Source organism: Acholeplasma sp. ORD1043 (assembly GCF_057808485.1).
This window is the reverse complement of record NZ_JAQLOJ010000015.1, coordinates 1-43338: the sequence shown is the minus strand read 5'-3', so window position 1 is coordinate 43338 and position 43338 is coordinate 1. Positions and strand designations below refer to the sequence as shown.

50 protein-coding genes, 1 pseudogene, 1 riboswitch and 1 other annotated feature are annotated in these 43338 nt (G+C 33.2%); of the genes and pseudogenes, 44 read left to right on the top strand and 7 right to left on the bottom strand.

Annotated elements, in window-relative coordinates:
- Nucleotides 1-43 precede the first annotated feature (43 nt).
- Nucleotides 44-640, bottom strand: a complete 597-nt coding sequence (rpsD, locus tag PG914_RS06200) for a 30S ribosomal protein S4 (RefSeq protein WP_488822848.1) — start codon at nt 638-640, stop codon at nt 44-46.
- A 167-nt stretch (nt 641-807) separates the two neighbouring features.
- Nucleotides 808-1272 carry a GAF domain-containing protein gene (locus tag PG914_RS06195; protein WP_488822846.1) on the bottom strand — a complete coding sequence of 155 codons (465 nt, stop codon included), beginning with the start codon at nt 1270-1272 and terminating at the stop codon, nt 808-810.
- A gap of 54 nt (nt 1273-1326) precedes the next feature.
- On the opposite strand from PG914_RS06195, the gene thiI reads away from it, so the two are divergent.
- From thiI to PG914_RS06175, 4 genes are read left to right on the top strand one after another with little or no spacing between them, the layout of a single operon-like run.
- A complete protein-coding gene (thiI, locus tag PG914_RS06190; RefSeq protein ID WP_488822844.1) occupies nt 1327-2571 on the top strand; it encodes a tRNA uracil 4-sulfurtransferase ThiI in 1245 nt (414 codons plus the stop codon).
- Nucleotides 2568-3269 (top strand): TrmH family RNA methyltransferase, encoded by a 702-nt coding sequence (locus PG914_RS06185; RefSeq protein WP_488822842.1) that lies wholly within the window; start codon nt 2568-2570, stop codon nt 3267-3269. Before thiI ends, PG914_RS06185 begins: the two co-directional genes overlap by 4 nt.
- Nucleotides 3269-4165, top strand: coding sequence for a hypothetical protein (locus PG914_RS06180; protein WP_488822840.1), 897 nt, complete (start codon nt 3269-3271; stop codon nt 4163-4165). Before PG914_RS06185 ends, PG914_RS06180 begins: the two co-directional genes overlap by 1 nt.
- An 8-nt stretch (nt 4166-4173) precedes the next feature.
- Complete coding sequence (locus PG914_RS06175; protein WP_488822838.1) at nt 4174-6015, top strand: beta-N-acetylhexosaminidase; 1842 nt, start codon at nt 4174-4176, stop codon at nt 6013-6015.
- A gap of 45 nt (nt 6016-6060) precedes the next feature.
- Here the strand turns inward: PG914_RS06175 and def are convergent, their stop codons facing one another.
- On the bottom strand, nt 6061-6648 hold the full coding sequence (gene def / locus PG914_RS06170; protein ID WP_488822837.1) for a peptide deformylase: 588 nt from the start codon (nt 6646-6648) through the stop codon (nt 6061-6063).
- 43 nt (nt 6649-6691) lie between these two features.
- Between def and PG914_RS06165 the strand changes: the two genes are divergently transcribed.
- The 11 genes from PG914_RS06165 to PG914_RS06115 all read left to right on the top strand — a co-directional run bounded on the left by PG914_RS06165 (nt 6692) and on the right by PG914_RS06115 (nt 13719).
- Nucleotides 6692-7387: a pseudouridine synthase gene (locus tag PG914_RS06165; protein ID WP_488822836.1), complete on the top strand. Its 696-nt coding sequence runs from the start codon at nt 6692-6694 to the stop codon at nt 7385-7387.
- Between the two features lie 4 nt (nt 7388-7391).
- Nucleotides 7392-7625 carry a YlbG family protein gene (locus PG914_RS06160; protein WP_488822835.1) on the top strand — a complete coding sequence of 78 codons (234 nt, stop codon included), beginning with the start codon at nt 7392-7394 and terminating at the stop codon, nt 7623-7625.
- A 75-nt stretch (nt 7626-7700) separates the two neighbouring features.
- Complete coding sequence (gene rpsP, locus PG914_RS06155; RefSeq protein ID WP_488822852.1) at nt 7701-7937, top strand: 30S ribosomal protein S16; 237 nt, start codon at nt 7701-7703, stop codon at nt 7935-7937.
- Nucleotides 7938-7960: 23 nt separating this feature from the next.
- Nucleotides 7961-8209, top strand: a complete 249-nt coding sequence (locus PG914_RS06150; RefSeq protein ID WP_488822834.1) for a KH domain-containing protein — start codon at nt 7961-7963, stop codon at nt 8207-8209.
- Between the two features lie 6 nt (nt 8210-8215).
- Entirely contained in the window at nt 8216-8689 is a 474-nt protein-coding gene (rimM, locus tag PG914_RS06145) for a ribosome maturation factor RimM (protein ID WP_488822833.1), read from the top strand.
- A complete protein-coding gene (gene trmD, locus PG914_RS06140; RefSeq protein ID WP_488822832.1) occupies nt 8686-9417 on the top strand; it encodes a tRNA (guanosine(37)-N1)-methyltransferase TrmD in 732 nt (243 codons plus the stop codon). The genes rimM and trmD overlap by 4 nt, the downstream gene beginning before the upstream one ends.
- 81 nt (nt 9418-9498) lie before the next feature.
- Complete coding sequence (gene rplS / locus PG914_RS06135; protein ID WP_488822831.1) at nt 9499-9861, top strand: 50S ribosomal protein L19; 363 nt, start codon at nt 9499-9501, stop codon at nt 9859-9861.
- A 117-nt stretch (nt 9862-9978) separates the two neighbouring features.
- Entirely contained in the window at nt 9979-10971 is a 993-nt protein-coding gene (locus tag PG914_RS06130) for a LacI family DNA-binding transcriptional regulator (protein WP_488822830.1), read from the top strand.
- A 222-nt stretch (nt 10972-11193) separates the two neighbouring features.
- The gene (gene tyrS, locus PG914_RS06125) at nt 11194-12429 is read left to right on the top strand and encodes a tyrosine--tRNA ligase (protein ID WP_488822829.1); all 1236 of its coding nucleotides are present in this window, start codon (nt 11194-11196) and stop codon (nt 12427-12429) included.
- Nucleotides 12430-12448: 19 nt separating this feature from the next.
- Nucleotides 12449-13291, top strand: a complete 843-nt coding sequence (locus tag PG914_RS06120) for a diacylglycerol/lipid kinase family protein (RefSeq protein ID WP_488822828.1) — start codon at nt 12449-12451, stop codon at nt 13289-13291.
- Nucleotides 13292-13401: 110 nt separating this feature from the next.
- Complete coding sequence (locus tag PG914_RS06115; protein ID WP_488822827.1) at nt 13402-13719, top strand: rhodanese-like domain-containing protein; 318 nt, start codon at nt 13402-13404, stop codon at nt 13717-13719.
- A 24-nt stretch (nt 13720-13743) separates the two neighbouring features.
- Here PG914_RS06115 and trpS read toward each other — a convergent pair whose 3' ends face one another.
- The gene (gene trpS, locus PG914_RS06110) at nt 13744-14751 is read right to left on the bottom strand and encodes a tryptophan--tRNA ligase (RefSeq protein ID WP_488822826.1); all 1008 of its coding nucleotides are present in this window, start codon (nt 14749-14751) and stop codon (nt 13744-13746) included.
- Nucleotides 14752-14804: 53 nt separating this feature from the next.
- Nucleotides 14805-14984: a binding site (T-box leader), on the bottom strand.
- A 34-nt stretch (nt 14985-15018) separates the two neighbouring features.
- Complete coding sequence (gene pepF, locus PG914_RS06105; protein WP_488822825.1) at nt 15019-16779, bottom strand: oligoendopeptidase F; 1761 nt, start codon at nt 16777-16779, stop codon at nt 15019-15021.
- A gap of 241 nt (nt 16780-17020) precedes the next feature.
- Here pepF and spx point away from each other — a divergent pair, with 241 nt between their 5' ends.
- The gene (gene spx, locus PG914_RS06100) at nt 17021-17488 is read left to right on the top strand and encodes a transcriptional regulator Spx (protein ID WP_488822824.1); all 468 of its coding nucleotides are present in this window, start codon (nt 17021-17023) and stop codon (nt 17486-17488) included.
- A 60-nt stretch (nt 17489-17548) separates the two neighbouring features.
- On the opposite strand, the gene PG914_RS06095 is transcribed toward spx, so the two are convergent.
- A complete protein-coding gene (locus PG914_RS06095; RefSeq protein ID WP_488822823.1) occupies nt 17549-18100 on the bottom strand; it encodes a CYTH domain-containing protein in 552 nt (183 codons plus the stop codon).
- A gap of 158 nt (nt 18101-18258) precedes the next feature.
- On the opposite strand from PG914_RS06095, the gene gap reads away from it, so the two are divergent.
- From gap to PG914_RS06030, 13 genes are all read left to right on the top strand, one after another.
- Complete coding sequence (gene gap, locus PG914_RS06090) at nt 18259-19272, top strand: type I glyceraldehyde-3-phosphate dehydrogenase (RefSeq protein WP_488822822.1); 1014 nt, start codon at nt 18259-18261, stop codon at nt 19270-19272.
- Between the two features lie 210 nt (nt 19273-19482).
- A complete protein-coding gene (locus PG914_RS06085; RefSeq protein ID WP_488822821.1) occupies nt 19483-19812 on the top strand; it encodes a hypothetical protein in 330 nt (109 codons plus the stop codon).
- Nucleotides 19812-20840, top strand: coding sequence for a V-type ATPase subunit (locus PG914_RS06080; protein ID WP_488822820.1), 1029 nt, complete (start codon nt 19812-19814; stop codon nt 20838-20840). Before PG914_RS06085 ends, PG914_RS06080 begins: the two co-directional genes overlap by 1 nt.
- 11 nt (nt 20841-20851) lie before the next feature.
- Entirely contained in the window at nt 20852-22777 is a 1926-nt protein-coding gene (locus PG914_RS06075; RefSeq protein ID WP_488822819.1) for a V-type ATP synthase subunit I, read from the top strand.
- A 2-nt stretch (nt 22778-22779) separates the two neighbouring features.
- Nucleotides 22780-23229 carry an ATP synthase subunit C gene (locus PG914_RS06070; RefSeq protein ID WP_488822818.1) on the top strand — a complete coding sequence of 150 codons (450 nt, stop codon included), beginning with the start codon at nt 22780-22782 and terminating at the stop codon, nt 23227-23229.
- Between the two features lie 16 nt (nt 23230-23245).
- Complete coding sequence (locus tag PG914_RS06065) at nt 23246-23554, top strand: V-type ATP synthase subunit F (protein ID WP_488822817.1); 309 nt, start codon at nt 23246-23248, stop codon at nt 23552-23554.
- A 9-nt stretch (nt 23555-23563) separates the two neighbouring features.
- Nucleotides 23564-24133: a hypothetical protein gene (locus PG914_RS06060; RefSeq protein ID WP_488822816.1), complete on the top strand. Its 570-nt coding sequence runs from the start codon at nt 23564-23566 to the stop codon at nt 24131-24133.
- 12 nt (nt 24134-24145) lie between these two features.
- Nucleotides 24146-25891: a V-type ATP synthase subunit A gene (locus PG914_RS06055; RefSeq protein ID WP_488822815.1), complete on the top strand. Its 1746-nt coding sequence runs from the start codon at nt 24146-24148 to the stop codon at nt 25889-25891.
- A gap of 14 nt (nt 25892-25905) precedes the next feature.
- Nucleotides 25906-27342, top strand: a complete 1437-nt coding sequence (locus PG914_RS06050; RefSeq protein WP_488822814.1) for a V-type ATP synthase subunit B — start codon at nt 25906-25908, stop codon at nt 27340-27342.
- Between the two features lie 7 nt (nt 27343-27349).
- Nucleotides 27350-27955, top strand: coding sequence for a V-type ATP synthase subunit D (locus PG914_RS06045; RefSeq protein WP_488822813.1), 606 nt, complete (start codon nt 27350-27352; stop codon nt 27953-27955).
- 10 nt (nt 27956-27965) lie between these two features.
- Complete coding sequence (locus PG914_RS06040; protein WP_488822812.1) at nt 27966-28649, top strand: S26 family signal peptidase; 684 nt, start codon at nt 27966-27968, stop codon at nt 28647-28649.
- Nucleotides 28603-29262, top strand: coding sequence for a uracil-DNA glycosylase (locus tag PG914_RS06035; RefSeq protein WP_488822851.1), 660 nt, complete (start codon nt 28603-28605; stop codon nt 29260-29262). The genes PG914_RS06040 and PG914_RS06035 overlap by 47 nt, the downstream gene beginning before the upstream one ends.
- Before the next feature lie 24 nt (nt 29263-29286).
- Nucleotides 29287-29381, top strand: a riboswitch (THF riboswitch).
- Between the two features lie 34 nt (nt 29382-29415).
- Nucleotides 29416-29991 carry an ECF transporter S component gene (locus PG914_RS06030; RefSeq protein ID WP_488822811.1) on the top strand — a complete coding sequence of 192 codons (576 nt, stop codon included), beginning with the start codon at nt 29416-29418 and terminating at the stop codon, nt 29989-29991.
- A 48-nt stretch (nt 29992-30039) separates the two neighbouring features.
- Here PG914_RS06030 and PG914_RS06025 read toward each other — a convergent pair whose 3' ends face one another.
- The gene (locus PG914_RS06025) at nt 30040-30696 is read right to left on the bottom strand and encodes an MIP/aquaporin family protein (RefSeq protein ID WP_488822810.1); all 657 of its coding nucleotides are present in this window, start codon (nt 30694-30696) and stop codon (nt 30040-30042) included.
- Between the two features lie 88 nt (nt 30697-30784).
- Here PG914_RS06025 and trmFO point away from each other — a divergent pair, with 88 nt between their 5' ends.
- The 15 genes and pseudogenes from trmFO (at nt 30785) to rseP (ending at nt 42958) form a co-directional block, all read left to right on the top strand.
- Complete coding sequence (trmFO, locus tag PG914_RS06020) at nt 30785-32071, top strand: methylenetetrahydrofolate--tRNA-(uracil(54)-C(5))-methyltransferase (FADH(2)-oxidizing) TrmFO (protein WP_488822809.1); 1287 nt, start codon at nt 30785-30787, stop codon at nt 32069-32071.
- Nucleotides 32071-32991, top strand: coding sequence for a tyrosine-type recombinase/integrase (locus tag PG914_RS06015; RefSeq protein ID WP_488822808.1), 921 nt, complete (start codon nt 32071-32073; stop codon nt 32989-32991). Before trmFO ends, PG914_RS06015 begins: the two co-directional genes overlap by 1 nt.
- Entirely contained in the window at nt 32975-33496 is a 522-nt protein-coding gene (locus PG914_RS06010) for an NUDIX domain-containing protein (RefSeq protein WP_488822807.1), read from the top strand. The genes PG914_RS06015 and PG914_RS06010 overlap by 17 nt, the downstream gene beginning before the upstream one ends.
- A gap of 13 nt (nt 33497-33509) precedes the next feature.
- Nucleotides 33510-33950: a dUTP diphosphatase gene (gene dut, locus PG914_RS06005; protein ID WP_488822806.1), complete on the top strand. Its 441-nt coding sequence runs from the start codon at nt 33510-33512 to the stop codon at nt 33948-33950.
- Nucleotides 33951-33975: 25 nt separating this feature from the next.
- Entirely contained in the window at nt 33976-34932 is a 957-nt protein-coding gene (locus PG914_RS06000) for a trypsin-like peptidase domain-containing protein (protein ID WP_488822805.1), read from the top strand.
- Between the two features lie 159 nt (nt 34933-35091).
- Nucleotides 35092-35784: pseudogene (gene rpsB / locus PG914_RS05995) on the top strand (30S ribosomal protein S2); the annotation flags it as partial.
- An 18-nt stretch (nt 35785-35802) separates the two neighbouring features.
- Entirely contained in the window at nt 35803-36072 is a 270-nt protein-coding gene (locus tag PG914_RS05990) for a Rho termination factor N-terminal domain-containing protein (RefSeq protein ID WP_488822850.1), read from the top strand.
- 93 nt (nt 36073-36165) lie between these two features.
- A complete protein-coding gene (gene tsf / locus PG914_RS05985) occupies nt 36166-37053 on the top strand; it encodes a translation elongation factor Ts (RefSeq protein WP_488822804.1) in 888 nt (295 codons plus the stop codon).
- A gap of 38 nt (nt 37054-37091) precedes the next feature.
- A complete protein-coding gene (gene pyrH, locus PG914_RS05980; RefSeq protein ID WP_488822803.1) occupies nt 37092-37805 on the top strand; it encodes a UMP kinase in 714 nt (237 codons plus the stop codon).
- A 2-nt stretch (nt 37806-37807) separates the two neighbouring features.
- On the top strand, nt 37808-38362 hold the full coding sequence (gene frr / locus PG914_RS05975; protein ID WP_488822802.1) for a ribosome recycling factor: 555 nt from the start codon (nt 37808-37810) through the stop codon (nt 38360-38362).
- Between the two features lie 31 nt (nt 38363-38393).
- Nucleotides 38394-38621: a hypothetical protein gene (locus PG914_RS05970; protein ID WP_488822801.1), complete on the top strand. Its 228-nt coding sequence runs from the start codon at nt 38394-38396 to the stop codon at nt 38619-38621.
- A gap of 135 nt (nt 38622-38756) precedes the next feature.
- Nucleotides 38757-39737, top strand: a complete 981-nt coding sequence (locus PG914_RS05965) for a branched-chain amino acid aminotransferase (RefSeq protein WP_488822800.1) — start codon at nt 38757-38759, stop codon at nt 39735-39737.
- 29 nt (nt 39738-39766) lie between these two features.
- Entirely contained in the window at nt 39767-40444 is a 678-nt protein-coding gene (uppS, locus tag PG914_RS05960) for a polyprenyl diphosphate synthase (RefSeq protein ID WP_488822799.1), read from the top strand.
- Complete coding sequence (locus PG914_RS05955) at nt 40441-41403, top strand: phosphatidate cytidylyltransferase (protein WP_488822798.1); 963 nt, start codon at nt 40441-40443, stop codon at nt 41401-41403. The genes uppS and PG914_RS05955 overlap by 4 nt, the downstream gene beginning before the upstream one ends.
- Before the next feature lie 10 nt (nt 41404-41413).
- Nucleotides 41414-42958, top strand: coding sequence for an RIP metalloprotease RseP (gene rseP / locus PG914_RS05950; RefSeq protein ID WP_488822797.1), 1545 nt, complete (start codon nt 41414-41416; stop codon nt 42956-42958).
- The last annotated feature ends 380 nt before the right edge of the window (nt 42959-43338 follow it).

The window sequence follows — 43338 nt, the reverse complement described above, 5'->3', positions numbered from 1 at the left end:
AAAGCACTTCGCAAGAAGTGCTTTAATTTTATTAGATAAGTTATTATCTTGAGTAGTATTCTACGATTAATTGTTCGTTGATATCATGTAAGAATTCGTTTCTTTCAGGATATCTTGAGAATGTTCCTACACCATTGTCATCTAAAGCGATGAAGTCAACTTTAACATATTGAGCTTCTTTAGCGTCTTTAACAACAACTAAGTTTTTGCTCTTTTCTCTTAAAGCGATTTTTTGTCCTGGTGTTAAACGATATGATGGAATATCCACCTTGTTACCGTCTACTAAGATATGACCATGGTTTACAAGTTGTCTAGCTTGAGCACGAGTTCTTGCAAAACCTAAGCGATATACGATGTTATCTAATCTAGCTTCAAGAAGCTTTAAGAAGTTTTCACCAGTTTTACCAGGTAACTTAGACGCTTCAATGAAAGTTTTATGGAATTGCTTTTCAGAAACACCATAAGTGAATCTAACCTTTTGCTTTTCTTGAAGTTGTACACCGTAGTCTGATAATTTGCTACGACGTTGTCCATGTTGACCAGGTGCGAATGGTCTCTTCTTTAACTCTTTTCCTGATTCAGAAATTGAGTAACCTAATCTTCTTGATACTTTCCATGTTGGACCAGTATAACGTGACATATTGAATTTACCTCCTCTTTGTAAATTTTGGGTAAACACACCATTATATTCCAAATATAATCCATTGTTCCTTTTCGATTCCAAGCAGATGGAATGTACTTAGTTCACCTTAAGTGCAAGGATATTTACTTGATCTATTTTGGCCTGCTTTTGACCGCTTATTTATTTTATATTAAACCCTTATTAAAGTCAATGTATTTAGTTAAAATCTTAACGTAATCTTCTAAAAAATGTACCAATTGTGTGTCAAATCTCTCAACTATCGGTGCATCTAAATCTAAAACACCATAAACATCCGATCCATTCATAATTGGAACGACAACTTCAGACTGAGAATTTGGGTCACAATAGATATGATTTTCTATTTTAGATACGTCAGGAACGACTTGAGTTTTCTTTTCAATAAACCCAGTACCGCATACACCTTTACCTGGAGCAATCACATTACATGCAACTTTTCCTTGGAAAGGTCCTAAGGTTAAATTGGTTCCATCAAACAAATAAAAGCCAACCCAATTAAGGTTATCTAGGTTTTCTTTTAAGAATGCAGCAGCATTCGATAGTAAAGATAAAGTGTTTGGTTCGGACTTAAATAGATTATCCGCACTTTCTAACATTAATTTATAATTCATTTTAATCACCACAAATAGTATATCACTAGTGATATAATAAAAGAGGTGATTAGCATGAAAGAAATTATATTAGTTAGGTTTGGCGACCTCGTCCTAAAGGGAAAAAATAAGCCAGCCTTCATCGACCAGGTTAAAAGATTATTAAAGAGTAAGTTAAAAGGTATTGATGTAAATTTTGAATACCAACATGACAGAATCTTTATTCATATTAACAAAGACGATAGGGAACAAGTTTTAAATCAACTTAAATATGTATCTGGTGTACATTCATATTCGTTTGTACACAGAACAGAAAATGATTTAGATCAAATTGCTGCAAAAGCAATTGAAGTTATTCCAAATGAGATACCTTTGCCTACTACTTTTAAAGTCGATACTAAAAGAGCGGATAAGAGATTCCCATTGTCATCTTTAGAAATCAGTCAACAATTAGCGGCTAAAATACTACCTAAAATTAGCGGTTTAAAAGTAGATGTTCATAATCCTGAATATACATTAAATGTAGAAATAAGACACGATGGTGCCTTTATTTATATTGGTAAAATTCCAGGATTAGGTGGTTTCCCGATTGGTATGGGAGGTAAGGCATTACTGATGTTATCTGGTGGTATTGATTCACCAGTTGCAGCATACCTAATGATGAAACAAGGTGTTGAAATCGAGTTATTCCACTTTGAATCAACACCATTAACACCACTTGAATCTGTTCAAAAAGTTATTGATATTGCTAAAAAGTTAGCACCATATATGACTAGAAATAAGATTAAACTTCACTTAGTACCATTTACCAAGATTCATGAAGAAATCTTAAAGTTTGTTTCTGATCCATATATTATTACGATTATGCGACGTATGATGTATCGTCTGGCTGAACGTTATGCAAAAGCAAACGATATTGCAGCAATCGTCAATGGTGAATCAGTTGGACAAGTTGCATCTCAAACATTAGATTCGATTAATGTCGTTGAAAATGTAACAAATATTCCAATTCTAAGACCGGTGATTACATATGATAAAAAAGATATCATTTTAATTTCTAAGATGCTTGGAACATATGATGTATCAATTCGTCCATTTAATGACTGCTGTTCAATTTATGTTCCAAGAAGACCAGTGACACACCCTAAAGTAGAATACGCTTTAGAAGAGGAAGCAAAACTTAATGTAGAAGAACTCATGGTTCAAGCATTAGAAAATATTTCAACTGTTATGATTAATAAAGATACAGATTTAGAAATAGCATTATACGGCTTTGAAGTTAAAGAAGCTCTAAAAACTTATTACGGGGATAAATCATGATCATTTCTAAAGATAACCAAAAGTTTAAATCATGGATGAAATTAAAACTAAAGAAATACCGTGATCAAACCGGGTTATTTTTAGTTTATGGCAAGAAGATGGTTGAACTTGCTATAAGAAACAACGTTGTAGATGAAGTTATTACAACAAACGAAAATTATGAAGGTACATTAATTAGTGAAGCATTAATGAAAGACTTATCACAAACTGAAACTACACATGATATCATGGCGGTTTGTAAGAAAGATAGTCAAGTTAAAACATCTAAAAATGTACTTGTTTTAGATGATGTACAAAATCCAGATAACGTAGGAGCCTTGATCAGAAGTGCGCTTGCTTTTGGGTTTAAACATGTTGTTTTATCAAAAAATAGTGTAGACCTTTATAATGATAAAACATTAAGAGCAACTGTTGGTGCAATTTTTGATGTCTATACAGAACGACTTGATTTAGTTCCATTTTTATTAAAGATGAAAGAAAAAGGGTATCAACTCTTTGGTGCAGATGCACATGTATCAGCAAACCAACCAGTATCAGACATACCACTCGTTTTAGTTTTAGGTAATGAAGGCAATGGACTATCAAAAGAAGTGAAAGCAGTTTTAGATGGATTCATTAGAATTGAAACAGAATCTGTTGAATCATTAAATGTTGCAGTTGCAGGCAGCATCTTAATGTATGAATGGGGTGTGAAATAATGAAAGCTCAAATTTCGACATATCTTGATTATTTAAAGGCTGACTTAGATACTCAAATTGAAATGTTTAAATCTTTAAAACTAGATGGTGCATTTTTGAGAAAACTAGGTGGAAAGTCGCTGCTTCAATTTACTGAAGAAGAAATAAATAAGATTAAGTCTTTTTATAAAAAGATAGATATTGTAGCTGTTGACCCTCTCATTAAATCGCCTCATATAGATAATAAAGAAGCACTCGATAAGTTTAAAGTCGACCTAGAATTAGCAGCAAATTTAGCTAAAGATCTTGGTGCGATTAATCTTGTTTATAGACTTCCGATCTTTACAGATATTACAAAAGAAAAAGATATTGTTCTGCCTATCATCAATGAACATTTATCAATTATAAGAAAAAAGAAATTAAACGTATTAATTAAACAAGAAAAAGAACATTTATCTCAAACATATCGCTATGTATTTGAAAACATTAAAGATTCAAAAGTTAAGTTCATTTTCGAACCAGCTTTGCTTTTCCAAATGGGTGAAGCAATAACAGCAGCATTTAGAATTCTATACGACTATATTGGTGTACTGGTTGTTGATGATAAAGACCCATCTGGTGCATCCAGATTAATTGGTACTGGTAAGTATTTAGATTTAAATGATTTGTTCAAAAGATTTGTTAAAAAAGAATACGAAGGTTGGGTTGTATTAGACTCAGGGTTAATTGAACAAATCAATCAAGCAAGTAAATCAAATTGGTTTGAAAAAACATTCTTCAAACAAAAACGTCATGAGAATAAGATTCTTTTTGATTATCAACAGAAGCACAAAAACACAGACATGACTTACATGATTAATATTCAACTTGCAGTACTTTTCTTGGTATTCCAAAATAAAAAAATCAAAATAGATTAGGTGAAATGATGAAAACAATAGGGTTAAGCAACACACTCATTAAAGGTTTTGAAGTCTTTAAAGAACGTTATGAATTAGAAAACTTATTTAATGAAGTTAACTTTTTTGAAAGTGATGTACTTTCAATTGAGTTTTCAAATAAGAAGTTAAATCTTGGATATAAACATTTAAGTGATATCTTCTTTGGATTAGGTTTAGTTATTCAAAAGAAACAAGACTTTAGCTTAAAAGTGTCTAAACGTGTTGAACGCCTAACCTACATGGTCGATGTTTCTAGAAATGCAGTTCTTAAAGTAGAAACAATCAAAAAATTAGTAGAATATTTAGCATTCTTTGGATACAGTAGTTTACAACTTTATACTGAAGATACATTTGAAATGGAAGATGAACCTTACTTTGGTTATATGCGTGGTGCATATACTAAGCAAGAAATCAAAGAAATTGAAACGTATGCTGCAAACTTTGGATTAGAACTTGTACCATGTATTCAAACACTTGCACATCTAAATGGTATTAAAAGATATGGTGCATATTCAGGACTTTTTGATACTGCAGATATACTTTTAGTTGAAGATGATAAAACGTATGAATTGATTGAGAAAATGATCAAGACATCACATGATAACTTTGGTTCAAAATATATTAATATTGGCATGGATGAAGCATATATGCTTGGCCGTGGTAGATATTTAGACAAACATGGTTTAGTACCAAGATTTGATATCATGGTGAACCACTTAAAACGTGTCTTAGAAATTTGTAAGAAATATGGCTATACACCAATGATGTGGAGTGATATGTTCTTTAGAATGGCTATGACTAATTACTATGATGATTCAGGTATTCCAAAAGAATTCTTGGACAAAGTACCAAGTGATGTTGAATTAATTTATTGGGATTATTACAGAACTGAAGAAGCACACTACTTAAAGAATTTAGATAAACACTTACAATTTAATAACCCAATTAACTTTGCAGGTGGTGTTTGGAAATGGATTGGATTTACACCATCAAACAGATTCTCACAAACTGCTGCTTATGTTCAAATGAAGGCTATTACACAAAAAGGAATTAAACATTTCATGGTAACTTCATGGGGAGATAACGGTAATGAAGCATCAGCGTTCTCAGTTTTACCTTCAATTGCTTACTATGGCTATTTAACATACTTTGATAGTGAAGTTAATGATGCATTTAAATCATTCTTTGAAGGTGCAACATCGGTATCATTTGACCGCTTTATGTTAGTTGATTCAGCAAACTATTTATCAAATAATGTGAAAGACTTAAATTCAGCTAATAAACATTTCTTATATAATGACATCTTACTTGGATTAATGGATACAGCAGTTGAAAAGAAATATCCGTCAATGTTTAAAAAGTATGCAAACCAAATTTTTGAAAACCTTGGTAACTTTGGTGAATTTGAATACTTATTCTATACTCAATATAAACTATTAAATACACTTTCTAAAAAAGTTATGCTAGGCGTTTTATTAAGAGAAACTTATAAAGAAAAAGACATAACTAAACTTAAAAAACTTGTCTCAAAATTAAAGAGTACAGTTAAAGCGCTAGATCAATTCCACGAGACATTTGAAACACAGTGGTCAAGAGAAAATAAAGCTTTCGGTTATGAAATTCAAGATTTAAGAATTGGTGGTATAAGATCAAGAATGCTCACTGCAATTGAAAAGGTGAGTGCATATATCAACGGTGAATTAGAATTGATTGAAGAACTAGAAGTTGATTTACTTGATTATTATGGTGGATACGATAAGTATAACAAAGTTAAGCACATTGTTGAATATCGTTACTTACCTTTAGTTTCTGTAGGAGTTAATGTTTAATGATAAAAAAAGCATACCCAGCTTTGGGTATGCTTATTCATTAAATTATTCAGTTGTTTTTGAATCTTCTTCCTCATCAACTTCAAACAGAGGAAATGCATTTGGTAATTCTGGATATAATTTAGTTGTAAACATAATGCCTTCTAAATGATCGAATTCATGTTGGAAGACAATTGCAGGATAACCGATGAACTCACGTTCTATTGGTTCTGCAGTTTCTGTTTCTAAATTTAAATGATAACCCTTGATTCTAATACCATATTTTCTTGGTGTAATACCTTCGGTTTCTCTATCAACAGATAGGCAACCTTCGCCACCTGGAATAAAACATTCTTCTTTGGTTGCACCAATAATTTCAGGGTTAATCATTATGTATGAATAGAGTGTTCCATCTAAATCTTGGACATGCATAGCAAACATACGTTTAAGTTTGTTTACTTGTGGTGCAGCAAGACCAACCGATGGTCGTAGTCTATATTTCTTAACTTTTTCATCATCTTGAGAATTGATCACATACTCTAGTAAATCTTTGCCTAATTTGATATCCTCTTTAGAAAGTGGAAGTAAAACAGGTTTTGATTTAGTCGTAAGCGTTGGATGACCTTCTCGAATAATATTTTGCATGGTTATCATCAGGGTTTCACCTCAAAAACATTATAGCATAAGGAGTAAACATGTGCGATTAGATAAGTTACTTTCTAACCTGAAATATGGGAGTCGTACCGAAATTAAATCATTTGTTAAAAAAGGACTTATTACTGTTAATGGTAAAGTTGTTAAGTCTGCTGATTTAGATGTTAAACCTGAAACGGATTTAATTACTTTAAATAATGAACAAATTTACTATAAAGAGACAATCATTTTAGCAATGCATAAACCAGCCGGCTACATTTCTGCTAATCAAGATAGAAAAGATCCTGTGGTTACTGATTTATTACAAAAACCTTATGATAAATTTGACTTTAAGATTTGTGGTAGACTAGATAAAGATACAGAAGGGTTACTAATTCTTACAACCAGTGGTGATATTCAACATGAAATTACCCATCCTAAAAAGCATCTAGATAAGATTTATGAAGCCACACTTGATAAGCCATTTAATGATGATGCAATGCAAAAATTATTAAATGGTGTAGAATTAACCGATACTGATGGTGAAATTTATTTCACTGCTGCAAAGAATTTACATTATAATAGTAATAAGGTTGAAATTACCATCGATGAAGGTAAGTTTCATCAAATTAAAAAAATGTTTGCTAAAGTTGGTTTTACAGTTACTTATTTGAAACGCATTCAAATTGGTGAACTAAAACTAGATTTAGAACTTGGTAAATATAAAGAAATCGTCTTAAGTGACATCAAAGGGAAGTGAACTTATGCAAATTGAACGTGTTGCATACATCGTTGACTTTAAAGGAAAAGAAGTTCCTAAGAAGTTAGAGAACATGGATATCCATGTGGCCTATGTTTCAAAGAAGGCAAATTACGCAATTGTATACTTCGATAAAGTAAAAGGTGAAAAGACTTTAATCTCTCAATTACAAAACATTAAGGGATTTATTGGGGTATATCCATCACTCTTCTTTAATGAAGAAGCAAATATTAAATAATGTCAAGGAAAAATACTTGACACCTTTATTATTTATGATAGAATATATCAGGAATTAAATTTAAAAGGAGACATAATTATGGTTAAACTACGTTTACAACGCTTTGGTAATCACAAACGTCCATTCTACAGAATCGTAGCTGCAGACGCAAAAGCACCAAGAGATGGTAAATTCTTAGAAATCCTTGGTACATATGAGCCAATCAAAGGTACAGTTTTAGTTAACAACGAAAAAGTTGCTAAATGGATCGCAAATGGTGCTCAACCAACTGATACAGTTAAGAGTTTATTCAAGAAGTTCGATATTAAATAATCTTTAAGGGGGTTAAAAAACATATGGCAGTTGATTTTGAAAAATTAATCAAACAAATAGTGGTGCCATTAGTGGTTTCCCCAGATGATGTTCATGTCAAAGTTTTAAGTGAAGAGGCTGGAGTGGTACACATTCAACTCCTAGTCAACTCTAATGACTTAGGCAGAGTAATTGGTAAAGGCGGTAAAATCGCAAGTGCCATTCGTACCATTGTTTACGCAGGTGCATCCAAAGAAGGCAAAAGAGTGCACATCGATATCGATGCGTATTAAAATCTGATGATGTATTCAATTGGTAAGATCGTGGCAACCCACGGCATTAAAGGTGAAGTTAAAATCCTATCGCATAGTGATTTTGACAGAATCAAAATAGGTCACACTATTTATGCTGGTGATACACCACTGAAAATTCGTTCTGTACGCAGACAAAATGAATATTATCTCGTAGGGTTTGAAGGTTATCTTACATTAACCGAAGTCGAACCACTTAAGAAAAAAGAAGTATTTACAACTGAGGAGCCAACCCTTGGTGAAGATGAATTCCATCTGCCTAAACTTGTCGGTAAAGACGTGTTTAGTATGAATCAAATTCATTTGGGAAAAGTTGAGTCATTAGTTGAAGTACCTCAAGGTTATTTACTTCGAATTGAAACAAATGATAAAAAATTGGTTTATGTTCCTTTTGTGAATGCTTTTGTTAAAAGTATTTCAGATGAGGGTATTATGATTGAAACCATTGAAGGATTAATATGAGAATCGATATTGTAACGATTTTTCCTAACTTTTTTAATGAATTTCTAACCACCAGTAAAATTAAGCATGCAATTGAAGATGGAGCTGTTTCTATCAATATTCATGACTTAAGAGATTATACTGATCTTAAAGGTGGCAAAATCGATGATACACCTTATGGTGGTGGTGCAGGTATGTTAATGATCTTCCCACCATTTTACAAACTTTTACAAAAATTAAAAACAGAAGATACTTATACAATTTTCTTATCACCACAAGGTCGCGTATTCAATCAACAAATTGCAACTGAGTTTAGAGACACCAAGAAACACCTCATCTTAATTTGTGGACATTATGAGGGGATTGATGAACGCGTATTAGAGTTTGTTGATGAAGAAATCTCTATTGGAGATTACGTATTAACAGGTGGTGAAATTCCTGCAATGGTTATCGTTGATGCCATTACAAGGCTGTTACCAGGCGTTATTAACGAAGCATCTTATATTGATGACTCACATCAACAAGGCTTACTAAAGTACCCACAATACACCAAACCAGAAGTTTACGAAGATCGCCGTGTGCCTGAAGTATTACGTTCAGGGCATCATGAAAATATTCGTAAATGGAGATTATATATGAGTCTTAAAAAGACTTATACAAAACGTCCGGATTTAATAGAAAAGAAGGTTCTTTCTAAAGAAGAATCTAAAATTCTTGATCAAATTAAAAAAGAGATTGAATCTAAATAGTGATTCAAGTATAATAAAAAAGGCACGCTGGTCCGCTGAGTATTCTACTCAAGAACAGACGTTAAAATAAGGAGTCTATATATGGCAAAGTTAAAAGGTCAAGCTTTAATAGCTGCAATTACTGCTAAATACATCCAAGATCGTCCATCTTTCAAAGCTGGTGACAACGTAAAAGTTTACGTTAAGATCAAAGAAGGTAACAAAGAAAGAATTCAGTTATTCGAAGGTTTAGTTATCAAACGCCAAGGCGGTGGCATCTCAGAAACTTTCACAGTTCGTAAGGTTTCAAATGGGGTCGGCGTTGAAAGAACATTCCCTGTTCATTCACCAGCTATCGATCGCTTAGAAGTATCTCGTATTGGGGTAGTTCGTCGTGCGAAGTTAAACTATATCCGCGCATTAAGCAAGAAAGCTTCAAGAATCAAAGAGAAAAAACAAGATTAAGACTAACCGGCTTCGGCCGGTTTTCTTTTTCATGAAAAAATTTTCATTTTGTTACATTACACATTGTAAGCACTTCCATTATATGTTATAATGGTTTCAATAAAGAGGTGATTTTTTATGAGCAATGCGACTATTTATGATGTTGCTGGTGCTGCTGGGGTATCATTAGCTACTGTATCAAGAGTACTAAACTCACCAGAAAAAGTAAAAGAAGAGACACGTTTACGTGTATTAAAAGTGATTAAGGAATTAGGTTATAGACCTAATGTAATCGCTCGTGGGCTTGCATCTAGAAAAACTACTACCGTTGGGGTTGTTATTTCTGATATCACGAGAGCATCTGTTGCACAAATGTTAGGTGGTATTTCTGATATTGCAACCAAATATAACTATTCAATCAAGTTATTTTCAATTCCTGAAGATGCTGATGTTTTAGATGCCTTACAAAATATTGTTGCTGAACAAGTCGATGGTATTTTATATCTAAACGATGAACTATCAGATCGTGATGTGGAATTATTAAAACGAATGTTTAATGATAATAACATTCCATACGTGTTTGCTAACGTTGTAACAACCGACCCGATTGTTCCAACTGTTTCAATTGATTATGCTAAAGCTGGTTATGAAATCACTAAAAAGATGATTGATAAAGGATGTAAAGATATTTACTTCTTATCAACTGCACGCCGTTATTCAGTAAATGATAAAAAAGAAGAAGGTTATACAAAAGCGATGTTAGAATCTAACCTTGAACCGCGTATCTTTAGAACAAGTGGAGATACTGCGATCAACAGACCTCACTTTGAGACATTCTTCGCAGACATCAATGTTGATGGTGCAATCGCAGTTCGTGACTCAATTGCAGTATCATTCTTAAATACAGCGATTATTAATGGTAAAAAGGTTCCAGACAATCTAAAAATTGCTGGTTTCCAAAATACAAAATATGCAGCACTAGCGCGTCCTGCATTAACATCAATCGATATTCCAGTTTATGATATCGGTGCAGTTTCAATGAGATTATTAACTAAATTAATGCAATCTAAGAGTGTTGAAAATACTAGAATTGTTCTTCCTCATAGAATTGTTGAAAGAGAATCAATTTAATCGGTCGATGAATTTGACTTAAGTAGTCTATACAACTAAGTAAAGAAATCTAGTGGTTGATGCAAACTAGAAGTTAATGTATGAGATGAATTACACCAAATGAGACCGTTGAAATAATGAGTGCGTAATATGATTATTACGAACTAAGGTGGTACCACGAATTAACTCGTCCTTAGACTAATTTTTAGTCTAAGGATTTTTTCTTAAGAAAGGATGAAAAACATGAACTTATACGATGAACTTATATGGCGCGGCATGGTTAAAGATGTTTCTAATGTCGAAGAAGCCAAAAAATTAATGAATGAGAAACAAACTAAATTCTATGTTGGATATGACCCAACAGGCGAATCACTAACGGTTGGACATTTAGTCCAAATTGTTAGAATGAAATATCTTCAAAAACATGGACATATTCCGGTTGTTTTAATTGGTGGAGCAACTGGTTTAATTGGAGACCCTAAAGAAACTCAAGAAAGAAAGTTATTAACATTAGACCAAAGTCTGGCTAATGCGAATAAGATTGAAACTCAAATTAAAAAGTTACTTGGTGGAAATGCTATTTTTGTTAACAACTATGATTGGATTTCAAAAATAGATACCATTACTTTTTTAAGAGATTATGGTAAGTACTTTAATATTGCATATATGCTAGCTAAAGATACTGTTCAAAAGCGAATTGATATTGGTATTTCATACACTGAATTCTCATACATGATCTTACAATCGATTGACTGGTTACATTTATTTAAAGAACAAGATGTTAAAATCCAATTTGGTGGTTCAGACCAATGGGGTAACATTACATCAGGGTTAGAGTTAATTAGAAAAGTTGTTGGTGAAAATGATGCAGTTGGTTTATCATCACCACTCCTATTAAAAGCCGATGGTACTAAATTTGGTAAGAGTGAAACTGGTGCGCTATGGTTAGATGAAAATCTAACATCACCATATGAACTATACCAATACTTTTTTAATGCCTCAGATAAAGATATTGAAAACTACTTAAAATTATTAACTACACTAGAACGTGAAGAAATTGAAACTTTATTAAAAGAATCAAGAGAAAAACCAGAGCTTAGAATTGCTCAACGTCGTTTAGCTGAAGAAGTTGTCACCTTTGTTCATGGTAAAGAAAAACTAGCAATTGCCTTAGAAGTTACTGAAGCTTTATTTAGTGGTGATTTTGAAAAGTTAAATGAAGAAGCCTTTGTCACATTAGAAAAAGTACTTGATAAAGTTGAACTAACTGATGAATCAACATTGGTTGAATCTTTAATCAAGGCTAATCTTGCATCTTCAAATCGTGAAGCACGTGAGTTTATCCAAACAGGTGCTGTAAGTATTAATGGCGAAAAAATTACTGATTTAAACTATACTATGAACATGGCATCTAAAGTGTTTAACAAATACGTTATTTTAAGAAGGGGTAAGAAAAAATACGCACTTGGCGTATTCTAATCTGTAGGATAAATCGTATATGGATATTATTTTATATAATCCACTATCTTCTCGTGGGAAGAATGTAAAAGTTGCAGAAAAACTAGAAAAGAAGTTAAAAAAACAAGGTAAAGAAGTCATTGTTATTAATCTTTTAAACATCATTGATGTTAAAGAATTTCTAGAAAAGCATAATGATAGTGACAGAATCATCATCTTAGGTGGTGATGGTACACTGCATAGAATTGCTAATCAAATTGAAGGTTATGAAATTAAACCAGAAGTGTACCTTTATAAAGCAGGTACTGGAAATGACTTCATTAGAACAGTTCCAGTTAAAAAGAAAATGGCGAACATTAAACCATATCTTCAAAATTTACCAGCAATGTATGTAAATGGTAAAAGAGAACTTGTTATTAACGGTGGCGGTGTTGGTCTTGATGGTTTAGTTGCATATAAAGTCAACAAATCAAAAATGGAAAAGAGTAAATCAAACTTCTTTGTAAACTCATTTGCAGGATTTAAAGAATTTAAACCAGTTGGTGCTAAATTCAATGTCGATGGTAAGGAGTTTACTGAGAAAAAGGTTTGGTTTGCATCTGCAATGTATGCTAAATACTTTGGTGGTGGTATGGCAATTTCACCTAAGAAGAAAAGAAGCGAGCATGAAATTGAACTGGTTGTAGTTAGAAACATACCAAAATGGGTTTTAGTTTTAATCTTCCCGACCATTTACTTAGGATGGCATAGAATCTTTAAGCGCTGGGTTAAATTCTACCGTGGACAAAATATTACTGTTGAATTTGATCAACCATCATATCTTCAAATGGATGGTGAACATGAATATCCAGTATTAAAATACGAAATTAGAATGGAAAAATAATAAAGTTAGTGGGATTTTCCACTAACTTTTTTTATTCCTATGCATATTTTATCTTTATCTTATTTATCTTTCATAAAATAGAATAAGTGATTTACTTATGAGGTATGATTATGTATAAAACAGTATTAACAAATGAACTTGAACAATTAATGAGAAAAAATGATTTAAATATCATTGATGTTAGAGAAATAGATGAGCTAGAAGAAGGACATATTAAAGGTGTCATTCATATGCCTATTTCTAAGTTTGCAGCAAACATCAAAAAGATTAATAAAGATGAAATGTATTATGTAATTTGTAGAACCGGCAATAGAAGTGGTGAAGTGTGCCAAGTATTATCTAAGATTGGTTATAAAGTAACGAATGTTTTAGGTGGTATGAGTACATACCAAGGTGATGTAGAATTTAATATGGATGATGTGAAATAAAAAAATAAGTGATTCCAAATGGAATCACTTTTTTCGTTGTAAACCAAGGCGAGAGAGTACCTTGGATATTTTACGTCTTGCATAAGTAGACGCTTTATCGCGACCCTTATCAAGAATGTTGTCTAATTCTCCTGATGCGATGAGTTCATTGTATCGTTTTTGAATGCCCTCAATATGATCTCCAACAATATCAGCTAATTCTTGTTTGAACTTAGCGTATGAGGTTTCATTCTCGTATTGTTTAACGATATCTTCAATTTCACGATTGGTTAATGCTGCATAAATTGTTAACAGGTTAGATATACCTGGTTTTTTCTTTTCGTCAAAATAAATCTTAGATTCAGAATCAGTAACAGCTGACTTAATCTTATTTTTGATTTGAGCAATTTGGTCTTGTAGTAAGATATATGCTTTTTCACTTTCGGAATCAGACTTACTCATTTTCTTTGTTGGGGCTTGAAGATTTTTAATCTTCGCGCCAACTTTAGGTGTAAAACCATTTGGTACTACAAATGTATCACCGTATTGTGAGTTAAATCTTTCTGCTAGTGTTCTTGTTAATTCTAAATGTTGAGTTTGGTCTTCGCCAACTGGAACGATATCCGCATCATATAAAAGAATATCGGCAGCCATTAATGCAGGATATGTAAGCAGAGAAGTTCTAACTCCTGTTGCTTGTTCTTTCTTTTTCTTTTCCTTATATTGGACCATGCGTTCCATTTCTCCAATATAAGCAGTAGATTCCATGATGTAACCAAGCATTGGATGTTCTAAAACTTCTGATTGAACAAATAAGGTTACACGTTCAGGGTCTAATCCACATGCAATATAAAATGCTGCAATATCTCTCACTCTTTTTCTTAAGAGTTGTTTATCTTGTGGGGTAGTAATTGCGTGAAGATCAGCGACAAAGATGAAAAACTCAGTGTCTTCTAATTGATCTTGTAGTTTAACAAATTGTTGGATTGCCCCAATGTAATTACCTAATGTTAATTCACCGGTTGGTTTAATACCTGAAACTAAGCGTTTCATAAAATCATCTCCTTGTGTATAAAAAATAAAAACGTCCCTAAAAGTAGTTAACTTTTAAGGACGAATATAAATCCGTGGTGCCACCTTAATTCTACGCAAACTGCATAGCACTTAAGATTAAATTGTATGACTCCAAGGCCCATTCGCTAAATGTTTATCTTGCATTTCACCTAATCTTGCAAGTCTCTTATAAATAAACTAAATTTAGTTACTTACCTTATCAACGTCACATTTATTGTAACATATAATGCATAATTTAAAAATATATTATTTTAATGCTTCTTCAAGTTGATCTAAAAGTGCATCTAATCTTTTAACAACTGCTAAGAATGTATCTTTATTTGTTAAGTCAGCACCAGCCATCTTAGCTTGGTCTACTGGATACATTGAACCACCTGATTTTAACATCTTAACGTAGTTATCAAATGCACCAGGAACGTTAGATTTAACTGAATCATAAATCTTTAGTGATGCTGCAAATGAAGTTGCATATTGATAAACGTAGAATGGTGTGTGGAATAAGTGAGGGATATAAGCCCAAACATATTGTTTTCCAGGTTCTTTAGTAATATCTAAACCATAGTAGTGTTGATATAAATCAATCATGATCTTAGATAAGTTTTGTTCAGAGATTGGGTTTCCTTCTGCAACAAGTTTGTTTGCTTCAAATTCGTATGTTGCAAATAATACTTGACGGTAGAAAGTAGAATGAATATTATCAATAGCCATTGTTAATAATTCAATCTTTTCTTGTTTTGTAGAAGCATTTTGAACGAGATAGTCTAGTAGGGCATGTTCATTGAAAGTAGAAGCAATTTCAGCAACAAAGATTGTATAGTCAGCAATTGGCATTGGTTGAGCACCATTACTAAAGATTGTATGTGCCGAGTGACCAGCTTCGTGAGCAAGCGTGAAGACTGAATCTAATGTGTCATTATGGTTTAAAAGGATGAATGGATGTTGTCCGTAAAAACCTGATGAGTAAGCACCAGTTCTTTTACCATCTTGAGGATATGCATCAACAAAACCGTCTTCAATAGCTTCTAGTTGAGCTTTTTTAAATTCTTCTGGGAAACTTTGGATAGATTTAATGAATAATTCTTTAGCTTGTTCATATGGATATTTCTTATCTGATTTTGCAAGTGGTAAGAATCTATCATAAGTATGATACGCATCTAAGCCTAAAGATTTCTTACGGATTTCAATATAACGTTTTAATGGTGCTGTGTTTTCATAAGCAGCATCTTTTAAGTTTAAGTAAACTGATTGAGGGATGTTATTATGGAAAAGTGCAGCTTCTAACGTTGATTCATAGTTTCTGCTCTTAGCATTCGCTGCAAGTTGTTGTAAGACTAGGTTGTAAGTTGCTGCAAAAGCACTCTTATTTTCAACATACTTTTTGTATAAAGTTTTAAAAATTAATTCTCTATCTTGAGCATTTGTTGAGTTTTCAAGTAATGCTCTAAATTGAGCTTGAGAAACAACAACTTCTTCACCAGTTGATAAAGTGATTTTTTCATCTTTTCTATCAATTGTTGCAAGTGATTGATAAAGTGCAGTTGGTACTGATCTTGTTGGACCAAAGTTAGCAAGTAATTTTTCTTTATCTGCATCTAGAATGTGAGTTTGTCCTCTAAATAACTTTTGATAGTTAAATAGATGAGGTTTTAAAGATTCATCCTTAGCTAAAAAAGCATAAACCTTTTCTTCACCAAGACCGATGATCTCAGGTGATACGAATGATGCAACTTGTGACCAATCTGATAGAAGCAGATTAACTTGTTGGCTTCTTGAGAGTTTATCGGTATCTTTTAAATTAAGATCTGAACCTAAATGTGCATAGGAGTAAACTTTAAATAATGTCTTAGAGATTTCTTCATCTAATTCATGATACTTTTTAAAGGTCTCAAAGTCGCCTAATTTACCTTTGAAATCTGCAATCTTTGCGATTTCTTTTTTTAATAATTCAAAATCTTTTGCCCAAGCTTCATCAGATGGATAAAAGACAGATAAATTCCATTTCGACATAAATAATACCTTCCTTATATATAAATTGTTACTATTATATCACTACCTAACTAATAAGTTAAGCAAAAAAAATGACAGATAAGTCGCGATTTAACATTTTTACTAATGAATACGTTTTCATTTGAACATCTTAGGTATTTTTCCTCTATGCTCTTGCATATCATTTGACAACACCTTATAATAAAGATAGTCACCCAGAGGTGAGGAGACTTCATTTTATAGACTTGAAAGGAGACTCTCTATGGTAACAATCTACACCACTCCATCATGTTCATCTTGTCGTAAAGCAAAGAAATGGTTAGACGAACATAAAGTTGCTTATGAAGAAAAAAATTTATTCAATCACCGTATTTCTGATGAGGACATCGAGATGATGTTAAATCATGCAGAAAATGGATTTGATGATATTATTTCAACGCGTTCTAAAATTTTTAAAGAACAAGAATTAGAAGTTGAAGATATGTCAGTATCTGAGTTAAAATCATTTATCATCAATCATCCATCTGTTTTAAAACGCCCAATCATTGTTGACAACAAGCGTATGCAAGTAGGTTACAACGATGAAGAAATCAGAGTATTTATTCCTAAACGTTTAAGAGAAATGATTATGAGAGAAAACTCAGAAGAGGATTTCACACATTATCAAGAGACTTTAAACAGATACTTTGCGACAGCAGCAGAAACTAATCAAGAAGAAGTAGAAGAATAGCCGCTTGGCTATTTTTTTTACTTTCGTATTGAGCATAAAAAAGCATCCAGTTAAGGATGCTTATCTAACGATACATGTTAATGCGCGTTCACTCTTGCGCTTAGTTGGTTTAAACTCAATATTGTGAGTTTTTAAGAATTCATTAAAGATTTGAGCACCAGTTTCATAGTGGTCAACTTCATACTCAATTTCATAGTCTGTTACACCGCAATATTCGTTGTAATCTAAGAAGAGTGTACCACCTTCATAAGGTGTTGAAGCTCTAAAATTATCTAAAGATGTTTGGTAGGTTACGAAGAAATCAATTTGTTCGAAGAAGTTTTTGGTATAAAAACCATTTTTCTTCATATCTAAAGCTTGTTCTTCAGTAAGTAAGACATGGTATTCAAATGCGCCATGTTCATTTTGACTCTTTAAAGTCAGTTTATATTTATCACGTTTTTGACGAATACGTAAAACCATGGATTGATGGTTTAAATCAAGATTTGCTGTATCAAAATAGTGATTTGTCTGTTTGAAAACATTGTTTTCCAATGAAAAAGCCTCAATTAAGGTCTCATATTGATCTTTACTGATCTGGGTTTTAAATTCAATTTCAACATTAAAGTGCATGCTAATTCCCTCTCGTTAAGATTATATCACATAAAGGTAAAAAGTGTTACTCGTTATTAATAATAACTAGTAAACGTTTACACGAATATTCTTGAAGACAAATTGATAACAATTATGTTATAATTACCTTGCAAAAACCAATTAGGAGGAATTTAAATATGGCTATTAAAGTAGCAATTAATGGATTTGGTCGTATCGGTAGATTAGCTTTCCGTTTAATGTTCGGAAAACCTGAATTTGATATCGTAGCTATCAATGACCTTACAGATGCAGAAACTTTAGCATACCTTTTAAAGTATGACACTGCACAAGGTGGTTACAAACAAGATTCAATTTCTTTCGAAGGCGATAAATTAATCGTTGACGGAAAAGCAGTTACTGTTTACGCACAAAAAGACCCTGCTCAATTACCATGGGGCGCTTTAAATGTTGATGTCGTATTAGAATCAACAGGTTTATTCACTTCAGCTGACAAAGCTTCAGCTCACATCACTGCAGGTGCTAAGAAAGTTGTTATCTCAGCTCCAGCTACTGGTGAAGGTATCAAGACTATCGTTTACAACGTAAATGATAACATCTTAGATGGTTCAGAAACAATCGTTTCTGCTGCATCATGTACTACAAACTGTTTAGCTCCAATCGTTAAAGTGTTAAACGAAAACTTCGGTATCGTTCAAGGTTTCATGACTACAGTTCATGCTTACACTAATGACCAATCATTAATGGACGTTCCACACAAGAAAGGTATCATGTCAAGAAGAGGTAGAGCAGCTGCTGCTTCAATTATCCCTTCATCAACTGGTGCTGCTGCAGCAATCGGTTTAGTATTACCTGAATTAAAAGGTAAATTAGATGGTACTGCATTACGTGTTCCAACAATCACTGGTTCAGTTGTTGACTTAACAGTTGAATTAAACAAAGATGTTACATTAGCTGATATTGATGCCGCTTTCCGCGCAGCAGCTAACGAAACATTAAAATATGAAGCAGATCCAATCGTTTCAAGTGACGTTATCGGCACTCACTACGGTTCAATCTACGATGCTAACACTACTCAAGTGTTAAAAACAAACCCAAGATTTGTTAAAGTTATGTCATGGTATGACAATGAAATGTCATATACTGCTCAATTAGTAAGAACAATGACTAAACTTGCTTCATTAATTAAGTAATTAAACCATATTAAAAGTTAAACCCCATGTTTATTCATGGGGTTTTCTCTTATTTATATTATTTTTACAATTTTATCCTTGAAAATTATTAGACACAGGACTATAATAGTCAAGGTTAGTCGCTTCTACATAGATATACTAAACTGAATATGATAAACTAATAGATAGTTATAACTATCTTTTATCAAAGTGAAAGAAGGCATCAGTATTATGAAAAAGTTAATTCACGAAGTCATTGAACTCGACAAACAAGCTCAAAATGAAATTTCTTTATTAAAGAAAGAAAAAGAAGAGCTCTTTTTAGCTATTAAAGAAATGCGCACAGAGTTAACAGCTCAACATAAGAAAGCACTTAATAGTGAAATTGAACAAATTGAGAAAGATGCAAAAGCACTATTTGATAAACGTATCTCTGAAATAGAAGCAAAAGCTAAAAATAAGGAATCTAATATTCAAGCATATTATGATGAACACAAGTCAGAATGGATTGCTGACCTTTTAGCATTTATCTCTGACTCAAAAGAAGGTGACGCCTCTTGATGTATGTGGGTAATGCTTTAATCACAAAAATCAAAACCATTCATGCAAATGACTTAAAAGAAAATGATTATAAAGAATTACTTAAAAAATCAACGATTACAGATATTACAACATATTTAAAGAAGCATCCTGCTTATCAAGAAATTTTAGCAGGTATTCCTGAGTCTGCTGTAAATCGTAGCCGTTTAGAAGCTTTAATCCGTCGTCAAAAATTTGATCAAATGATGCGTATTATTAAATTTTTAACGACTGATGATAAATCATTTTATTTATTAAGCTTAGTTCACCAAGAACATAATGTTTTGCTTGCTATGATTAGAAGTTTTATTTCAAGCGAAGTCTATGATGTTGTTGCCGACTTGCCTGTATATTTTGATAGATATTCTAAAATAGATTTTAACGAGATTGCTAAAACAACAAATATGAAAGAGTTTGTTCAAGCCTTAGTTGGTACTAAATACCAAAAGATGTTAAAACCATATGAGAATATCAAAAATGAAGATTTAAAATACTATGAGTTCGAATCCTTATTTGAAAGTGACTACTACAAATACGCATTTGAACATATAAATAAGAATTATAAAGGACGCTTAAAAGAAGAACTTGAACATGTCTTTAAATCCAGAATTGAGATGGAAAACATGATTAAAGTTTATCGTTTAAAGAAGTTCTACCAAGTTCCAGATGAAGAAATAAGAATGATGCTTGTACCAACTACAAGAATACTCCAAAAGAAATTAGATGAGGTCATTTCAATTAAAGACCCTAACGAAATCTTTAACCGAATTATCGATGCAGGTTATAGACAATACATCGGTGATAAAGATCAAGCGTATCTTGAATACTTTGGAGATCATCTTCGATATCATATCGCAAAAAAACTAATGTATTACGCATCTCATCCGGCAAAGGTTTACTTAGGATACATGATTTTATCTGAGTTAGAAGTATCAAATCTAACCCACTTAATTGAAGGTATTCGTTACCAAGTAGCACCTGAGGAAATCCGTATGATGATGGTGTACTAGAGGGAATACTTATGATCGCAAAAATGAAACTCGTCAACTTAAGCACAGATAAAGAGAAGCTAGATGAACTCTTGGCTCGTTTTATCGACTTTCCTGGTTTCCATCCGGTAGACGTTTCGAAGATTGTTTCAACTGTTCATGGTGCTACGGCATTTGAAGGTGAAAATCCAACAGTTGAACTAATCGAACAAATTAAAGAAATCGAAAGTGATTTAGTCTTATCACTGTTACCTGTTAAAACTAGAGAATTAAAAGATTCAATGGATGATATGCATCAGTATCTTGTAGATTCACATGCTGCATTTAGTACTGAATTCAAACGCATCAAACAGTTAGAAGCAGAAAATGAAAAGATTCATGAAGCCTTAAAACAAATTGAAAATCTTGAAGCCTTAGAGTTATCATTCGATGATCTCTTCAATGCGAAATTCATTTCACTTCGTTTTGGTAAATTACCATTTGATTCAGTGGAACGTATTAATTACTATTATCAAAAACCATTCATTTTTATCCCATTTAATGAAGATAAAGAAAAACGTTCATTATGGTGTATGTATGTAACATCAAATGAATATGAACGTGAAATTGATAACTTATTCACTTCAATGTATTTTGAAAGAATCTATATTCCAGAATTCGTTCATGGTACACCAGAGTTAGCTAAAGAAACACTTAAACAAACCATCATTGACAATGAAAAGAAGATGGATGCCTTAAGAGAAGAATTAAGAATCTTAGCACTTCAATACCAAGAAAAACTTGGTGTGATTAAAGGTGAACTTGAATTCTTATACTTAATGTATGAAGCAAGAAAACACGTTGTAGGTCTTGGTGATAGAATATCTATCTCAGGCTTTATTGAAGAAAAACGTGTTCAACAATTTAGAACGTATTTCGAAGGTATCGAAACACTTGAAATTGATGTTGATGATGCCGATTCTGATGGTCGTTTCCAACCACCAACAAAACTAAAGAATAATTGGTTCTCAAAGCCATTCCAAGTCTTTGTTGAAATGTATGGAACACCAACTTATGGTGATGTGGATCCAACAAACTTCTTGGCAATCTCATATTCACTAATCTTCGGTATTATGTTTGGTGATGTGGGACAAGGGTTACTACTAGCATTTATTGGATTCCTACTTGGCAAGTTTAAAAAATGGAGCCTTGGACCAATTGTTATGCGCATGGGAATCTTTGGTGCATTCTTCGGTTTAGTTTATGGTGAAATCTTCGGTAATGAAGAAATCCTTCATCATTTCTACCACGAATTAGGCATATCATTCTTGCCGTTTGTTCCAATGAGTCCTTCAAATACAATGACCTTGTTACTAGCAACAGTCGGATTAGGTTCAGCATTCTTATTAATCTCAATGGTGATTAATACAATGTTTAAATTCAAACATAAAGAATACGCACTTGCCATCTGTTCACCAAATGGTATCTCAGGGATTTTATTTTATGGATTCGTTTTAATTGGTATTGTCCTTGAAATGGGACTAGGTATTAGTGGTGTATTTAATTTCATCACAATTCCAATCCTCATTCTAATTCCAATTATCCTTATTTTCTTAAAAGAACCACTTGAAAGAAAGTTCCATCATGAGAAGATGTTCCCGGATGGATTTGGTGGATTCTTCATGGAAGGGTTCTTCGAATTATTTGAAGTTATCCTATCTTATGTTACAAACACTCTATCATTCCTTCGTGTTGGTGGCTTCGTTCTATCACACGCCGGCTTAATGTTAGTTGTTAAATCACTTGCTGATGGCGGCTCAAATATGGTTGTCATGGCAATTGGTAATTTATTCGTTATGGGACTTGAAGGCTTACTTGTAGGTATTCAAGTATTAAGATTAGAGTTTTATGAATTATTCAGCCGTTATTATGACGGAAGTGGTATTATATTTAGTCCAACCCTACAGGAGGAAAGATAATTATGGAATGGATTTTATTAACAGTTATCGCATTAGGAGTTATCTTAATTGCATTACCTTTAGTCTCAGTATTCAAAGGTACAGTATCAGCTTTATCAGCTAAGAAAAGAATCATCACTCACATCGCATTATTCGCAACATTCTTCTTTGCAGTTGTTATTGTTGCTCCAGGTGTATTCGGTGCCGTATCAGATCCAGGTGTTGCCGAATCAGGTCTTTACTATCAAGCAGCAGCATTTGGTTACTTAGGTGCTGCAATCTCAACAGGTGCATCAGCATTAGGTGCTGGTATTGCCGTTGCCGCAGCTGCACCAGCAGCAATCGGTGCAATCTCAGAAAACCCTAAAAACTTAGGTAAATCACTTATCTTCGTTGCGTTAGGTGAAGGGGTTGCCATCTACGGTTTACTTATCTCAATTCTTATCATCAACGCAATTCCATCTTTAGTATAAGAAAAGGAAATTAATTATGAAGTTTTATCTTTTGAGTGACAATGTCGACACCCTAGTTGGTATGCGACTTGTTGGTATTGAAGGCGTCGTTTTACATGAAAGAACCGAGCTCTTAGAAAAGCTTTCTTTCATCATGCAAGATGAATCCGTTGGCATCGTCTTAATTACAACTAAACTTGTCGAACTCGCACCAAATGTCATTTCAGAGTTAAAACTTAGAAATGTCAGTCCAATGATTGTTGAAATACCTGACCGTCATGGCGGGTCTGAAACTGGTCGCTCGATTGATGAATATGTATCAAAAGCTATTGGCGTCAAACTATAGAGGTGTGTTATGAATATTACAAACTATGATGATTTAGGGGCTTATTTTAAAAAAGCGATTGAGCGTGAATCTCACCGCGAAATTGAAGCCTTAAAAGAAGAAATTAACAAACTAAAGAGTGAGGCGAAAGCATCAATCTTAAAAGAACTCGAAGAAGAACGTGTGGATGTTATTGCGTCTAAGAAACGTGATATTAACAAAAAATACCAAGAAATCTTGGCAGCTCGTCAACGTGAACTCGATCTTTTAGTCATGCAAAAAAGAACCCAACTTTTAGATACATTATTCAATGAACTATTTGAAAACATTAAAACATTTAGAAATAGCAAAGACTATCCAAAATGGTTCAATGCTAAACTTTCAAAATATGATTTAAAAGATTTCCATGAAATCGAAATCAATGAGAATGATAAAAATTTAGTTCCAAAAGATTTAAAAGTCATTATCAATAAAGAAATCATTGCAGGATTTGTTTTACATAAGAAAGAAAAGAATGCGTTTGTTGTTGAAACATTATTATCAAATGTTGAAGCAGCTAAAATTCATTTCTATGAAACTGCTAAATGGTTTACAGAGTAAAGAAGGTCTTTTATGGAAAATCGTATACATTCAATCAATGGTCCAGTCGTTAAAGTTAAAAACTCTAACCAATTCTTAATGCTTGAAAAAGTATTTGTTGGACCTAAAAAATTAATGGGTGAAGTTATCTCTATCTCAGACGATGAAACAGTCATCCAAGTTTATGAATCAACAACTGGCTTAAAAGCTGGGGATTTAGTTTACACTACGGGTAATTTAGTATCTGTAACACTAGGACCTGGTTTAATGAGCCAAATTTTTGATGGTGTGCAACGTCCTTTATTAAAGATGGAAGCAGCAACTGGTAACTTTATTGAAGCTGGTAGTGAAGTTTCTGCTCTTGATCAAGAACGTCTTTGGGATGTTGAAATCCTTGTTAAAGTAGGCGATTACTTAAAAAGTGGTTTTATCATTGCACAAACTCAAGAATCAAAAACTATTAAACATAAAGTCTTAGTACCACCAAATATGGAAGGTACTGTAAAATCAGTTAAACCAAATGGAAAATATACAGTTAATGATATTATTGTTGAACTTGAAACAAAGCATGGCTTAAAATCATTAACATTAAAACATGAATGGCCAATTAAGAAACAAAGACCTATTAAAGAACAATTAGCACTTGATGTTCCATTAATTACAGGGCAAAGAGTTATTGATGCATTATTCCCGATTGCAAAAGGTGGTACTGCCGCTATTCCTGGTGGCTTTGGTACAGGTAAAACAATGTTACAACACCAATTTGCTAAATGGTCTGATGCTGACATTATTGTTTACATCGGTTGTGGTGAACGCGGAAATGAAATGACTCAAGTTCTAGAAGAATTCCAAGCGTTAATCGACCCAAGAACAAATCAATCATTAATGGATCGAACAATTCTTATTGCGAATACTTCAAATATGCCAGTAGCAGCTAGAGAAGCATCTATTTATACTGGTTTAACAATTGCTGAGTATTACCGCGATATGGGTTATCATGTTGCGATTATGGCTGACTCAACTTCACGTTGGGCAGAAGCTTTACGTGAAATCTCAGGTCGTCTTGAAGAAATGCCAGCAGAAGAAGGCTTCCCAGCGTACTTACCTTCAAGAATTTCTCAATTCTATGAACGTGCAGGTTATGTCCTAAACTTAAATCAAACAAATGGTTCAGTCACAATCATTGGTGCTGTGTCACCTCAAGGTTCTGACTTCTCTGAACCAGTCACTCAAAACACTAAGCGTTTCGTTCGTTGTTTCTGGGCACTTGATAAAGCACTTGCTTATCAACGTCACTATGCAGCGATTAACTGGAACCAATCATATTCGGAATATTTCTATGATTTATTAAGTTGGTTTGATAATCAAGTTGATCCTAAGTTCATGAAATATGCTAAACAAATCAAATCAGTTTTATCTGAAGAAACTGCTTTAATGGAAGTAGTTAAATTAATCGGTAGTGATGTTTTACCAGATGATCAAAGATTAATTATTGAAATCGGTAAAGTCATCCGCTTTGGATTCTTACAACAAAACGCATTTGATAAAGAAGATACTTATGTACCACTTTTAAAACAATTAAAGATGATGGAAGTGATTTTACACTTACATGACCAATCAACTAAGTTTATTAATAAAGGTCGTGCATTATCATTGATCATTAAATCAGGTATTTTTGATGAAGTGATCCAAATGAAATATTCAATTAAAAACAGTGAGTTAACTAAGTTTGATGAACTTAAAGATAAAATCACTGCTACATTAGAATCAATCTATTAAGAGGAGGAAAAATTATGAGTTTACAATATGTTGGATTAAAAGCGATTAATGGACCTCTAATCTTCTTAGAAGGTGTAAATAATGTTGGTTATGAAGAAACTGTTGAGATTAAATTAGAAGATGGCAGTATTCGTCATGGTCGTGTCATTCATATTGATGGAAATAGAGTTGCTATCCAAGTGTTTGAAGGAACAGATGAAATGCGTCTTACTGATACTAAGACTAAATTCTTAGGTAAACCATTAATGATGGGACTATCTAGTGAAGTCTTAGGCCGTACATTTAATGGTGCAGGTCTACCGATTGATGGGCTTGGACCAGTATTCTCAGAACGTCAAGTAGACATTAATGGTCTACCATTTAATCCGGTTTCTCGTGTATATCCAAGAAACTTTATTCAAACTGGGGTTTCAGCAATTGATGCCCTAACCACTTTAATTCGTGGACAAAAATTACCAATCTTTACATCAACAGGTTTAACACATAATGAACTTGCATCACAACTTGTTAAACACGCGAAGATTGCTGATAGTAAAGATGAAAAATTCTGTGTCGTATTTGCTGCAATGGGTGTTAAACATGATGTTGCTAAATACTTTAGAACAGAATTTGAAGGTGCACACGTTATGGACCGTGTTGTTATGTTCTTAAACCTAGCAAATGATCCAATTATCGAACGTATCTTAACCCCACGTTGTGCCTTAACTACAGCTGAATACTTAGCGTTTGAATTAGGCTATCATGTATTAGTTATCATGACTGACATGACTGCTTATTGTGAAGCATTACGTGAATTCTCATCTTCAAAAGGTGAAATCCCAGGACGTAAAGGTTATCCAGGTTACTTATATTCAGACCTTTCAAACCTTTATGAAAGAGCTGGTATGTTAAAGGGTATGAAGGGTTCAGTAACTCAAATTCCAATTTTAACAATGCCTAACGAAGATATTACCCATCCAGTACCTGATTTAACTGGTTATATTACAGAAGGTCAAATCGTACTTGATAAATCACTTAAACAAAAAGGTATTTTCCCACCGATTGATGTACTTCCTTCATTATCACGTTTAATGAAAGATGGTATTGGTAAAGCATATACAAGAGAAGACCACGCAGCACTTTCAAACCAATTATTTGCATCTTATGCAAGAGTTGGTGAAGTTAAAGCATTAGCTTCTGTTGTAGGTGAAGATGAATTATCAGAAACAGATAAGAAGTTTATGCTATTTGGTAAATTATTTGAAAATCACTTCTTAAATCAAGGTGAAACTTCAAGACAATTAGAAGAAACACTTGATTTAGGTTGGGAATTATTATCAGTTTTACCAAAATCAGAATTAACAAGATTAAAAGAATCAGATATCAATAAATATATTGATCATGATAAAGCGATTAAGAAGTTTAAACTTGAAAAGGAAAACTTAGTTGACCGCATTATTGGAAAGGTGTAATTAAACTGTGGCATTAGATATTGCTCCTACTAAAGGTGCGCTCATTCAACTTAAGAAGTCGTATACTTTAGCCAAAACTGGTGCGAGCCTTATGGAACGTAAAAAGAATACGCTGATTCAAGAAATGTTAACACTCTTAAGTGAAGTCTCTTTGATTAGAAAGAAAATCGAAGAAACTTATCAAAGAGCGTATTTAGCACTGCAAGATGCGAACATTACCTTAGGTATTGTTGGCGAAATTGCAAAAGCAGTTCCGATTGACCACAATCTTAAAATCACTTACCGCTCAGTCATGGGTGTTGACCTTCCAATTATTGATTATGAAAAAACAAGAATTCGCTTATCTTACGGTTTAAAGTCAACAAACTCTAAGTTTGACTATGCATATCGTATGTTTGGTGATGCTAGAGATTTAACAATTAAACTAGCTGAAATTGATGCCTCTGCATATCGATTAGCAGATGCTATTCGTAAGAGTAGAACACGTTTTAATGCATTAAAGAATGTCGTTATTCCTGAAATTGAGGAAAAGATTAAATCGATTACTGAAGTTTTAGAAGAACATGAACGTGAAGAATTCATTAGAATGAAATTAATTAAGAAATCAATCTAAGAGGAAGAAATTGGAAAAGAAAAAAACAGCTTGGTACTATATTAAAAATACGTTATACTACGCATTTATTATCGTGCTTGTTTTTATTATTGCTGTATCGCTTTTCATTCCACAAGGATTAGTCAAAGTAGTTGGTTTTGGTTGGTATAGAGTTGTTTCAAACTCTATGGAACCACTCATCATGGTAGATGATTATATCATTGTAACAAAGATTGATGATATCAATACCTTAGAGGAAGGCGATATTATCGTCTTTGAAACGTACTTTTATCATAATGGTAGTTATTCTAAGGATGTTGTTACACACCATTTTGGTGGGTTTGATGAAGAAGGTTACGTTAAAACATATCCACATAAAGAACATGATAAAGAAGTAAAGCAATACGATGTATGGCGTAAGAGTGCCGGTCAGATTTATAATTTAACCGTAGATGATTTGATTGGCATACATGTTATAACCGTTCAATCCAGTGGCTTTATCAGTTTCTTAGAGTTCTTATTTACAACACCAATTGGTATTGGTGTTGTGATCATCAATTTAGGTGTAATCTATGGAATATACTTTATCGTACGGTCAAGTAAAAAAGAAAAAGAACAACAACTATTAGAAGCAGTAAATGAAGATTCAAATGAAGAAACATCAGGGGATGATGCTAATGACATGGGAGAATCTAATCAAGACAGAACAGAGTAAAGACTATTTTAAAAAGCTTGAAAAATTCTTAGAAACTAAACAAAATGAAACAATAATCTATCCGAAACCTGAGGATAGATTTAATTGTTTTAAGTACACAAAAATTGAAGATTTAAAAGTCGTGATACTTGGACAAGACCCATATCATGGAGAAAACCAAGCGCATGGACTTTCTTTTTCTGTTCTTTGTGAGAAGTTACCACCAAGTTTAAAAAACATCTATCAAGAATTAGAATCAGATTTAGGTATTAAAAAATCGAAGTCTGGCAACCTAATGAGTTGGGCTAAACAAGGTGTACTTCTTTTAAACACGATTTTAACAGTTGAAGCTTCTAAACCCTTATCCCATAAAGGGATTGGTTGGGAGCATTTCACCTTCGAAGTTATCAAATTCATTAATACATTAAACCAACCAATTGTTTTTATACTTTGGGGAAGTCATGCAAGAAGTTATAAAAAGTATTTAAACAATCCAAATCACTTAATTTTAGAAGGTGTCCATCCATCACCTTTATCAAGTTATCAAGGCTTCTTTGGTTCAAAACCTTTTTCAAAAGTGAATAGTTTTTTAAAATCACATGGTGTAAAAGAGATTGACTGGGAAATAAAGTAGTATATAATAGAATAAATTAAAATAAACAGAAAAGAAGATATGCGTTAAGTGTCTACTCAAGTGGAAATTGGTAGAACGAACATGGTAAAGCATGGCGGTATATCTTACGGTCCGCTGTAAAGTGTGAATCTCTGATTTAGGGGGTCTTTTTATATGGTTCAAAAAGAATTAAGAAAAATTACATTAGCTGCAACACTAACTGCAGTTTCAATCGTCTTAGATATTTTATTTAAGTTATTTATTCCACCAACCTTTTCATTTGGTTTCCCATTTTATGCAATTCCACTGGTAGTTGGTTCCATTGTGCTTGGTCCAATTTATGGTGGTATCATGGGCTTTTTATCTGATTTGATTGGTTTTTACTCAAATACCAATGGGTATACATATGATATCTTATTTGCATTACAAGCAATTGCTTGGGGTGTGATTCCTTACTTTTTAGCTAAACGAAACTCTAATTGGCTAAATGTAGGTATCGCTGTAACAGTTTCACATATCATTGCAACCACATTCTCCAGTGTTGCAGATTATGTGGGTTCATTAGTTTGGAATGGTGGTAATGTTGAAGGTGCACTTTCATACATGTGGATTTATACATCAACTAGACTGATGATTATGCCAGCGAATATCGTTATCATTACTGCCGTTGTGAATTTTGTAAATCAACGACTCGCCCCAGTATATGATGCATATATTGGACCACTCAAATTAAAAGAGAATTCAAAATAAAAAAAATGGCTCAAGTTTTATAACTTGTGCCATTTTCTTTTTTAATGATTATTCAGCTTTATCAATATATGGATTTAAAATTGCTGCAAATACTCCACCAAGCATTGGTCCTAAAATGAATACGAATAATTGAGGTAATGCATTTACGTCATTTGAGAATAATGCAGGCCCAATTGATCTTGCAGGGTTTAGTGATGCATTTGTTAATGGACCACTCATAAAGATTAATGCAGTTAATGTTAAACCGATAATTAATCCAGCAACTGGTGCTAAACCTTTATCTTTAGATACTTTTAAGATGACTGTAATAAAGATAAATGTAACAACAGTTTCAACTAACACACCTAAAAGTAATAACATTGCTCCGGTTTCATTAATGCCACCAAGGCTATTTGCTGCTAGGCTTGAATTACCTAAGAATCCAACAAGCACTAATGATGCAACAATACCACCTAATACTTGAGCAATTGTATAGAATGCAAAGTCACTCCAAGAAAGGCGTTTTCTAATTGCCATAGCAAGTGATACCGCTGGGTTAAAGTGTGCACCACTTGATGCACCAAATGTGTAGATCATTGCCATTAATATTAAACCGAATGCTAAACCAATTGATGATAGCTCAAGGTTTAATACGCCAGCACCACATCCGATTAAAACGAGTACGAAAGTACCAATAAATTCATGTATGTATAATTTTATTTTCATGATGTCTCTCCTTTCTTACATTATAACTTTTTTAGACGTGCTTTGCACGTTGGAGAACTTGTCATGATATAATTGAACTGGTGAAATTATGGTAAAAATTATCGGCGCAGGACTTGCAGGCAGTGAAGCCGCATGGTATCTTGCAAATAAAGGTTTAAAAGTTAAATTATATGAAATGAGACCAGTTAGAATGACCCCTGCTCATGTGACAGGGAATTTTGCTGAACTGGTATGTTCAAACTCATTTAGAAGTGATGATCCACTCAATGCTGTTGGATTATTAAAAGAAGAAATGGAACTACTAGGCTCACTAGTTATGTCTAGCGGTAGAATGCATTCACTTCCTGCTGGGTCTTCACTTGCTGTTGACCGCGTAGGTTTTTCTGAATATATTACAGAAAAGATTAAGAATCATCCAAATATTGAAGTGATTAATGAAGAAGTTAAAGAAATTAACCCCGATGACTATGTTATTATTGCGACTGGTCCACTTGTTTCTGATTCACTTGCACAATTTTTAAGAGAAAAATTAGATCAAGATTCACTACACTTTTTTGATGCTGTCGCACCTATTATTGCAGGTGACTCTATTAATATGGATGTTGCGTATTTAAAATCTCGTTATGATAAAGGTGAAGCAGCCTATATCAATTGTCCAATGACAAAAGAAGAATATGATAAGTTCTATGACTTCTTAATGAAAGCTGAAAAGGTTCAACCAAAAGACTTTGAACATAATGTCTTTGAAGGTTGTATGCCAGTTGAAGAAATGGCATTCCGTGGTAAAGATACTTTAACATTTGGTCCACTTAAACCAGTGGGGTTAGAAAAACCAGATGGTACCCTACCTTATGCAGTGGTTCAACTTCGTCAAGATGATGCAAATAAAATAATGTATAACATGGTTGGTTTCCAAACATCATTAAAATGGGGCGACCAAAAAGCATTAATTCAAATGATTCCTGGTTTAGAAAACGCAGAAATTTTAAGATATGGTGTCATCCATAGAAACTCATATATTGAAGGACCAAAAGTTCTACAAAAGGGTTTCAATGTTAAAAAATATCCAAAATGGTTCTTCGCAGGACAAGTGAGTGGTGTTGAAGGTTATGTTGAATCAGCAGCGGCTGGTATTCATGCTGCAATTAACATGCATCAATTAATCACCAAAGGTGAATTTATCCCACTACCAAAAGATTCTATGATTGGTGCAATGGGTAAATATGTATCTTCATATCATCAAACATTTGTTCCGATGAATGCAAACTTTGGTTTACTTGATGAAATTAGAGCGAAAAAGCAAGAAAGAAAACAATTCTATCACGACCGTGCGATAGCAGCTTTAAAACAATATATAGTTGAGCATCTATCTTGATGGATGTAGAAAATCTATTCAAAGATTATCTTCTTGTAGAGAAAAACTATTCAGAAGACACGGTCAAAAGTTATTTAAATGATATTGAAACATTTAAAAACTTTTTAATTAATGAAGAGTTAGCTAAAGATTTGTTGGATGCTAGACGTGAACGCTTAGCAAGAAACTTTGTTTCATATCTAGATACTAAAGGCTTTAGTAAAAAATCAATCGCAAGAAAAATATCTGGACTCAAGCACTTTTATCAGTTTTTAATGGATCGAGAGTTGATTGACATCAACATCTTTTTAGCTGTCAAATCACCAAAAGTACCAAAAGTACTTCCCCATACGATTGATGATGAGGCGATTGATTACTTATTTAAATCGATTGATAAAGAAACACCATTAGGTTTTAGAAACTATTTAATTTTAGATTTACTTTATTCATGTGGCCTTCGTGCCTCTGAAATTGTAAATCTTGAAATTGGTGATATTTATTTATCAAGTGGTCAAATCTTAGTTCATGGTAAGGGATTAAAAGACCGTTACGTTCCAATTCATGATACACTTAAAGATACACTCAAACATTATTTATCTTACACAAGAGTTACACTGCTTGCAAAAGGGGACCAAACTCTAAGTAAACGACTACTGATTAACTATAAAGGGACACCTTTAACCGAACGTGGACTTCGAGTGATTTTAAATGACTTAATAAAAAAATCTGGTGAAACATTTAAGATTCACCCACATATGTTACGTCATGCATTTGCAACCACTATCTTAAATCACGGTGCTGATTTAAGAGTTGTTCAAGAATTATTAGGACATGCAAACTTAAAATCAACCCAGATTTATACCCATGTTTCCAGTGAAGTCTTAAAAGAAAAATATAAAACAACCCATCCAAGGATGATTAAAAATGATAAAGATAAGTGACATTATTGTTGAAGAAGAAACACAAGATTTAGCAATAAATAAAAAAAGAGAAACCGTTCGTGGTATTATTCTAAAAGATAAAAAGGTTCTAATGGTCTATTCGAAAAAGTTTTTAGATTATACTTTTCCTGGTGGAGGCATTAAGCTTGATGAATCTCATATTGATGGATTACATCGTGAACTTAATGAAGAATTAGGTGCTAAAGAAATCTTTAATATTAGACCATATGGTTATATTGAAGAAAAACGTTTTGGCATTAACAATTCAGATTCTGTATATCTTCAAACATCATATTACTATTTTGTAGATATTGATGGTTTAGGTGAACAAAATCTCATGGAAAGAGAATTAGAACACGGTGTTGAACCAAGATGGGTATCAATTGATGATGCAATTAAACAAAATATGATTGCGATTGATACATATCATCACCATAAGGGGATGAAGACTGTTTTACCGCGTGAAATGAAAGTGTTAGAAAGTTTAAAGAATATTGTTAAGTAAGAGAGATGAATGCATGAGAAAATTTGAAGTTATTACAAGTTATAAAGATAAACAAATTAATATTCCAAAAAGAGCCACCAAAAACTCTGCAGGTTATGATATTGAAACGGCTGAAGATATCACGATTCATCCAGGTGAAATTGTTAAAGTACCAACCGGTTTAAAAGTTATGATGCCAGAGGATGAGGCTTTATTTGTCTATCCTAGATCATCCTTAGGTATTAAATTGAATTTAATTATGTCAAATGCAGTTGGGGTTGTTGATAGTGATTACTACAACAACAAAGATAACGAAGGACATCTTTTAATTCCGATTTTAAACTTTGGAAAAGAAGTTGTTAATTTAAAGAAGGGCGACCGTATTGCTCAAGGAATCTTCCATAAATTCTACACTACAGAAGATGATGTTGTGATGGGTGAAAGAACTGGCGGATTTGGAAGTTCTGGTAAATAAACAGGATGAAAATAGTGAGGTAAATATGAAAAAAATATTTTTATTTGTTGTTGCGTTGGCAGCGATGTTATTAGTTGGATGTAGTCAAGATGGTAGTGTAAGAATTACCTATATTTCAGAAGGGGCAATCGCCTTTACAGATGAAGTAGATATGGCTAAGTATTTTTTACCAAGTCAAAAATTAACTAATGAAGATGGTTTAGTTTTTGCTGGGTGGTATTTAGATGCTGATTTTACTTACCCAATGGCATTTAACGCTGGTGCAACCAGTGATTTAACACTTTATGCTAAATGGGTGTCAATTGAAGATGCTAAAGATGAACTTGATCCACAAGACTTATTTGAATTGATTGAACAAGCTCAAACAGCCATGTTAGCAAAAGCAAACAAAAGTATCGTGATGATCGATATTATTAGTGGTGAATGGGAAGGCTCAGGTGGTAGTGGTGTAATCTATCAAAAGATTGATAATACATACTATGTATTAACTAATCACCATGTCACAGAAGGCACAAAATCAAGTGACTTCCAAATTACAGTTTTTAATGGGACCACTAAAAAACAATACGGAAACATTACTAAAGTCCACGAATTAAAATTAAAAGATTTAGCAATTTTAAAATTTACAACACCAGATTCAATTCCGGTGATTGAATTTGAAGATGCAGTTAATATCAAAAAAGGTTCATTTGTTTATGCCGTTGGTTCACCAGTTTGGTTTGAAGATATCATCACTCAAGGGGTTGTATCTTATCCAAAACGTAATGACGCAGATGGTGAAGGTTTTGATGCGGATGTGTTAATGCATACAGCTGCAATTAACCCAGGTAACTCAGGTGGTGCGTTAATTAATGTCTATGGAAAACTAGTAGGTATTAATGCATATTCATACCCAATGTATGATGAAGAAACAGACTTACAACTATACAATTTTGCTATTCATATTGATGAAGTAAAAGCGTATGTTAATGGTAAAGTGTAAAATTATATTTTAAGTATTGCAAAAAAATGCCTCATATGATATATTATAGAGGCTGTTAAATACACATGGGTAATGCTTCTTGTGTCATGAGCTACGTAAGTAGTGGCAAAAGTATGAGTTACTCAGAGGAAAAAAATCGAAAAATCGGAGGAAAAAATAATGGCAGTAGTTTCAATGAAACAATTACTGGAATCTGGTGTACATTTTGGACACCAAACCAGAAGATGGAACCCTAAAATGGCTCCATACATTTTCACTGCGCGTAAAGACATTCATATCATTGACTTAAAGAAAACCGCAGAAGAAATTGAAAAAGCATACGCAGCACTATTTGATATCGTAGCTGCAGGTGGCAACGTATTATTCGTTGGTACTAAGAAACAAGCAACAGAAGCGGTTAGAGAAGAAGCTATCCGTTCAGGTCAATTCTTCGTTGACCACAGATGGTTAGGTGGTACATTAACAAACTTCAAGACCATCCGTAAACGTATCAAATTATTACAAGACTTATACGCTCAAGAAGAATCAGGCGTATGGGCTAAATTACCTAAGAAAGAAGTTGCTGGTTTATTAAAGACTCGCGCTAGATTAGAAAAGTTCTTGGGTGGTATTAAAGATATGCAACGTTTACCACAAGCGTTATACGTTGTAGACCCAAGAACTGAAGAAATCGCAGTTTTAGAAGCTCGCAAATTAGGTATTCCAGTATTTGGTATCGTAGATACTAACTGTGACCCTGAAATGGTTGATTATGTAATCCCAGCTAACGACGATGCAATTCGCGCTGTTAAATTAATTACTTGGGTAATGGCTAATGCTGTTATTGAAGCTCAAGGTGGCGTAGTTGAAAAGTTTGCTGATGAAGAAGTAATCGATGTTGCATCAGACTTAGAAAAAGTTGAACAAAGAGACAACAAAAACAAGAACTTCAACAACAAAAACAACAACAGAAAACCAGAAAACAAAGATAAGAGAAATTTCGCTCCTAAAGCAGAAGCAGCTGCTCCTGCTAAAGAAGAAGTTAAAGTAGATTTATCAACTTTAAAAGTTGCTGAATTAAAAGAATTAGCAAAAGCTAAAGGTATTGAAAACTACAACGATCTTAAAAAAGCTGAATTAATCGAAGCTTTAAGCAAGTAATTTAAAGGGGAAGAATATATCTTCCCTTTATTTTGAAAAAAAATCAAAAAAATTATATAATAAAAATGATGAACTAAAAGGAGAATAACGATTATGGTCATTACAGCCGCTATGGTAAAAGAATTAAGAGACAAAACTGGAGCAGGGATGCTAGATTGCAAAAAAGCACTAGAAGAAACTCAAGGTGATGTTAACAAGGCAATCGACTACCTAAGAGAAAAAGGTATTGCAAAAGCTGCTAAGAAAGCAGATCGTATTGCAGCTGAAGGTTTAACAAACGTATTAATCAATGGTAACGAAGCAGTTTTATTTGAATTAAACTCAGAAACAGACTTCGTCGCTAAAAATGAAAAATTCCATGCATTATTAGAAGAAATTGGACAAATTATCTTAAATTCAAATGCAAATTCAACTGAAGAAGCTTTAGAATTAACTAAAGACGGTGTAACAGTTGCTCAAATGTTATTAACTGCAACAGCAACAATTGGTGAAAAAATTTCATTACGCCGTGTAATCCGTGTAACTAAAGAAGCAAACCAAGGTTTTGGTGCTTACAAACACATGGGTGGTAAGATTTCAGTGCTTACAATTACTGAAAAAGAAGATCAAGCAGTTGCTAAAGATATTGCAATGCACGTTTGTGTATTCAACCCTAAATTCTTAAGAAGAGAAAATGTTGACCAAGCTACAATTGAACATGAAACTCATATCTTAAAAGAATTAATGGCAAATGACGCTTCATTAGCTGGTAAACCTGAAAAAGTATTAGAAGGTATTTTAGCTGGTAAATTATCTAAATTACTACAAGAATTCGTACTTGTTGACCAAGCTTTCGTAAAAGATCCATCAATCAAAGTTGCTCAATTCTTAAAGAACAATGGCAATGATATCGTATCTTACGTAAGACTTGAAGTTGGCGAAGGTATCGAAAAAGTTGAGACAGACTTCGCTGCTGAAGTTATGGCTCAAGCTAAATTATAATTTTAAATCCAATCTAAACTTTTAAAGGGGGCAATCACATGTACCAACGTGTCATACTCAAACTTTCAGGTGAAGCATTAAAAGGTGGCGGTATTTATGGTATCGACCCTAAAACTGTAAAAGAAATCGCATTAGAAATCAAGGCCTTAAGAGATTTAGGCGTTGAGGTATGTGTTGTGGTTGGTGCTGGTAATCTTTGGCGTGGTAAAACCGGTGAAGAACTAGGCATGGACCGTGCACAAGCAGACTACATGGGTATGCTTGGGACAATTATGAATGGTCTTGCTCTACAAGATGCCTTAGAAGGTTTCGATGTTGCAACAAGAGTGATGACTGCCCTACCTACAAGTGCAGTTGCAGAACCATATATTAGAAGACGTGCTTTAAGACACTTAGAAAAAGGACGTGTAATCATCTTATCAGGTGGTACAGGTTCTCCATATTTCTCAACCGATACAACAGCAGCACTACGTGCAGCTGAACTCGCTTGTGATGTGATCTTAATGGCTAAAAATGGTGTGGATGGTGTCTATAATAAAGACCCAAGAAAATTTGCTGATGCTAAACTCATCAAGAAAATTACTCATCAAGAAGTGTTAGAACAAAACTTACAAATCATGGATTCAACCGCAGCCTCATTATGTAAAGATAATCATATTGAAATCTTTGTATTTAATATGAATATTAAAGGTAATATCGTAAGAGCTGTTAAAAAAGAAGACATTGGAACAATCGTTTCAAACGGGGTGTAATTATGAATGAACAAGCAGATATGCTGTTAATGGAAATAGAAGAGAAAATGGAAAAAGCACTTCATGCTTTAGACATTCAATTCTCATCGATTCGTACAGGTCGTGCGAACCCAAGTTTACTTGATCGCATCACTGTAAATTACTATGGTGTTGAAACTCCACTTAAACAAGTGGCTGCAATTTCAGTGCCTGAAGCACAACAACTTTACATTAAACCATTTGACAAATCAGTGTTAAAAGACATTGAACATGCAATTAATACATCAAACTTAGAACTACCACCAAGAAATGACGGTGTGGGTATTCGTCTTATGTTACCAGCCTTAACAGAAGAAAGAAGACGTCAACTTGTAAAAGAAGTTGAAAAGTTATCTGAATCTGGTAAGATCGCAGTTAGAAATATCAGACGCGATGGTAATGATGATATGAAGAAGTTAGAACTTCCTGAAGATGTTGAAAAAGGATATCTTGAAGATATTCAAGCTTTAACAGATAAAATGATCAAGAAGATCGACGAACACACTAAATCTAAATCAGATGATCTCTTAACTATCTAAAAAAAATAAGTAAGAGAAAAGGAGGCCTATTATGGCAAGTAGAAGTGGCGGCAAAGGTTATTGGTTCGGGACAGAATGGATTGTTTCAGTTATTCTGTCAATTATTCCTGGTGTTAACTGGGTATTAGGATTTGCTCACAGATTAGTGAAAAGAAATATTTTAGGCGCTATCGTCTATCTATTCTTCGGTGGAATCTTAGGATTCGTCGACTTCGTAACGCTGTTGTTAGATAATAAGATTGTCTTATTAGCTGACTAATCAAAACTTAATAAAAATAAATTGTCTTTCAACTAAACAATTTATCAATTGTATCTTTAATAATGCGTTGGGTATAATACCCAACGTATTTTTTTTTCATGTGGTATAATTGAACTCAAAATGGAGGTGGATTTTATGATAGAGGGGTTTAAATATCATGGAACTAACAAAGCTTTCTTTGCGACTTACAAAGATGGTAAATGGAATGAAGGCGAACTCACTAGTGAGATTCATATTCAAATATCCGCACTAGCAACCGCACTCCAATACGGTCAAAGTGTTTTTGAAGGATTAAAAGCATATCGTGCAAAAGATGGTAGAACCTTACTTTTTAGAGTAGAGTCAAATCATGAACGATTAGTATCATCATGTGAAAGACTAATGATTCCACCAGTTCCAAAAGATTTATTTATCCAAGCGATTAAACAAATTGTTGATGCTAATCGAAACTTAATTCCTGCCTATGAAACAAAAGGGTCACTTTATATTAGACCGTTTGTTATTGGAACTGAAACTACAATGGGTGTTCGTCCCGCCACAGAATTTTTATTTGGGGTTGTTGCAACACCAGTAGGTAGTTATTTTAAAGATGGCTTTACACCAATTAGACTACAAACTTCTAAATATGATAGAGCTGCACCTAATGGTATTGGTTCAATTAAAACAGGGGCTAACTATGCAGCGTCTTTATATCCGAAGCATTTAGCAAAACAAGATGGTTTTGATGATTGTTTATATTTAGATCCAAGAACACATACAAGATTAGATGAAACAGGTGCAACGAATGTGATAGCTATTAAGGGTAATCAGTTTATTACACCACAATCTTCATCAATTCTTCCTAGCATCACCAATAACACACTTCAAATTTTAGCCAAAGATTATTTAGATTTAGAAGTTTTAATTAAACCAATTGAAATTGAAGAACTAAGAACTTTTGACGAGTTTGGTGCTTGTGGTACTGCTGCGGTTATCACACCAGTATCAGAGGTTTACCATGGTGAAGTAAGCTATCAGTTTAAATCATATGAAAAATTACATAAATTATTCGATTTATTACAATCTATACAGTATGGTGATATAAAAGAATCATACGGATGGGTTATTTCGGTATAATAGGGTTGTAAAGTAAGAAAGGGAATCTCATGCAAGAGCTCAAAAATATTCCAGAACATGTAGCAATCATTTTAGATGGCAACGGCAGATGGGCAAAAAAACGTGGACTTCCAAGATCAATAGGTCATTATCAAGGTGGCATGAATTTGGTCAAGGTTGCAAATGCAGCAAATGAGTTTGGAATCAAAATCCTAACGGTTTATGCATTCTCAACAGAAAACTGGAATCGTCCAGAAGATGAAGTTACATACTTAATGACAAAACCAGTTGAAATTTTAAACAAAAATTTAGAAAAATTTGAAAAAAGTACAATTAAAATTGTGATCCGCGGTAGAAAAGATCGCATACCAAAAGCATTACTTGAAACATTTAACAAAATTGAAGAAGTAACTAAAGAACATAACGGATTGTTACTTAATATTTGTTTTGATTATGGTAGTTATTACGAATTACTAGAAGCATTTAAAAATGCTAAAGAGTTTAGTGAAGCAGAAGTTAATAAACATCTTTTAATCAAAAATAAAGTAGATTTACTAATTAGAACTGGTGGAGAAATGCGTCTTTCTAATTTCTTACTTTGGCAAGCATCTTATGCAGAGTTATACTTTGTTAAAAAATACTGGCCACAATTTGGTAAAAAAGATTTATTAAAAGCAATTAAAGATTATGCAAAACGAAACAGACGTTTTGGAGGAATAAAAGCTTGAAACAACGAATTATATCTGCGGGAATTTTAGCCGCAATTCTATTACCGCTTACGATTATCAATCACCCGATTGTTTTTAATCTCTTCCAAATAGCTGTATTCTTATTTGTAATTATTGCAACAATTGAAATGTTAAACATGTATGAAAAGGAAAAACCGATTCATATTGGTATTAAAATAACAATCATTATCCTAACCCTCTTAACATATTTTAATTTAGGTGGTTTAGTACAACCGCTTCGTCCAACGACTTCACCAGGTTATGATTTAATAACTTTTGAAGTAAATCCAGTTGTTATTATCGGGTTTGTTACATTAACCTTATTATCCTTAATGGTATTTGTTGATGATTTCTCAGGATCTGACATCGGAAAAGCACTCACAGTAATTTATTATGTAGGTTTAGGTGGAGCTTCCATAATGTTACTTCGATATTTAGGGGTAAGATTCATTGTCTATGTCTTCTTAGTATCAGCAGTAACAGATATCTTTGCATACTTCTTTGGTATGGCATTTGGAAAACATAAAATGGCTCCAAGAATAAGTCCTAAAAAGAGTTGGGAAGGTGCAATTGCTGGAACCATCATTGGTACAGTTGTTGCCTCAGCCTTTGCGATCTTCTATGGTGTGATCTTTACTAAAGAAGGATTCTTAGGACATATCTTAAACCCATCTGATTTCCAAACAATCTTTGACAACTTCTCATCACTTGGTCAACAACCCTTATATATCCAAACATTAATCATTATTCCGATTACATTCTTAGGAACTATTGCTGCCCAAATTGGTGATTTAGTTGCATCTAAATTCAAACGTACTTATCAAATTAAAGATTTTGGTAGCATCATCCCAGGACACGGTGGTGTATTAGACAGATTTGATTCAATTATCTTTATCGGATTATTATTCTTATCAATCTTTATCGTTATTACACAATTATTTCCAACTACAATTGCTTAAGGAGTCATAAATGGAATTTCTATCAACTATATGGAGTATTATTGTATTCTTACTCGTTTTAACCACGATTATTTCCATCCATGAATTAGGACATTTCTTATTAGCACGTCGTGCGAAGATTTTAATCCATGAATTCGCAATTGGTATGGGACCAGTTATTACTCAAAAAAAGAAAGGTGATACTTTCTATTCTCTACGTGCAATTCCACTTGGTGGATTTGTATCAATGAGTGGTGAAAATGGTGATTTCCAATTAATTAAGAAAAATCAATTTATTGGCTTAAACTTAAATGAAGTTGGTTTAATCAAAGAAATTATTTTAGATAACACAATTCCTAATCCTTCAGTGACTGGGAAAGTGCTTGATTTTGACCTATATGGTGAAAACTTAAAAGAATTATTTATCGAAATTGAAACTCAAAATGGTGAAATCAATCGCTATCAAGTTCTAAGAGATGCTAAATACCGTTTCCAAAAGAAAAAAGAGATGCAACTTACTCCGCATGAATCTAGTTTTGCATCAAAATCTTTATGGGATAGATTTTTAGTTATTTTCTGCGGACCTTTAATGAACTTTATCTTAGCACTGGCTGTATTATTTATTGTTGCAGCAGTACAAGGAAAACCTTTAGAACACAATATCGTTGATGAATCTTCAAATCCTGGCCTAAAAGCAGGTGATGTAATCTTAGAAATTAACGGTACACCAACCCAAGATATTTATGAAATTAGAAATGCATTATCAAATGTGGGTTCAAACAAAGTTTTAGTGAAGTTAGAACGTGATGGCATTATTCTAGAAGAAGTCCAAGAAGTGTATGTCATTGTTATTATGCAAAACTTTGGATTATTAAATACAATGGATCCTCTAACAAGAGATACATTAACTATTGGTGGTGTAGGTGGTAAAGCAAAAGCAGCTGGTATTAAACCACTGGATGTCATTACCCATATTAATAATCAATCAGTGACAAGCTGGGATGAAATTATTACACTTGCTAGAAATTACGAACAAGATCAAATTACTGTAACTGTAAACAGAAATGGTGAAACCATTACTGCGTCCTATGATGTTTTATCAGAATCAACTTTAAATGCGATTGGCGAAGTGATGATTGATGTAAGATTAGGCTTCTCAGTGGGGAATGCATTTGACTTTGGTTATCTATTTACTTATCCATTCCAACAATTTGGACAATCCGTTGTTGAAATGGTGGCAACCCTTGGATTATTATTTAATCCATCAAGTGAAGTAGGTGTTGGTGATTTAGCTGGTCCTGTGGGAATTTTCTCACTGGTTACAAATGCAGCATCTGCAGGCTTTGTAAATTTATTAATTTTTGTTGCATTCTTATCAGTTAATATTGGTCTATTTAACTTATTACCAATTCCAGCTTTAGATGGTGGACGCTTAATCTTCTTAGGATATGAAGCAATTACTAGGAAGAAGGTTCCAGCCAAGGTAGAATTATGGGTAAATAACGCATTCTTCTTCCTGCTCATGGCACTGTTTGTTTTCGTTACATTTAACGATATTGGACGCTTATTTAGTTAATTTTTAATAACTTTATATTTATATAAGAGTAAATCGTGTGGACTTTCTACACGATTTATTTTTTTCGCTAAAAAAGTGTTTAAAAAGGTTGACTTAAATATTGGCTTGATATACAATAAGGAAGTTCGCCAAAGAGGCAAACGCAAACCTTCGAAAGCTTATCAAATAGATAAACTAAAAAATAACAAAAACTAAAAAAAGTTGTTGACTTAAAAAAGTAGTTGGTATACAATAAGGAAGGTCGTTCAAGACAGCACTCGAAAAAACAAACCTTATCTTATAGATAAAGGTGAAAACAACAAAAAATAAAAATTGTTGTTGACAACAAAATCGATTGATGTTAGAATGAATAAGCGCGCTAAAGAGCGAGCAACAAAATT

Excerpts from the sequence above, each read along its gene's own strand:
- rpsD (WP_488822848.1), bottom strand. The coding sequence starts at position 640 with ATGTCACGTTATACTGGTCCAACATGGAAAGTATCAAGAAGATTAGGT.
- PG914_RS06195 (WP_488822846.1), bottom strand. The coding sequence starts at position 1,272 with ATGAATTATAAATTAATGTTAGAAAGTGCGGATAATCTATTTAAGTCC.
- thiI (WP_488822844.1), top strand. The coding sequence starts at position 1,327 with ATGAAAGAAATTATATTAGTTAGGTTTGGCGACCTCGTCCTAAAGGGA.
- PG914_RS06185 (WP_488822842.1), top strand. The coding sequence starts at position 2,568 with ATGATCATTTCTAAAGATAACCAAAAGTTTAAATCATGGATGAAATTA.
- PG914_RS06180 (WP_488822840.1), top strand. The coding sequence starts at position 3,269 with ATGAAAGCTCAAATTTCGACATATCTTGATTATTTAAAGGCTGACTTA.
- PG914_RS06175 (WP_488822838.1), top strand. The coding sequence starts at position 4,174 with ATGAAAACAATAGGGTTAAGCAACACACTCATTAAAGGTTTTGAAGTC.
- def (WP_488822837.1), bottom strand. The coding sequence starts at position 6,648 with ATGATAACCATGCAAAATATTATTCGAGAAGGTCATCCAACGCTTACG.
- PG914_RS06160 (WP_488822835.1), top strand. The coding sequence starts at position 7,392 with ATGCAAATTGAACGTGTTGCATACATCGTTGACTTTAAAGGAAAAGAA.
- PG914_RS06150 (WP_488822834.1), top strand. The coding sequence starts at position 7,961 with ATGGCAGTTGATTTTGAAAAATTAATCAAACAAATAGTGGTGCCATTA.
- rimM (WP_488822833.1), top strand. The coding sequence starts at position 8,216 with ATGATGTATTCAATTGGTAAGATCGTGGCAACCCACGGCATTAAAGGT.
- trmD (WP_488822832.1), top strand. The coding sequence starts at position 8,686 with ATGAGAATCGATATTGTAACGATTTTTCCTAACTTTTTTAATGAATTT.
- rplS (WP_488822831.1), top strand. The coding sequence starts at position 9,499 with ATGGCAAAGTTAAAAGGTCAAGCTTTAATAGCTGCAATTACTGCTAAA.
- PG914_RS06130 (WP_488822830.1), top strand. The coding sequence starts at position 9,979 with ATGAGCAATGCGACTATTTATGATGTTGCTGGTGCTGCTGGGGTATCA.
- tyrS (WP_488822829.1), top strand. The coding sequence starts at position 11,194 with ATGAACTTATACGATGAACTTATATGGCGCGGCATGGTTAAAGATGTT.
- PG914_RS06120 (WP_488822828.1), top strand. The coding sequence starts at position 12,449 with ATGGATATTATTTTATATAATCCACTATCTTCTCGTGGGAAGAATGTA.
- PG914_RS06115 (WP_488822827.1), top strand. The coding sequence starts at position 13,402 with ATGTATAAAACAGTATTAACAAATGAACTTGAACAATTAATGAGAAAA.
- trpS (WP_488822826.1), bottom strand. The coding sequence starts at position 14,751 with ATGAAACGCTTAGTTTCAGGTATTAAACCAACCGGTGAATTAACATTA.
- pepF (WP_488822825.1), bottom strand. The coding sequence starts at position 16,779 with ATGTCGAAATGGAATTTATCTGTCTTTTATCCATCTGATGAAGCTTGG.
- spx (WP_488822824.1), top strand. The coding sequence starts at position 17,021 with ATGGTAACAATCTACACCACTCCATCATGTTCATCTTGTCGTAAAGCA.
- PG914_RS06095 (WP_488822823.1), bottom strand. The coding sequence starts at position 18,100 with ATGCACTTTAATGTTGAAATTGAATTTAAAACCCAGATCAGTAAAGAT.
- gap (WP_488822822.1), top strand. The coding sequence starts at position 18,259 with ATGGCTATTAAAGTAGCAATTAATGGATTTGGTCGTATCGGTAGATTA.
- PG914_RS06085 (WP_488822821.1), top strand. The coding sequence starts at position 19,483 with ATGAAAAAGTTAATTCACGAAGTCATTGAACTCGACAAACAAGCTCAA.
- PG914_RS06080 (WP_488822820.1), top strand. The coding sequence starts at position 19,812 with ATGTATGTGGGTAATGCTTTAATCACAAAAATCAAAACCATTCATGCA.
- PG914_RS06075 (WP_488822819.1), top strand. The coding sequence starts at position 20,852 with ATGATCGCAAAAATGAAACTCGTCAACTTAAGCACAGATAAAGAGAAG.
- PG914_RS06070 (WP_488822818.1), top strand. The coding sequence starts at position 22,780 with ATGGAATGGATTTTATTAACAGTTATCGCATTAGGAGTTATCTTAATT.
- PG914_RS06065 (WP_488822817.1), top strand. The coding sequence starts at position 23,246 with ATGAAGTTTTATCTTTTGAGTGACAATGTCGACACCCTAGTTGGTATG.
- PG914_RS06060 (WP_488822816.1), top strand. The coding sequence starts at position 23,564 with ATGAATATTACAAACTATGATGATTTAGGGGCTTATTTTAAAAAAGCG.
- PG914_RS06055 (WP_488822815.1), top strand. The coding sequence starts at position 24,146 with ATGGAAAATCGTATACATTCAATCAATGGTCCAGTCGTTAAAGTTAAA.
- PG914_RS06050 (WP_488822814.1), top strand. The coding sequence starts at position 25,906 with ATGAGTTTACAATATGTTGGATTAAAAGCGATTAATGGACCTCTAATC.
- PG914_RS06035 (WP_488822851.1), top strand. The coding sequence starts at position 28,603 with ATGATGCTAATGACATGGGAGAATCTAATCAAGACAGAACAGAGTAAA.
- PG914_RS06030 (WP_488822811.1), top strand. The coding sequence starts at position 29,416 with ATGGTTCAAAAAGAATTAAGAAAAATTACATTAGCTGCAACACTAACT.
- PG914_RS06025 (WP_488822810.1), bottom strand. The coding sequence starts at position 30,696 with ATGAAAATAAAATTATACATACATGAATTTATTGGTACTTTCGTACTC.
- trmFO (WP_488822809.1), top strand. The coding sequence starts at position 30,785 with ATGGTAAAAATTATCGGCGCAGGACTTGCAGGCAGTGAAGCCGCATGG.
- PG914_RS06015 (WP_488822808.1), top strand. The coding sequence starts at position 32,071 with ATGGATGTAGAAAATCTATTCAAAGATTATCTTCTTGTAGAGAAAAAC.
- PG914_RS06010 (WP_488822807.1), top strand. The coding sequence starts at position 32,975 with ATGATAAAGATAAGTGACATTATTGTTGAAGAAGAAACACAAGATTTA.
- dut (WP_488822806.1), top strand. The coding sequence starts at position 33,510 with ATGAGAAAATTTGAAGTTATTACAAGTTATAAAGATAAACAAATTAAT.
- PG914_RS06000 (WP_488822805.1), top strand. The coding sequence starts at position 33,976 with ATGAAAAAAATATTTTTATTTGTTGTTGCGTTGGCAGCGATGTTATTA.
- tsf (WP_488822804.1), top strand. The coding sequence starts at position 36,166 with ATGGTCATTACAGCCGCTATGGTAAAAGAATTAAGAGACAAAACTGGA.
- pyrH (WP_488822803.1), top strand. The coding sequence starts at position 37,092 with ATGTACCAACGTGTCATACTCAAACTTTCAGGTGAAGCATTAAAAGGT.
- frr (WP_488822802.1), top strand. The coding sequence starts at position 37,808 with ATGAATGAACAAGCAGATATGCTGTTAATGGAAATAGAAGAGAAAATG.
- PG914_RS05970 (WP_488822801.1), top strand. The coding sequence starts at position 38,394 with ATGGCAAGTAGAAGTGGCGGCAAAGGTTATTGGTTCGGGACAGAATGG.
- PG914_RS05965 (WP_488822800.1), top strand. The coding sequence starts at position 38,757 with ATGATAGAGGGGTTTAAATATCATGGAACTAACAAAGCTTTCTTTGCG.
- uppS (WP_488822799.1), top strand. The coding sequence starts at position 39,767 with ATGCAAGAGCTCAAAAATATTCCAGAACATGTAGCAATCATTTTAGAT.
- rseP (WP_488822797.1), top strand. The coding sequence starts at position 41,414 with ATGGAATTTCTATCAACTATATGGAGTATTATTGTATTCTTACTCGTT.